Here is a 57,592-nt window from a genome sequence, read left to right on the forward strand (position 1 = left end):
AACCTGCAATAAAAATGTTCATAAAAAAATGTAATTAAAAAAAAATAAATAATTGTGTTTAGCAAAGAACCAAATTCAGAGAGACTATACTAACCAAGATACTTGAGAAAGAAATTAAACCCATCTGTCTAAAAATTACTTATGCACTCGCAAATGTAATAATAAATTTGAGAACTTATGTATTTACGGGATAAATAAGCAACCCACTTCCAAGTTTTAACTAAACCCTACAATTTTAGAATTTAATTAACATTATTTTAATAGCCGACTATATTCTACAACAATTACTTTTGCCATATATTCATTCTATAATAAATATTCGAAGATGAAGATAAACAAAACAAATGCAGCCAGATTACTGGACAAAATAAAGGTCAACTACGCACTCATATCCTATGAGGTAGATGAATCGGATCTGAGTGCGATTCATGTTGCCGAACAATTAAACGAACCCATAGAACAGCTGTTTAAAACATTGGTTCTTAAAGGTGACAAATCAGGATATTTTGTTTGCATAATTCCCGGAGCAGAGGAGCTTGATTTGAAACTTGCCGCCAAAGCCTCAGGAAACAAAAGCTGCCATATGATCCTCATGAAAGACCTCTTGGAAATAACGGGGTATATTAGGGGCGCATGTTCTCCTATCGGAATGAAAAAGAAATATCCCATGTACATCCATTCTACTTGCGAAGATTTCGATTTCATTTACATCAGTGCGGGACAGAGAGGTTTACAAATAAAAATAGCTCCGGCAGACCTTTTGAAGGCTATCGAAGCTACAGTTTGCACACTATGTATTCAAGAAGAATAACTAATCTATGAAATTTTTATTTTCTTTGCCAGCTTACCTATAGTCAAACCCTGAACTATAATAGAAAATACTACTACAAAGTAAGTTGCGGCTATAAGCACTTGTTTAAAGGGGCCTTCGGCTATAGAAAGAGCCAAAGCAATAGAAACTCCACCGCGAAGACCTCCCCAAACGAGTATCTTTATAGTTCCACTGGAGAACTTCTCTTTAAACGGAATTATCAGTGTAGGTATTTTTATTGATATATATCGGGCAAATAAGACAACTACAATACAAATACAGCCTATCAACCAATAATTATGAAGATTAGGGATAAGAAGCAACTCGAATCCTATAAAAAGGAATAAGATAGCATTAAACACTTCGTCCAACAACTCCCAAAAATGACCGACATGATTGGTTGTCACGATTTCTTCATTTTCTTTTCGCTTCCTTTTAGACTCCCCTATAATAAGACCGGCAGCAACCATCGCCAAAGGTCCTGAGATATGCATCGCATGAACAATCAACGAACCACCCATAACAACCGACAATGTTATTAAGACCGAAACTTTATAATCATTCGCTGTTCTCATTGCCCTAGCGGCGACATAACCAAGCAAAAGACCTACAAGAAACCCTCCAAGTGCCTCCTTTATAAATAACCATGCTATATTGGTTATAGACAAATCTATTGATTCGCCTTGTGCCAATTTTAATATGACTGCAAAAACCACAACTGCAACACCATCATTAAAGAGTGATTCACCTGCAACTTTAGTTTCCACAGACTTCGATACATTTGCCTGTTTCAAAATACTTAATACGGCAATAGGATCGGTAGGTGAAATTAATGAACCAAAAAGTAAACAGTATATAAAGGGAATCTCCAAATGCAAATCGACCATTGGCAGCAATCTGTTTAACAGAAAGTACAGAGCAAAGCCAATTACAAATGTGGAGATAATAACACTCAATGTCGAAAAGATAATAACGGGTAACCGCTGTTCTTTCAAATCAGTTATATTGATATGTATAGCTCCTGCAAAAAGCAAGAAATTAAGCATACCATTCATCAATATCTCTGAAAAATTAAGGCTTCCTATCAATGTCGAAAAATCCTGCAAAGGTCCTGTGGTTACCAAATTTCCAATAAAAACCAATAATATAGAAACAATCATAGCAATAACCATGATGCCGATAGTTGCGGGCAACTTTAAGAATCTTACATTCACGTAAGAGAAAATCGTTGCAATAACTATAAGAATAGAAAATGAATAGTATAATTCCATTTATGACATTTTTAAGGGGTAAAAAAGGAAGTTTGTCACACAAATATAATAAAAAACAGTTTTTTAACAAGTAGTATTTTTGTTTTGTGATAAAAAAAAGGGATTGCTGTTCTAGCAATCCCTTTATATATTTTGAGTATCAGGTTTTCTCAACCTAAATAACCCTTCAGTAATTTACTTCTCGAATTTTGGCGTAATCGTTTGATTGCCTTTTCTTTTATTTGTCTAACACGCTCACGCGTAAGCTGGAATTTGTCTCCAATTTCTTCTAATGTCATCTCCTGACACCCTATACCAAAAAACATTTTGATAATATCGCTTTCCCTTTCGGTCAAAGTAGATAGGGCTCTTTCGATTTCCTGTTGAAGAGATTCGTTCATCAATGCACGGTCTGCAATAGGAGCATCATCATTCACTAATACATCAAGTAAGCTATTATCTTCGCCTTCTACAAACGGAGCATCCATTGAAATATGACGGCCTGACACCTTTAAAGAATCGGAAATTTTATCAACCGGAATATCCAATTGTTCTGCCAATTCCTCTGGTGAGGGCTTACGTTCATTTTCTTGCTCAAATTTGGAGAAAGCTTTGCTGATTTTATTTAGCGAACCTACCTGATTCAAAGGAAGGCGTACTATACGCGACTGCTCAGCTAATGCTTGCAAAATAGATTGACGAATCCACCAAACAGCATAACTGATAAATTTAAAACCTCTGGTTTCATCAAATTTTTCAGCTGCTTTTATCAAACCTAAATTCCCTTCATTAATAAGGTCAGGTAAGCTCAATCCTTGGTTTTGGTATTGTTTTGCTACTGATACTACAAAACGAAGATTAGCCCGTGTAAGTTTCTCCAACGCTGCTCTATCTCCTCGCTTTATGGCCTGAGCCAACTCCACCTCTTCTTCTACAGTGATAAGATCCTCACGACCAATCTCTTGAAGATACTTATCCAAAGATGCACTCTCTCGATTTGTTATCGATTTTGTAATCTTTAACTGTCTCATTTATTCGCTTTAAATATTAATTTTCTCAAACAAGTGTGCAAAGGTATAAATTAAATATCAATTTTAGGTCACCTAATTATAATAAAAATCACTTCTATGTAATATATCTTTGTTCCTTTATATAATAACGTTTAACTCTTCATTTTGATCGAAGAGCTAAACGTTATACTTTGTTAATTCGACTTAGAGTTACTATTATTCATTCAGATCAATCGCATAATACTTGGTTCTTCCATTTGCATAGAATCCTGAAATAAATAACCCTTTATCTTGACTTTGAGCTACTGCTTCTATTATTTGTTCGGCTTCTTCGGCTGAAGCTACAGGTCTATTGTTGATTTTCATAATGATAAATCCTTTTGCAATTCCTCCTTTTTTAAATTTACCATTATCATCAACTCCGGCAACCTCTACACCATAGCTTACGCCATACTGTTTCTTTTGTTCTTCTGTCAGATTCTTAAATGCAGCTCCTACAGAAGCCAGACCATCGGTTTTCTTCACCACAGAAGTACTTCCCAAACTATTCTTCAAAGTTACTCCGATAGTAGATTGTTTACCATTACGATCAACAGTCAATTCTACCTTATCACCAGGACGATATCTGTTCACATAATCCTGTAATTCTCCAACATTACGAACTTTAGTTTTATTTATAGCAACAATCACATCGCCTTCGAGAACACCTGCTTCTTTTGCCGGACTACGATCTGCAAAACCTCCAACATAAACACCTTCTTTTACTTTAAGATTTTTAGCTTTCTCAGGGCTCATATCCTCAACGGCAGCTACATCGCTAATCATAACACCAAGAACTGCACGCTGAACAGTTCCAAACTCTTTAATATCAGCTACTACTTTTCCGGCAATTGAAATAGGAACAGCAAAACCATATCCTGCAAAATTTCCTGTTTGAGAATATATGGCTGTATTAATACCTACTAACTGTCCATTTGTGTTCACCAATGCACCTCCACTATTACCGGGATTGATAGCTGCGTCAGTTTGGATAAAGGATTGGATAGTCATATCTCCTCCACCGGGTTTTCCGGCTCCAATACCTCCACGACCTTTAGCACTCACAATTCCGGCAGTCACAGTAGAAGTCAGATTAAATGGATTCCCTACAGCCAATACCCACTCTCCGACTTTTAAGTCATCCGAATTGCCAAATGGTACGTAAGGAAACTCTGCTCCTTCTATCTTCAACAAAGCTATATCTGTCGTAGGGTCGGCACCAACTAGTTTGGCCGGAAATCTTCTATTGTCGTTCATTGTAACCTCTATCTCTGTAGCCTTGTCAATTACATGATTATTTGTAATTACATACCCGTCTTTAGAGATAATAACTCCCGATCCGTAACCTACACTTGGTTGAGGATTTGCATATTCAGAGCCTCCCCGATCACCAAATCCAAAGAAATATTCAAAAGGATCTACCATTTGCCTTTGACGACGACCGGCAGTTTCGGTTGCTTTGACAGTAGACTTGATATGCACCACTGCATGAATCGAACTTTCGGCAGCTTTGGTAAAATCAGGATATCCATCCGCAGTCAAAGAAGCCAGATGTACATTCTTTTGATCGAAATCCTGCCCATAATTAAATATGTCGGCACTGCTGTAATTAGATCGGCTATTTAAATAACTATATGTGCCGTATGAAGCACCAATACTAATCAATGCAGCCACAACATAAGTAGAAGCACTTTTCCAAAATTTCTTCATATTCTAATTCGTTTTTATTTTTTAATTAATCAATTAATATCTTTCTCCAAATGTATAAACAAAAAACATTCACTTTTGTATGACAAACCCTATTTTTTAACACTTTTAACCTGTAAAAAACAGCCTTAACAGGGTTTAACAAGCTATGAATCAAAGCTAACATTTATTTGATCTATTCACTGTCAACTTGTCAGCCACAAATGACACAAAAAGAATATCATCAATGAAAGGTAGTACTTTTAACAGGGTAATAGACGGTATATCAAAAGTAGATATTTGTGATTTTAGCTATATTCTATATATATTCCCACACAATACACTAATTATTAAATTTATGCAAAAAAAGACATACTGTCTACTTTTCTATAATGTCATAAAATAATCTTTTTTTGAATGATAACCCACCGTAAATTTCGTCACTCAATTTGCGGTGAACAGAAGAAACTGCATCATTTTATAAAGTAGCTTGAATGGAACTCAATCGAATCAATTAAAAAACAAATAAACTTATAAATTGTAGAAAATAAATTGCCCATATGTAAATACAACATATGGGCAATCTTTGTTATAATTAGAAATTACAGGAGTTATTTATCATTTGGTAGCAAGTTTATATTAGAAGTATATTTTTTGATTACCAGCACTATCCACATAGAAAGTACGAATGGAAATGTCAATGTAGTCCAGCCATGTTCTATCATCCATATGTCGATAAGGGTAGACAAAACAACCGCAATAAACACATAAACACCGTCACGCGGCTTAAGACCACTACAGGCAATACCACACAATACTGCATTGAAACTGAAAATACCGGCAGTAATCTGATCGATAGGTTGGCTAAAGTGATGTGATATAGCCATACTGATAATAGAGGCTACAAATCCGTATAATGCACCTATAGGCGAATTAATAAATACAGCAATTATAAAGATGAGGCCAGCAATGACACTTCCCTGAAATATAACTTGTCCAAAGGCATGACCTTCGATCCAGAAGTCTTCCAGTGCAGTAATATCCACAAAATGTTCCGACACTGTAGGCAAAGCCAAGTGAGGAATACTAAGAATGAATAGAAGAATCCACGTAACCAAAATGAATGGAAATGTAAAAGCCGGAAACTTTTTGCGAAGAGCAATCTCCATCAAAACTGTACTCACAGCAGATCCTATAACAATTGCCAATGCAACCCAGATATTAAACTGAAAATAGAAAACCAGTGCAACACCAACTAAAGTTGCATTGAAGCCATAAAGACCGTCTTCGATATTGGCTTTGTCGAATTTAAGAATCTTCGCTGTCAATACTCCTATTATATTGCTGAGCAGGGCAGCTACTCCCATCCATACCGAATCATAACAAATGGCAATAAGAAAAAGTATTCCTGTCCAATAGTTACCTTGTAACATGATTTGTCCAAAACCTCGAAAGACAGATTTAGAGAAAGTTAGAACATTGTTCATCTTATTAATAATAAAGTAATAGTTACTCTGTAATTTTATATCTATCTCCGGTCTGTTTTACTACTTCTTGATAGAATTTTTGAGGATATCCAACACGCTGTGGAGCCGATGGATTTCCATACTCATTACGAATAAACTCCCCGTCCTTTTCTTTACGAACAATTCCATCCATGTATTTAATTGTCAGGAATTCCCCTAGCTTTTTCCACTTATCAAAAGCATATTGTGCCTGCTCATTACTATATTCTGTCAGATAAGACACTGCTTTTGCCGGCGATTGAGCATACAATTGAGAAGCCTTATTTTCAATCTCCGATTGCTCAGACAAAAATTTAGATTCCAACTCTTGTTGTACTTTAAGTAAATCAGGGTGCATATAATTGTATTTACCATACACCATATTAGACACCCAATTATTAATCCAAAAAGCAGAAGTCCAAGAGAAGTTGTAAAGATCTCCATTCCCCACCTTGAATGATTCGGGTATTTCAGTTATAGAAGCATACATAGGCGTAAATACAGTATGTGCAGGATCATCCACACCAAACCAAAGCACTCCACCTATCGGATCAGGTAGCCACGAACGCATTTGAGATACAAACACAAAGCCTGCTTGTTGGGTTGCAATAGGACGTTCGTTACAGTATTTCACCGAATCGACCTCCCACTCTAGCGGAGCCCAACGATAAGGAGCCTCAAAAGGTCCTGCACCGATATCAAAACGCCAGTCTAATGGAGTACCTTCGTAATGATCTCTCATCATATCTTTCAAATCTGTCAGACTAACCTTTCTGTCAGGCTTAATATACAAAGGCATTGGTTCATGAGTTTGTCCTAAAGCATAGGTAACAAACCCTGCCATATCTTTATTAAAACGATTAAAGAAACTCCAAACACGAGCTTCACAATAACGTTGTCCACCAAAATCAAGAGGGTTATATGCTTTTGCAAAACTAAAGTCCGCATCTTTGCCTGAGAAATATCCTTTTTCACGAGCAAAAGAAATTACATCTTTAGAATAAAGACAGTCTTTAGAACCCTTCAAAGGAAATTGCTGTATACGTGCCTGATTGGCATGTGCCGATATACAATCGTCAGGAATACGCACTGCAACCCAAACCGCACCTTTATTACCTTTCCCTTTTCCAATCATTTCCATTACCCACACTTCATTAGGATCGGCAATAGAAAAAGACTCACCGCCACTTGCGTAACCATACTCCGCAACCAGATCAGTCATTACTGTTATAGCTTCACGCGCAGTTTTAGCACGTTGTAATGCAATATATATAAGACTGCCATAGTCTATAATACCTTCGGGATCAACTAACCCCTCACGTCCACCAAATGTAGTCTCGGCAATACTCAACTGATGCTCGTTCATATTTCCTACCACATTATATGTTTCAGCGGCTTGCTTTATTTCACCTAGGAATTTACCCGAATCCCAGTCATATACTTTCAGCATTTCTCCTGCGGCATATTTTTTTGCCGGCCAGTGATACAATTCTCCATATAGAGAATACGAATCGGCAGAGTAAGTTATCATTGTAGAGCCATCAGCCGATACTGCTTTTCCAACTAACAGGTTCGTACATGCAAAGCCTGTAGAAAAAGTAGTAAGAACTGAAAAAAGTAACAATAAAGCCTTTTTCATCATTTTTTTCTTTATAATATTTTATTAAATTTGTTTCGATGTTGTAAATATACTTATAAAAAAATAAAAGCAAAGTGGAGTTTATGAGTCTTTTCAACACAATTTAATATAATCAAAATATTTTAATGATAACAGAACGTAAAACATGTTTTACAATATAAATTTTTACTTGGAACTTATCTAATAAACATGTTTCTTTGTATCGATAACCTAAAACAATCTTTTTACCTTAAACACTAATACCTAAATTAACTCATAAAAGGAGATTTTGTGAAAAATCTCCTTTTATTATTTTAAACCTCTTCTATTTCTTATCTCTCTTTTCTCAAATAGATCAAATTATTATTATACATTTGCGAACTAATTTTTTTTTACATTAAATAAAGAAAAACCGCTATTTATGAGAAGCTTATATTTCTTAAGTGCTCTTATTCTCCTAGGTATTTTATACCCTGCTCAGCATGTTGGAGGAACTGATATAAATGACAAAACCTTAAAAAGTAATTCGATATACTCGGTATATGAATTATCTCCTAAAACAACCGCAATTGTAATTAATCACGCAGAAACTGACTCAGCTACTGTTTTCGATAAAATATTCGACAGAATAGAGGAGCAAGACTCGATCAAAGCAAACTGGTTTTATACTCAATTCGATGAAGCAGTACCTGTTAAAGGGGTACAGATAGTAGATTCGACAGGGGTATACAGCCTTCTATATAATGAACGAGTAGAAAAAGAGATGAAACCTCTTCTAGATAAAGACTTTTACATATATGGAACGAAAGGCTTCGAAATTCAGAAACCTCAAAAGGTAGTATTAGGATTGGATGAATGCAAAACCAATATATTTGCATTTACAATAGACCGTTTTGATTCTAATAAAAACGGAAAACCAATTTTTGCAAGTGATAAGAAGATTAATTTAGTTTTTGGAACAAACTACAAACAAATAGAAGCGAAAATAAACGATCATTATAGCAATATACAATCGGATTATGCAGACAATATACCCACTAAAGTATATGCGAATATAGACAATCTGTATTTTGTTTACACAGATGATTTTAAATGGAGAGATACATTTAGCTTCGAAACTACAGAATGCTTTTTTCCTTCACGAGCAATATTCAGGTTGGAAAAAGATGGAACTGTTACCCCTATATGGGAAGATGGACTCGATTTATTTGGAATACCTTGCGATTAAGATATAAACTCTTTAATCGAGTTTATATCTTAATTCATCCAGCAAGAATGGAAAGAAGGAAGTATCTACTCCTGCAGCACTAAGCTCTTTAGCATCTTCTTCAAATAGAGCTACAAATTGATTGAAATCGGATGATTTCCTTGCAGCATTCAGGTACAAATCCAGTGCTATTTTCTTTCGGTTTAAGCACAGCTCAACATGACCTGCATTCAAGAAATCGTGAACATTCGGTTTGTCAGCCAATATCTGTTTATAATATTGTTGTGCCAACTCGAATTTTCTTAAAAGAAATGCCGTCCAGGCAATAGGTCGCCAAGCTCTTGAACTTTTACTGTCCAATACCTCTATCTTAAAATAGCAATTCAATGCTTTATCATATTCTCCTAAATCTAAATAGCAATGACCTATATTTAGCTCAAGATTCAAATTATTAGGATTCAGCTGAGCTGCACGCTGATAGTACTCCAACGCTCGCTGCGGATCTTTCAATGATTTATAAACCTGTGCAATTCTTTTTATAATCCAAGAATTATCGGGTGATAATAATTCGGCTTGCAAGTATGCATCTAATGCTCCCTTAAGGTCATCAAGCATTTGTTTACAATATCCCATCTTTTGCCAGAGGTCAGACTCTAAAGCACCATTATCTATCAATTTTTGATAAATACCTAAAGCTTCCGAAAAGAAATTCTTATCAAAACAATAGTTAGCAATTTGCAACATGCTGCTATGATCCGAAATCAATGGACTAATAGACTTTTTATCGTAAAAATTCAATCTCAATTTGAATATATCGAAAAAGTTATTCTTATATGGATATAACTTAAAAAAACGATACAAATCCTGAATATATTGATTAGATATTACCTCCTCGCCCGCTTTAGAGTTGAGCGACTCAGCTTCTTTTTGCATCTCTTTCAACTGATCCGATTCTTCACCAAAACGCGCTGCCATCATTTGTCTTTGACTCGATGGAATCTGCATCAAACTAAAAGCAAATGAATACTTATCCGAATTACACATATGTGATGAATTCAAAACCGCTGTTTGTAACAACACATTTAAACCTTCTTTGTCTGAGAAGAGAGGCTGAAGTTCCGAATATTGAACATCGAAAGGCAAAAACCAATTGCCTAATTCTCCAAAAAACGGAAAATTCTTTAAACTCGAAAATGTCGAATGAAAAACATCTGCGCCTTCCATTTGCAGACTGGAATATTCTTGTAGTTTATTAGCTAATCCCGAATTTTCAAGTTCTTTCTGCCAATCGGGATTCTTATCTGCGAAATCGGTTTCACCCATCAAATCCTGCATATTCAATTTCTTGCCTGCAAGCGAATTGAATTTCATCATTTCGGGTATAATCTCTTCTGTCAGTTTACGGCTTATCTCTTCTGTTTCACGTGAGCGGATCAATTGTTTCACCACAGCCAACACCGATCTGCGAAATGCCTCATCTTCTGCCAAAGCATCCAATTTAAATTGACATTCGGGATACAACTGCCAGCGTACGTCATACATCTGCAAAACAATAATAAGACCTACTATAGCACGCTGTCTAATCGAACTTTCTTCCGACTGGCATGCGTTCATTAATACACAAAGCTTACGTCCATCAAAGCGATGAAACAGATTTAGAGTTAAAGCTGATATGAATAGTAGCTTTTCACGAACAGGAACATCTTGATGATTGATAAAAGAAGTATACTCGATCTCATCTTGTTCTGTAGCTCGTGCTGACACAAACATATAGTTGAATAACTCAGACCCTGTACGTTCTCTTTTAACTGACAGTTCTCTCTCCTTGGCTTGCTTAACATCCCCTGCTTCGAGAAGATCAGCTAAAGCCCATGACTCGGTTACATCTTTCAGTTGCTTTTGAATTTCGCCTAATGTCAAAGGCGTACGGACTGTATTGATTCTCAATCGCTCATAAAAAATATTAGATGAGTCGATAGTCAACAATTCATCCGCAGCATCGTCAGTCATTTCGTACAAAGTCCTCAGAATCGTATTATATATAGCATCCTTTTGAGGATCAACTGTATCCTCAAACTGATAATGCAACATGTACTTATAATTGGTTTCTAACTCGCTCAGTTTCTCCGAAGCATGCCAGTCTTGAGTATTCACAACCAATTTTGTCAATAACTCAAAAGCATCCTTCAACTGCCTTTTTGACAGCTTTTCAAGTATCTCTTTCTTATATGTAAGTGCATTTTTATAATCCATAATTTCGATTCAGTATTATTAGTGATAAACTAGACACTTATATCAATCGTTTAATATTAAAGTAGATGGAACATCTTTTTCCCATGAGGGATATCTCTCTCTCAGGTTTTTCCAACTCTTTAAGCTCACCATTAATAAATCGTGCTTCTTAAAAATATCAACATCTATCGGAATGTTATTGTTCCATAATTGGAATAAATAAGGATTGACTGCTTTTATACCTCTTACACTTTTTACAAATTCAATTGATTTATCCATTAAACCGATTGCATCCCAAAGGGTTATACGAACATATGAATTTTGGGTAAGACGCTCCATAAAATCACCAACGAAAATATCGTCTTCATCCAAAATGGGTACTATAACATTTTTGATCTCTGTTAAACCTCTATCAATAAATATGCCAACCGACAAATTACTATTTTTCAAGACAGAATGTGTTCCATCACCCAACGATAAAACATCACGATTGGTGACTCTCTTGTTTTTCTTTAAGAACGAGAATAAATGAGCAGGAAAACGTAATAATTTAGTAGAGAGACCTAAAAACTGTCCTAATAAATTTCCTTGATATATAGAATAATGTGCACCAATCAGCAAAAGATCATAATCGCCATCATTAGACAACTTTACTATTTTAGCAAAAGGTTCGGATGCCACTTCAAACATTGTATTAACCGGCTGACCTAATTCACGGGCTTTCTCCAAAATAGGCTCGAAAGTATCACGTTCCTCATCTTCTATATTATATTGGTACAGGTTATTACCCGGGGTAAAATGTACCATATTAATCTCCGAATAATTCTGGCTCTTTTTCACAAAAGAATTAGCTATCAACAGCAGTTTTTCCCCCAATTCTATATTTTTAAAAGGAGCTAATATCTTGTATATTTTACGTTCTGTAATACTATTTTCAGGAACTCTATTTTTAAAAATTCTATCGATAAGATCAAGAAGAGGACTTGTCATAAAAGTGGTTACAAGAGCCATTACAACCATCATTGCAAATACTTCGGGTGTAAGAATCCCCAGATCATAGCCAATATTAAGTACCACCAGTTCCATTAAACCTCTGGTATTCATCAATGCCCCTATAGTCATGCTTGATTTCCAGTCAAAGCCAATGAATCTTGAGACTAAAGTTCCTCCTACCAGCTTACCGATTGTAGCCAGTAAAATAATTATTCCGCAGATCATCCATAAAGAACCGTCATTTAATAACCCTATCCTTGTATTCAAACCTGTATAAACAAAAAACAAAGGAAGAAGTATTACCAGTGATATATCTTCAATTTTATCAATAAACAATTTCCTGAAATTAATATTAGGAGGCATTATAACCCCTGCCAAAAAAGCTCCAAACAAAGGGTGAATACCTATTATACTGGTTAAGTAAGAGGAAAGAAATAAGACAAGAAAAAAGATCCCTATGATGGATTTACTTATAATATTTTTTGAAGTCTGAAGATCCGCAATACGTTGTAAAAAAGGACGTACCAATTTAAACATCAGAACAACGTATACCACAGCAAAAAAGATTACATACAAAGAGCTGACAAAAGTTCCTGCTTTTGCTATAGCAATAACTGCCGCCAAAAGGCACCATGCTGTTATATCATCTACGGCAGCACAGGTAATCACCATAGCTCCCAAAGGTGTTTTATTAAGTCCTCTTTCATGTACAATCCTCGCCAACACGGGAAAAGCTGTTATACTCATGGCTATCCCCATAAACAAAGCGAAGGACACAAAATGACCATCGGGGTGAGAGAAATAAGGGTAAATAAAATATGAAAAAACAGTGCCGAATGTAAATAAAATTGCAATACATGAATGGCTTATCAGTATAGCATCATTAGCTCTGTTCTTTAATACTTTGAGATCCAGCTCCATCCCGACGATAAACATAAACAGAATTAATCCTATCTCACTCAGAAGTTTTATACTACCAATGGACGATGCGGGAAAAATAAGATTTGACATTTCAGGAAAAAATGCACCTAAAAGAGACGGCCCCAGTACAATACCTGCTATAATTTCACCAATTACGGTCGGTTGTCCTATTTTTTGGCAAATCCACCCAAAAAGACGAACAAAACATAAAATAACAATGATTTGAAGAATCAATAATGCAGTAGAACCGGTTGCTTCTTCCAATACAGAAGTCGAAAAATTAGACCAAGCAGAATATCCATTAACAACCTCGTTTCCATCCAAACTAACAGCCAATTGATTTTGACCTAAGGACAATACAAAATAGATTACAATAGATAATACACCTACAATCGATATATAAAAAATAAGGTTTTTATGTTTACTCATACGATTAATACATAATTCATTTCCGATACAAATATATAAATTTTGCGTTAGACGGCTGTTCTATTAGACTATATAATAGTCTCAACTTTTTTACAGGTGTAGAAAACTTTTCATTAACTTTGGGAGCATTAAGGTTATAAAGCTTTTGCTTGTTTTTACAGGTTATAGCTTTTTTCAATTTAAAAGAGTAGCATTTATTATTTTTTAGATTACTTATAATCACCATTTAAATATCTATATTCTGATGAATGAAGAATTAATACAAATTGGTCTGCGGCTTAAAGGTCTCCGTGATGCATTGGAGCTTACACAATCTGAATTTGCAACGTCATGCGATATTACACTCGAAGATTATATCGAGTACGAAGCAGGAAAAAAAGATTTTTCGATCAGCTTGCTTAAAAAAATTGCCACCAAGTACAATGTAGATCTCACAACCCTCATGTTTGACGAGGAACCCCGAATGAGTAGCTATGCTATTACACGAAAAGAAAAAGGGTTAGCAATCAAGCGTGTGGAAGAGTATCAATATCAGGCTTTGGCAACAGGCTTTGCTAATAGAAAAGCTGAGATATTTATAGTCACGGTAGAACCCAAAACCGACGATGCGCCTATCCACCTGAGTAAACACCCGGGGCAGGAATTCAATCTAGTCTTTAAAGGCAGGCTTTTAATCCGGATAAATGGAAAAGACCTTATTCTGGAAAAAGGCGACAGCCTCTACTTTGACCCGAGCTTACCTCATGGCATGAAAGCTTTAGATGGAAAACCCGTTAAATTTTTAGCAGTAATAGTTTAAACTAAAATCAGTCAATAGTTATCAGTCAAATATTACTTGTAACTATTTAACGATACTTTCCAAACCAACAAATAGGTCTCAAACCTTAATTTCAAGAAACTATGTTAGAGAAATTTTTAAAACAAATAGAATTTACATCTACCGAGGATTTCAAAAATAATTTTCACGTAAATATTCCTGACAACTTCAACTTTGCCTACGACATTGTAGATGAATGGGCTAGAACAAACCCTTCTAAAATAGCACTTTGCTGGTCTAATGAAGAAGGGGAACATATAGACTTCACATTTCAAGATATAAAAGAACAAAGCGACAAGGCAGCTTCATTCTTTCAGTCATTAGCTATCGGTAAAGGTGATAAAGTAATGCTGATACTGAAGCGCCGCTACGAATTTTGGTTCGCTATTGTCGGACTACATAAAATAGGAGCTGTAGCTATTCCTGCAACACATCTTCTTACTCCTAAAGATATCATTTACAGAAATAATGCTGCTGATATAAAAGCTATTGTCACAACAGATGATGATCTTATCCGTAAACATGTAGATGAAGCATTATCACAATCACCGACCATAAAGCATCTTATCACATGGGGGGATAATATACCCGATGGTTGGAAAAATTTCTATAAGGGATTAGATAATGCCAAACCATTCGTTCGACCCGGACACGTAAATAACAATGAGGATATTTCGATACTCTACTTTACTTCGGGAACTACCGGTGAGCCTAAAATGGTAATTCATAATTATACTTATCCGTTAGGACATATAGTTACTGCCAAATATTGGCATAACCTGACCGAGGACAGCGTTCATCTAACTGTATCCGATACAGGTTGGGCTAAAGCTGTATGGGGTAAACTATACGGCCAATGGATTGTTGGAGCAACGGTAGTAGCCTACGATCATGAGAAATTTACATCGGCAAAAATGTTGGAATTGATCGAAAAATATAAAATCACATCTTTTTGTGCACCTCCCACAGTATACAGGTTTATGATTCGTGACGATATGAGCAAATACGATTTATCGTCTCTTAAATACTGCACTACAGCAGGAGAAGCTCTTAATGCATCGGTATTCGAAGCATTTTACAAGGCTACAGGAATCAAAATGATGGAAGCATTCGGGCAAACAGAGACTACTCCCACTATTATAACTTTCCCTTGGTTGGAACCGAAACCCGGAGCAATGGGTGTTTCGAATCCTGCTTATGATATTGACCTTATTACTGCCGAAGGACGTTCTGCCGAAGAAGGAGAATCGGGTGAAGTAGTCATAAGAACAAATAATGGAATAAAACCTCTTGGTTTATTTATGGGATATTATCGGGACGAGGCGCTTACCAATCAAGTATATTATGATAATGTATATCATACAGGCGATGTAGCTTGGAGAGACGAAGACGGCTACTTCTGGTTTATAGGTCGCCTCGATGATGTAATCAAGAGCTCCGGTTACAGAATCGGACCATTCGAAGTAGAAAGTGCGCTTATGACCCATCCTGCTGTTGTTGAATGTGCCATAACAGGTGTACCTGATGAAATTCGAGGTCAAATAATAAAAGCGACTATAATTCTGGCTGCCGATTATAAAAATAAAGCCGGGGAAGCTCTTATTAAAGAAATACAGGATCATGTAAAGAAAGTAACTGCACCCTATAAATACCCGCGAATTATAGAATTTGTGGAAGAACTCCCCAAAACAATCAGCGGTAAAATAAAACGGGCGGAAATACGAAAAAGATAAAGATTCAAGGTCTCAGACCTTTTTATTGCTTTGGCAAATAATAGTCTTTGACTGTTATAATCACGAAATAGAGCAATAAATATAAGAAGCCAGAGTTTATATCGGCCTAAATATGCAATACGCCCCTATGGGAATAAACTCTACTCTTTACAAATACCTGCTTATATAACAATGGGCAGGTATTTTTTTGATTCGAGATTTTATTAACTTTGACAAATAAATAAGTAACTTGTCAACTGTTTTTTATACTTGATAAAGAAATAAGAAGGTCTGTGACCTTTATATAAAATGAAAAAAGAAAATTCGAAAAAGAACCGAATAGTTATAAAGATAGGTAGTAATGTCTTAACCCGAAAGGATGGTACGCTGGATATTACCCGAATGTCTGCATTGGTCGATCAGATTGCTGAACTACGTAAATCAGGGATTGAAATTATTCTTGTCTCATCAGGAGCCGTAGCATCAGGTAAATCAACTATTCGTCCCAAATCGAAATTGGATGTAGTATCTGCCCGTCAGTTATACTCGGCAATAGGTCAGGTAAGACTTATCAATCAATACTTTACGCTTTTCGATAATTATAATATAGTTTGCGGTCAAATATTGGCGACTAAAGAAGACTTTGCAACCCGCCGACATTATCTTAATCAACGCAATTGCATGACAGTCATGCTTCAAAATGGTGTAACACCCATTGTGAATGAAAACGACACTATTTCGGTAAATGAATTGATGTTCACTGATAACGATGAATTATCGGGTTTAGTTGCAACAATGATGAATTGTCAGACGTTAATTATACTGAGTAATATTGACGGTATATATAATGGTAACCCTGCCGACCCAAAAGCAAGTGTAATCTCCGAGATAAACCCTAAGAAAGATCAGATAGAGGAATTTATACAGACTTCTAAATCGACATCGGGACGTGGAGGAATGCAAACCAAATACAACATTGCCCGTAAGATAGCGGAAGAAGGCATCGAAGTAATAATAGCGAACGGAAAGACTGATGATATTTTACTAAATCTCATATCCGATCCTAAAACTATATGCACACGTTTCAAACCCTCTAAAAAGGCAGTTTCTAATGTCAAGAAGTGGATTGCCCATTCCGAAAGCTTTGCCAAAGGCGAAGTACATATCAACGATGGAGCAAAAGAAGCCCTAATCAGTGAAAAAGCTGTAAGTTTACTACCCATAGGAATAGTGAAAATAGAAGGAGACTTTGAAGTGGATGATATAGTAAAAATTATTGACACCAAGCAAAAGCAAATCGGAGTTGGTCGCATTGCTTTTGACAGTAAAACAGTAGAAAAATTGATAGGCAAGAGTAATGAAAAACCAATTATACATTACGATTACCTATATATAGACAAATAAAAAAATGGACGACACGAAACAGCTGTTTGAAGCAGCCAAAACAGCAGGAAGAAGCTTACTTCTTTTAAAGGATGAACAGATTAATTCTTTACTGGAAGCTATTGCAAAAGAAACAGAAGCAAAAATACATTACATTCTTTCGGAAAATCTAAAAGACCTCCAAAGAATGGACAAAGACAATCCTAAATACGACAGATTAAAACTCACAGAAGAGCGTATTATGGGGATTGTATCCGATATCCGAAATATAATCAACCTACCCTCTCCTATTGGCAGAGTCCTTGAAAACAAAACACTTGATAATGGTTTACATTTAACCAAGAAAGCGGTTCCATTCGGTGTTATCGGAGTTATATTTGAAGCTCGTCCGAATGTTTGTTTTGATGTATTCTCGCTATGTTTCAAGTCCGGCAATGTATGTCTGCTAAAAGGAGGATCCGATGCCACTTTTTCCAATCGAGCCATAGTTGAAATAATCAGAGGCGTACTGGATGATTATGATGCAAATCCCAATATATGCACTTTATTACCTAATGACAGAGAAGTAATTGATGAATTGCTGAATGCAAGAGAATATGTAGATCTTATTATTCCCAGAGGCGGCAGCTCTCTTATTAATTATGTGAGAGATAATGCACGTATTCCATTCATTGAAACAGGTGCAGGTGTATGTCATACCTATTTCCACTCCAAAGGGAATAAAGAAATTGCTCAACAAATAGTTCATAATGCAAAAACAAGGCGGGTAAGCGTATGCAATACTCTCGATTGTCTCGTTATTGATAAAGATCGCTTAAATGACCTGCCTTATATCTGTGAAAATCTGAAAAACGATCATGTGGTAATTTATGCCGACAAATTGGCATATGAAGCATTACACGGTCATTACCCTTCTAAATTACTGAAAGAAGCATCTGGTGAAAGCTTCGGTACTGAGTTTTTAGATTATAAAATGGCTGTAAAAATAGTAAATAATATCCATGATGCAATTGATCATATTTCAAAATACGGTTCTAAACACAGTGAGGCTATTATAACTGAAGACGAATCGGCAAACCTTCTGTTTCAATTCCTCATAGATGCTGCATGCGTATATATAAATGCTTCAACAGCCTTTACCGATGGCGCCCAATTCGGACTTGGAGCAGAGATAGGAATCAGTACTCAAAAGATACACGCCCGCGGCCCGATGGCTTTGCAGGAACTTTGCAGCTACAAATGGATTGTTGAAGGAAGCGGACAAACAAGAAAATCGTAAGGTCTCAGACTTTTTTATTGCTTTGGCTAGGTATAAAAACCAGAGACAGTTATGGCGATAAAACATTGCATTAAATATTTAACGTGATTTAGATGAAAAAGAAGAGGAATCAGGAAAGAGGAAAAATAACTATTCAGGATTATATAAAAGCTGTAAAAAAAGCAGATAGAGAAACCCAATTAGAAACCAATGTAGGTTTTACTGCTATAACTAAAGTACATAAAAGCAAAAAACTATACAATCGTAAAAGAGATAAAAAAGATTATTTTGGAGAATAATACTATAAACAAAAGAAATATTACTCTTGATTATTTCAAAGTAGGATTAAGCATTTTAGTGATTATGCTGCATTGTCCCTTTGTGACTATTTATCCGCCCCAAAATGGAAATTTACTTGAAAATATTGGATACATAGTCGGTTGGGAACTATCATATGGTTTAGCGAAAATAAGTGTCCCGCTTTTTTTTATAATAAACGGATACTTTCTTGATATAACAAGTAGGGAAAAAACCATCAAGTATCTAACCAAACTAATAATATTATATATCGTTTGGACACTGTTATACCTCCCTTGGTTTTATCCACAGTTTAAAGACGACATTAAATCTCTAATAATAACAACTGCAAATGGTCTTTTTCACTTGTGGTATCTGGTGTCAGTAATTGGAGCTATAATAATACTTTATCTCTTAAATAAGATAAAAGTAAATAAGCTCGGACTTATTATATTATCTATTGCTTTTTTCTTTATCGGCTATTTTATACAAAAAAGAGACCCTTATTCTTCATTCGAAGTTATGAAATATCGTAATTTTCTATTCTGGGCATTTCCATTTGTTACTATCGGGCATTTAATAAAATATGTATCCTATTCAAAAATCAAAAAATTCATGCCTTATATTCTCGCAATCGGAAGCATTGCCTTAATGATAGAAGCATATATATATATGGAACAGCAGGTAACAAATAACTTGTATATAGTACCGCTCTTTTTATGCCCTGCTCTTTTTTTATACGTGCTTAAGAACGGTAAGATGGGTCCCTATACAAAGTATAACACTGTGGCTGATATGTCTATTGCAATCTTCCTTGTACATCCTATGGCACTCTTGTCCGGTTTATATTTCGATATAAATGGATACCTTGGCTCATCAGTTCTTTTCTTTTTATTTATTACAATTACAACATTGCCTGTCGCCTATCTCATAGTAAGGCTCAACAGATTTCTAAAAATCCTCTTATAAACAAAAAAATGACTGATTTAAATAAAATATCAGAATTACTTAATTCTAAATCCAATACTCTTCCAATTAACAAGATTGATTTGGAAGCTGCTCTACATACTATCTTTCATCAATTGTTATTTCCTATTTGTGATGAAAATTGCACATCAACCTCTGACAACCTCAATTTTGTATATTCTGTATTATTAGAGAATATATCAAATTTAATCAACAAAAAAGAAGCTGAAAAAGTAGTAGATTCATTTATTGCTGAACTACCCGACCTGAGAATTAAATTATATAATGAAGCAAAATGCTATCTGCAAAATGATCCGGCAGCTCGTAGTATAGAAGAAATTATCATAGCATATCCCGGTTTCTTTGCTCTTACAGTGCATCGTATCTCGCACATTCTATATAAGATGAATGTTCCTATTATTCCTAGACTATTCTCTGAATACGCCCATGCATCAGTAGGAATAGATATACATCCGGGAGCACAGATAGGTGATATGTTCTTTATAGATCACGGAACAGGAATTGTTATCGGGGAAACAACTATTATAGGCAACAATGTAAAAATATATCAGGGAGTAACCTTGGGAGCTTTATTTGTCACCAAAGAACTAAAAGACAAAAAAAGGCATCCGACCATCGAAGATAATGTAGTTATATATGCTGGAGCTACTATTTTAGGAGGTACAACAGTTGTAGGTCACGATTCTACAATTGGAGGAAACGTATGGCTTACTAGAAGTGTTGTTCCCTACTCCCTTGTTTTTCATAACTCTGAGGTAAGAATAAGAACTACTCAGGATTTTGAAGATTCATTCAATTATACAATATGAAGTATAATAAGGTTAAAACTATAATCTGAATCACTAAGGGTCTCTAATATAATGAAGAAAAACACTTTTTATCTTAATTCTTGGGAAGAGATAAAAACTACAATTACCAATATTGGAAATAAGTCAGTAAAAGGAGCCACAATAGGCGTAATTATGGCTATGCTGATCTATTTGCTAAGTATAGCAAAATATATTGAAACAGGTATCTCTCCTGCTTTTGATATTATTGTTGGCTCACTCATTCTCATTATTGCCTTTGGGGTATCTTTCTATATCCTAAAAACAGCTTTTACAATTGTAAAAGAGTTCAACCCTGTTTTTGTCGTAGTATTTCTCTCATTTTTTATCATTGCAAACTACTTACCTGATAGTTTTTTTATACATCCATTTATTATTTCAGGGTTAATATCGGGTGCTGTAATTGGATTAGCTATTTCTAAAGGTCTCAAAAAATATGTTTCTGCGATCCTTATTATAGTTGCAGTTCTGGCAAACGGATACCTCTTTTATTATTTATGGAATGACGGTTTTAATAACACTGCTCCTGTAACAGATCGATACTGGAATCAAAAAGCATCAATTAATGAAATTGAAGACCCATCTATAGAGGGTAATTACAAGGTAAAAACATTATTCTATGGTAGTGGCAATGACCTGCGTCGTGCTGATTATAATAATGAAGTCAGCATAAAAACTTCAACTGTTGATGCTACACCTTTTTTTGATCAGACTTCCGGTTTTGGCAACTATCTAAGGAAGATATACTGGGGATTTGACTCCAAAGCATATCCTGTCAATGCTCGTGTGTGGTATCCCGAGGAAGAAGGACAATTTCCTTTAGTAATCATTGTACATGGCAATCATCAGATGCAGAATTTCTCAGATCCCGGATATGAATATTTAGGTAAATTACTAGCAAGCAGGGGATATATTGTAGCTTCGATTGATGAAAATTTTCTCAATGCTAGCTGGATTGGTGACTACAATCATACTGAGGTTTTTACCAGAGCATGGTTAATTTTAAAACATCTGGAAGAATGGAGAACATGGAACAATACAGAAGGCAATTATTTTTATAACAAAGTCGATATGGATAACATCGGGCTTATCGGTCATTCCCGGGGAGGCCCGGCTATCGCCCTTGCATCTGTTATTAATAAGCACACACGTTATCATAATGATGCCAATATAAAATTCGATTTTAATTTTTCAATTAGAGGAATTATTCAGATTGCGCCTACCGATTCATACAACCCTCAAACAGAAGTTCCTCTAAAATTAGAAAATATAGATTATTTACTTCTTCATGGAGGATACGATCAGGATATATATTGGTTTGCAGGTAACCGATTTTATAATAGAGTGTGCTATACTGACAACAATTATCATTTTAAATCCGCACTTTATATTTACAGAGCAAATCATGGGCAATTTAATACCGTATGGGGTAAAATTGATACCACAACACCCAAGTCTTGGTTTTTGAACTTGAAGCCAATTATGGAGGAAAAAGATCAACAAAAAGTTGCTCAAATTTATATCTCAGCATTTATGGAGGCTTCTTTAAAAAAGAGAAAAGAATTTATCCCCATATTTAAAGACTATAGAAATGTGAATAAAATATTACCCAAAGAATTCTATATAAATCAATTTGAAGATTCTGATTTCAGATATATTGCAAACTACGAAGAGGATTTTAATGTAACGACTGCCACTTTATCGGGCGCAAAAATACAGGGAGAGAATTTAAAAGTCTGGAAAGAAAATACATTACCATTCAGAGATGATTGGAATAGTTCACAACAAAATGCAGGGGTCTTTCTAGGATGGGATAAGGCAGAACAGACCTTAAAAGGTATATCGCAATACACAATTAATATAAACGATAGCATCGGAAAGATATCACAGAATCAATTGCTTAAAAATCTATTTTTCTTTATTTGCAATAATCAAGGAGATGTTGATAGTGTAGATTTTACAATCGAGTTGGTCACTAATACCAGCACTGTCAAGAGAACTTTCAGTTCTTTGATGATATTGCCTCCCCCATTGAAAGTACAATTAACAAAATCAAATTCAATTTTCACTTTAGGTAAAAATGATTCTTTCGAAAGAATATTGCAATATATTGAAATACCTTTCTCTGAATTAAGAACAGAAAATGATTACTTTAACCCTAATGAAATAAAACAAATACGTTTCATTTTCGACAAAACTGATCGCGGAGAAATTATACTTGATAAAATAGGAGTAAATTGAACATATATCCTACATATCAATAGCAAATTACAAGAATGGAATATCTGTCTCTGATTATTTTTCACCTTTGCAATATTTATCTATCTTTGCAGTCTTATAGAGAGAGTTAAGGTCGCAGACCTTTTTTATAACTTTAGAAAGTATAATAACCAAAGATAGCTATGAGTCTAAGGTATAGCAATAATATTTATCGTACGTTATTCTCTATTCCATTAAAACATAATCTAGTAATTTATACAATAAAACAAAATATATTTTATGGCAACTACTGCAGATATTAGAAACGGTATGTGTATTGATATTGATGGTCAATATTATGTAATTATAGAATTTCTTCATGTAAAACCAGGTAAAGGAGCAGCCTTTGTAAGAACAAAGATGAGAAGTGTTACTACCGGACGTATTCTTGAAAGAACATTCAATGCAGGTATTAAACTTGACGAAGTTCGTATCGAAAGACGTGACTACCAATATTTATACAAAGACGATATGGGTTACAATTTCATGAATAATGAAACTTTTGAACAAGTATCTCTTCCTGCAAACCAAATAGAAGGTGTTGCTTTCCTTAAAGAAGGTGATGTTATTGAAGTACAAGTACATGCCGAAACCGAAACTATTCTAACAGCAGAATTGCCTCAAAACGTAATTCTTCAAATAACATATACTGAACCCGGATTAAAAGGCGATACTGCAACTAATACTTTAAAACCTGCAACAGTAGAAACAGGTGCAGAAGTGCGTGTTCCGCTTTTCATTAATGAAGGTGAAAAAATTAAGATAAATACTCGTGACGGTTCATACGTAGAAAGAGTAAAATAATAAAGGAATTTATTTTTCCTAAAAATCGTGTTTAGAATTAACTTGCTAGACACGATTTTTCATCTTTACAAAACTATGGATCACTCAAAAGAAAAACTAACAATTACTGAGTGGGCAGAGGAAGACCGCCCTCGCGAAAAAATGCTAATAAAAGGCATCTCTGCATTGTCTGATGCCGAGTTACTCGCTATTTTAATTGGATCAGGCAATAAAAATGAAAGTGCAGTAGAGCTTTCGCAACGAATATTGTATTCGGTGAATAATAATCTGAATTCTTTGGGAAAGCTCAGTATTAACGATTTGATCCAAAATTTCAAAGGGATAGGAGAAGCCAAAGCAATTACCATAATTGCTGCTATGGAGCTTGGCAAAAGACGGAGTCTTTCTGAAACCGAAAAATATCAACAGATATCATCAAGTCGGGATATTTTTCATATTTTTCAACCTATTCTGGGAGACCTCAGACACGAAGAAGCCTGGGCTCTGTTGATGAACACCTCTAATAAAGTTCTCAAGAAAATACCGGTAAGTAAAGGAGGTATTACCGGAACAGTTATAGACATCCGACTCATTATAAAAGAGGCTATAGAAAATCTAGCCACCAATATTGTGTTAGTGCACAACCATCCTTCGGGCGATACTAAACCCAGTGAAGAAGATAATGCTATTACAAAAAAATTAAAAGAAGCTTGTAAATTAATTGATATACATTTAATGGATCATGTTATTATTTGTGATGACGGCTATTATAGCTATCTCGATAATGATAAGTTTCTATGATATTATAACTGACTTAAAAACACTCATTGAATTTCTTTATCAGTAATAACACAAACCAACGTATTTATTACTTAATTTTGTCAGCTAAAATTACTCATTATAAAAATTTCAAACATGGAAAATAATATATTAAAATTAGAAGAAGATATTGTACGCATGCTTAAAACTGTGTATGATCCCGAAATACCTGTAAACATTTACGATCTTGGACTTATCTACAAAGTAGATGTGGATGAAGAGCAAAATGTAACTATTACAATGACATTGACGGCTCCAAACTGTCCTGCTGCCGATTTTATACTGGAAGATGTACGCCTTAAGTTAGAATCCATCCCTGCTGCTAAGAATGTAATTGTAAATCTTACCTTCGAGCCTGAATGGAATAAAGATATGCTAAGCGAGGAAGCCAAATTAGAATTGGGTTTTCTATAAAATATGGCTGAAAAGAATAAAATATACTTCCTTTCGGATGTACATCTAGGGTCAGCCTCTCATCATAAGGTCATAAACAACAGTAGCACCCTGAGCCTTCCTAATAGAATAAAGAAGCAATCAAATGATAATTACCCGAATCATGACATCGAAAGAAAGCTCTGCCGATGGTTTGATATGGTAAAGAAAGATGCTAAAACAATTTATCTCTTAGGCGATATATTCGACTTTTGGTTTGAATATAAATATGTTGTACCAAAAGGATTCACCAGAGTATTGGGAAAAATAGCCGAGTTGACAGATTCGGGTATTGAAGTCCACTTCTTCATTGGTAATCATGATGTATGGGTTAACGACTATTTGCAGAAAGAATGTGGTATGATAGTTCATCTCGAACCATTAGTACAAGATATATACAACAAAAAATTCTTTTTAGCTCATGGAGACGGATTAGGTGACGATTCTAAATCGTTTAAACTTATTCGTTGGGTATTCCACAATAACTTATGCCAAAAAGCTTTTGCCTGCTTACATCCACGATGGGCAATGGCAATAGCCCATACGTGGTCTAACCACAGCAGGGCAACAGGCGGGGAGATTCCTTATTTGGGAGAAGACAAAGAGCATCTCGTTTTATTTGCAAAAAAACAATTAAAAGAATCTCCGAATATCAATTTTTTCATATTTGGACATCGACACATAATGCTTGATTTAATGTTATCACCGACAGCACGAATCTCTATTCTGGGAGATTGGATCAGTTTCTTTTCCTATGCTGTTTTCGATGGCGAAAACTTTTCATTAGAAGTGTTTGAAGATATATAACTAATAACAAAATATTCTCTTTAGAGCCTGCAATCATTAAATGATCACAGGCTCTTTTTGTAAAATCATTTCTGATGTAGATAAGGACACTTTATATTGAAATTTATACTAATAAAAAGGCTTGTCTGACTAATTTCTTCTACCTTTGCAGAGTTAATATTTAGGTATAAGTAATATGAAAATGGTTAAAGGAATTTTCATCATTCTTCTGTTTTATTTTATAGGAGAATGTGTGAGTTACCTTATTAAAGGATTCATTCCCGGAAGTATAATAGGAATGATGTTATTATTTTTGGCTCTCTATCTCAAGATTATAAATCCTGACAGTGTCGATTCTACAGCAAATGCCATCACAAAGAATATGGCTATTTTCTTCATCCCTTCCGGAGCCGGATTAATGACCTCTTTTGGGGTATTAAGTAAGTTTTGGGCATCTATTATCATAACTTGCTCCATCAGTACTATTCTGGTTATAGCCGTAGTTGGTATTGTACAACAACAAATGGAGAAAGGAAGATCAAAATGAAATTATTAATAGAAAGCCCCGAGTTTATTCTTGTTCTTATCTTTGGTAGCTATTTATTTGGACAATGGGTCTTCAAAAAAACGAGAGTTGCAATTCTTCATCCACTAATTATCTCAATAGCAATCATTATTCTGTTTTTGAACATTACGAAAATGGATTATGAAACATTTCAGAGAGGGGGGCAATTTGTTAGTTTCTTGCTTGGACCATCGGTTGTTGCTTTAGGCTATATACTTTATCAGCAAATGTCATATCTGAAAGGAAATGTAGTATCTATACTCACTTCCATATTTGTAGGTAGTGTAACAGGAATAGTGAGTGTTATACTTTTAGCAAAAATAACAGGAGCAGATGATGCCTTAGTTATGACTCTCGAACCAAAATCGGTAACAACAGCTATAGCCATGAATATTTCAGCACAATCAGGAGGTATACCTTCTCTCACTGCCGTAATTGTTCTATTTTGCGGTATATTCGGAGGTATAATAGGCCCGTTTGTACTTCGAATTCTAGGAATAAAAAGTAGCATTGCCAAAGGATTGGCAATGGGAGCCTCTGCACATAGTGTCGGTACTGTAAAAGCCATGGAAATGGGAGTTATAGAGGGTGCTATCAGCGGATTAGCTATCGGATTGATGGGAGTAATGACAGCTTTACTGATACCTTTTATTCATCAGATTATCTCATAAGCTATTCCTGCGAATCAATATGTTGTTTTATCTATCAGTAGAGTAGACAGGGTGAGATAGAGATTCTACATGTCTGCCCAGATTTGGAAACAGCAAACAGGGAAAAATAAAAGACTTAAAAAAGTGTTACTTTTGTTACCTTTGTAACCTTTTAGTTTTTTTTTCTGCTGATCTACAGTGATTTAAAAAACGTTCAAAAGTGACACTTTCTAGTTGTTTATTGGTTACTTTAGTTACCTTAATTGTTTACTTTTTGTAACTTATCAGTATTTGTGGTAGAACTTCTCAAATTAGAGATAACATTAAATAGTTGAATTACTTAATACAGAGACTTAGATATTTTTCAGTTTTAATAAATCATGAAGAAGTATATATTCATAACATTAGGTACTATAAGCTTGATTTTAGGCTTATTGGGATTGTTTACACCGGGTTTGCCCACAACTCCATTTATACTATTAACAGGAGCTTTGTATGCTAAAAGTTCCCCTCAATTGTATAAACGACTAGAGCAAAACAAGCTTACGGGAAGATATCTTAAGCGTATGGAAATCGGACTGAGTTGGAAAGCCAGACTTTTTTCTATTGCCTTAATGTGGTGTATGGTCTGTATTACAGCCTTTTTAGTATTCGATGCGGGTAGTAAAATGCGATATATAATGCTTGGATTGGGTGCTATAGGTACAGTTGCTCAGTTAATTGCACTCCGAAAGAGAAAACCTAAGATGAAATTGTAAGAAGTACAGCAAGTTACGTCGGATTTATTGGATATAGATTCTATTGATGGATCATCTAAATAACTTATAACTATATATGCTAAAATGCCTCTAAAAATTTTGCCGTTATGTTAGTTTTATTTTTCTTTGTATAAGGTCTGTTAAAAAGACTATGAACATAAGACTGAAATTTACTACAAATAAAAAAATGAAAGAAATGAATCACGAAAATCAAATACAAATTGAATTGACCGAAGATGTGGCACAAGGTACATATGCCAATCTAGCTATAATAACACATTCCTCTTCTGAGTTTGTACTTGATTTTATAAGGATAGTTCCCGGTGTTCCAAAAGCAAAAGTTAAGTCTAGAGTAATCTTAGCACCTGAACATGCTAAAAGACTAATGTTGGCATTGAATGATAATATTAATCAATACGAAAGGCTTCATGGAGCAATTGATATTGAAAATCCGGTAGGAGATTTTACTCCCGTCGGAGGTGATGCGTAAATCTTAAAGGTTCTTAAATCAGCTTTATAATACATCACTCATATGATAATTGATGTATCAAAGAGATAAAAATTCTGTAGCTCCGGTTAATAGATTTGCTTATAGCGTATATTGCCGGAGCCTTAGTTTTTCATGTAAAGTTAGTATGTTTTACAATAGATATTTAACAGCTGATTATATGAATGATTGATTCAAAGGAAGTGAAAAAAAATATGAATAACTAAATATGTCTATCTTATGGAATTATTGAACGCATCATTAGTTGATTGGTCTAGAGGTCAGTTTGCTCTGACTGCTATGTATCATTGGTTGTTTGTTCCATTGACATTAGGACTTGGCGTAATAATGGCTATTATGGAAACAGCCTATGTACGTACAGGTAATGAGCAATGGAAGAAAACAGCAAAATTTTGGATGAATATTTTTGGAGTCAACTTTGCAATTGGTGTTGCAACGGGTCTGATTATGGAATTCCAATTTGGAACAAACTGGTCTAATTACAGCTGGTTTGTTGGTGATATTTTTGGCGCACCCCTAGCAATAGAGGGTATGTTGGCTTTCTTTATGGAGGCTACATTTATTTCTATTATGTTTTTTGGTTGGACAAGAGTTAGCAAGAAAATGCACTTGGCTTCTACTTGGTTGGTTGTGCTAGGTGCAACTTTATCTGCTCTTTGGATTCTGGTGGCTAATGCATGGATGCAATACCCCATAGGAATGGAGTTTAATCCTGATACTGTAAGGAATGAAATGAACGATTTTTGGGCTGTGGCATTGTCGCCTGTGGCTATTAATAAGTTCTTTCATACTGTAGTTTCATCTTGGATTCTAGGTGCTGCCTTTGTTGCTGGTGTTGCAGCATGGTACATGATTAAAAATAGAGAACCTGAGTTTTCAAGACAAAGTATGAAGGTTGCTTCAATCTTTGGTTTAGTAGCTGTTTTATTGACTGCTATGACTGGTGATGGATCTGCTCATCAAGTAGCTCAAAAACAGCCTATGAAATTGGCAGCCATGGAAGGTCTTTATGAAGGACAAAACGGAGCAGGACTTATTGCTGTTGGATTACTTAATCCGGAAAAGAAATCATATAAGGACGATGTAGATCCTTATATCTTTAAGGTAGAAATTCCTAATGCTTTGGCTCTATTAGGATATAGAGATATGGATGCTTTTGTACCAGGTATAAAAGATATTATCGAAGGAGGTTATACAACTACTACTGGTGAAGTGGCGTTGTCTTTTGTTGAAAAACAAGAGCGAGGAAAACAAGCTATTCAAGCCTTAGCTGATTACAGAACGGCTAAGAAAGGAAATAACGAAACTGCTGCTGCAGAGTATAAAGCTAAATTGAAAGAAAATTATCCATATTTTGGTTATGGTTATTTAGATACACCAGAGCAATTAGTACCTAATATTCCGATGGTGTTTTGGGCATTTCATATCATGGTATATATTGGAGGATTCTTTGTTGTATTTTTTGCTGTACTTTGGTTCTTTAGCTATAAAAAGAAACTTGAAACTACGAAATGGTTATTATGGCTTTCAATATTATCAGTGCCATTAGCGTATATATGTACTCAGGCAGGATGGATAGTTGCCGAAGTTGGTCGTCAACCTTGGACTATACAGGATGTATTACCTGTGCAAGCTGCCATATCGGCATTGAGTGTTAACTCGGTAATCACTACCTTTATAATATTCGCAGTGTTGTTTACAGCACTATTAATTGCTGAAATTCGTATCATGTTGAATCAAATTAAAAAAGGACCAAAGGCTGATTAAGCTGAGATTCTATTTAATTTATAAAATATAACACTATGATTGATTATTCATTTTTACAACATTACTGGTGGTTTATCATAAGCTTACTGGCGGGACTTTTAGCATTCTTATTATTTGTTCAAGGTGGACAATCGATGCTTTTTTCCTTATCTAAGACAGATCAACACCGTTTCCTGTTAGTTAATGCGTTAGGACGTAAATGGGAATATACTTTTACGACATTAGTAACATTTGGAGGTGCATTTTTTGCGTCATTCCCTCTGTTCTATTCAACAAGCTTTGGAGGAGCATATTGGGTTTGGATGTTGATATTGCTTTGTTTTGTAATTCAGGCAGTATCTTACGAGTATCAATCGAAACCGGGGAATACTTGGGGACGAACTACTTATCAGTCATTCCTTTTTATTAATGGTTTGTTTGGAACTTTCTTGTTAGGTGTGGCAATTGCTACATTCTTTACAGGTTCGGACTTTCTAGTGAATAAAGGAAATATAACAATTATGGGAGGCGAAACTGCTACCGGATTGGTTATCAGTCAATGGCAAAATCCTTTTCATGGTCTTGAGGCTCTTCTTAATTTTAGAAACTGGACTTTAGGACTTGCTGTATTCTTCTTGGCAAGAACTTTAGCTTGTTTATTCTTTATTAATAGATTGGCTGATCAGGATTTGGTTGCTCGTTCTCGCAAATTCTTATTATACAATGCTCTTCCTTTTGTAGTGTTCTTTTTGACTTTTGTTATATGGACATTCTTATCGAAAGGTTTTGCTGTAGATCCTGCGACTCAAATTGTAAGTTTAGTAGATTACAAGTATTTCTTTAATCTAATAGAAATGCCAGTTGTAGCTATATTCTTTTTGTTGGGTGTTGTATTAGTATTATTTGGCATTATCCGTTCATTAATTTCTAGCACATATGCAAGTGGTATATGGTTTAGCGGTTTGGGTACGGTTGTTACTGTATGTACTTTATTACTACTTGCTGGATATAATAATACTGCTTATTATCCTTCAACAGCAGATTTACAGAGTTCGCTAACTATTCAGAATTCATCATCAAGTGAATTTACTTTGGTAGCTATGTCGTATGCTTCTATATTAGTTCCTTTTGTATTAGCTTATATTATATATGCATGGGGTTCTCTTGAAAGAAAGAAATTTAAAGGTGAAGATTTGAAAGAAGACGGTCACGTTTATTAAGAACTGGCTTATTCCTAAATAAAAAAGAGAACTATTATAGTTCTCTTTTTTATTTAGAATATTCAATCCGGCAAAATAAGAAAATAGAGCGATTATCAGGTACTGTGAAATCCTATAAATCGTTATTAGAGAAAGTGGAAAATCTTGAGAATAAGATAAACAGGAAATAAATAGATGAGAATAAATTTTGTTTCAGGTATTAAATCTAAATAGATTTGTAAATAATTGTTCCATAGAGAGCCTTATACTTTGTAAAGATATAGAGTATAAGGTATTTTTTATTACTGATAACTGTAATTGAGGGTTGTTTTCCAACTCCTGTTGTTGCCAATGCTTTTATCCTGTGGTCAATTTGCGCTGAGGGAAATATCCATATTATTATTTTACATCTGAATCATTCTTCTTTTAGATATAAATACCCATATACACAACCAACCAACCCAGCTCCACCAACAAGGTTTCCAAGTGTAGACGGGATGAGATTTTGTATTAAAAAGCTTCCCCAGGTAATATCAGCCCCTGAGTAAATAGCTGCCGGAATGAAAAACATATTAGCAATAGAATGTTCGTATCCGAGTGTTACGAATAGCATTACAGGAATCCAGATGCTTATGCACCTTCCACTAATATCTTTTGCTGAATATCCCATAAAAACACCTAAACATACCAACCAGTTTGCACCTATTCCTTTTAAAAATATGGTAGAAAAGCTTTGATTTACTTTTATTTCGGAGTAATGATGCAAGTATGCCTGCCAAGGTTGGGTGTCTAATAATCCAACTTCATAAGATAAGACGAAAGCTATAAATTGTGTTCCTATAAAATTGAATAGATAAGACAATAATAGATATTTAAAGAAGACGCTTACATTGATCTTTCTCTGTAGCAGAGGGAAACAAAATCCGGCACAATTGCTTGTGAAAAGATCGGCTCCTGTGATAGAAACCATAATCAATCCTACAGGGAATAAAGCTCCGGCTACGAATTTCACTAAGCCCGGATTAGCTGCTCCAATACCTGTCATTCCACCCGAAACCATAATGGATAATAATCCTCCGAAGGCTATAAAGATGCCTCCGAGTATTGATAATATACAAAATTTTATTAGAGGTATATTCCTCTTAGAGGTAGCTGATTCTGCAAAAAGAAGAGTAATTTCTCTTGGATTGTAGTAACTAGACATGTATTAAAAAATAATAGGTTAGACTGGAAGTCCGTAAGACTTAAAAATCGTTTCTGCTTTTTCTTTTTCGGCAGAGGTTGGAGGCTCTATGTCTTTTAACTGGTAATCAATGCCCAAATCTTGCCATTTTTGTACTGCCATTTGATGGAATGGAAGAATATCCACTCGTTCTACATTTTTGAACTGTGATGCATATTTAGCCCATTCAATCAGATCTTTCTCATCATCGGTATAGTGGGGGAGAAGTACATAACGCAGCCAAGTTGGTTTATTTGTAGCAGCGAGATATTCCATAAACTTCAAGGTCGGTTCCAAAGGAACTGTAGTCAGCTCTTTATATTTCTCAGGATTAATATGTTTGATATCCAATAAAACAAGATCGGTATATTGGAGTACTTCTTTTACCTTTTCATTGAGAAATATACCTGATGTATCAATGGTGGTATGAATCTTGTTTTCTTTGCATAGTTTAAATAACTCTAAAACGAATTCAGGTTGAACCATTGGTTCTCCTCCTGAAATGGTAATTCCTCCTCGGACAAAATTTTTCACTTTATCTAATTCCTGAAAAACCTCTAGAGGTGTAAGCATATATTTTGCGCCATTTTTTTTCCATGTATCAGGATTGTGGCAGTATAAACAACGCAGTGGACAGCCTTGCATAAAGACAACGAAACGGATTCCCGGGCCGTCTTTTGTTCCGAATGTTTCGAATGAATGAATGTATCCTAACATCTATCGCTAAATTAATGTGTAAAACGAAGTGAAGTTTTTATAACTTCACTTCGTTCAGTAATATTTATCTGCCTTATTTAGATAGCAGTGGTAATAGTACGATTAATAACATCTAACTGTTGCTCACGAGTCAGCTTCACAAAGTTCACAGCATAACCCGATACGCGGATGGTTAACTGGGGATATTCTTCAGGACGTTCCATCGCATCGATCAGTAATTGACGGTCAAATACATTTACATTCAGGTGATGACCTGTTTGTAAGAAATACCCATCCATCAATGATGCAAGGTTTTGAGACTCCTCTTCTTTGCCTTTACCTAATGTATTAGGTGTAATAGCAAATGTGTAGGAAATACCGTCATTAGCATGCTCAAACGGAAGTTTCGCAACAGAAGACAGTGACGCAACAGCCCCCTTAGTATCACGTCCGTGCATTGGATTTGCACCCGGTGCAAACGGAGTTCCGTCACGACGACCGTCCGGTGTATTGCCGGTTTTCTTACCATAGACCACATTTGAGGTGATAGTCAATACCGATTGAGTAGGAATTGCATCTTTATACATCTTACGTTTACGAATTTTATTCATAAACTTTTCTACGATTTCTACAGCAAATTTATCTGTATTATCATCATTATTTCCAAAAGGGATATAGTCTTTTTCTAGAATGTAATCTACAGCATCACCATCTGCATCTCTCACGATACGAACTTTACCGTATTTGATAGCAGCAAACGAATCGGCTATAATAGATAATCCCGATACGCCGAAAGCTTGGGTGCGAACGATATCTACATCGTGCAAAGCCATTTCTAAAGCTTCGTACGAATACTTATCGTGCATATAATGGATTATATTCAATGCCTTTACATATGTTTCGGCTACCCAGTCGAGAGTACGGTCAAATTTATCCCATACTTCGTCAAACTCTAAATAGTCGCCTGATACTTTTTCGATCCAATGCTTAGGTAATACCTGTGCTTTTGTCTTCTCGTCTTTACCCCCATTTATAGTATAAAGTAAAGCCTTAGGTAGATTCGCACGAGCTCCGAAGAATTGCATTTGATGTCCTATACGCATAGGAGATACACAACAAGCAATACCATAATCGTCACCTAGTTGGGGACGCATAATATCGTCATTTTCGTATTGAAGAGAAGATGTATCAATAGATACTCTTGCACAATATTTTTTCCAACTTTCGGGTAATCTGTTACTCCAAAGGATTGTGAGGTTCGGTTCGGGCGATGGTCCTAAGTTGTATAGTGTATGCAACATACGATAACTATTTTTAGTTACCATAGAAGCTCCATTATTAGTCATTCCTCCAATAGACTCCGTTACCCAAACAGGATCGCCTGAGAATAGCTCATTGTATTCATTAGTACGTAGATAACGAACAATACGCAGTTTCATAACGAAATGGTCGACCATTTCCTGAGCTTCTTTTTCTGTAATCAAACCAGTTTTAAGATCACGCTCAATATAAATATCAAGAAAAGTTGTTACACGTCCCAAGCTCATTGCAGCACCATTCTGATCTTTTATTGCTCCTAAGTAACCGAAGTATGTCCATTGGATAGCCTCTTGTGCATTAGTTGCTGGATTTGAAATGTCGAAACCATAAAAAGCAGCCATTCGTTTAAGAGCTTTCATAGCTTGAATCTGAGAATTTAACTCTTCACGTAGGCGAATCAAATCATCGGTCATTACAACAGGATCGCATTCTTTGTATCGTTTTTCTCTTTCTTCAATCAGGCGATCAACGCCATAAAGTGCTACTCGACGATAGTCTCCGATAATACGCCCTCGACCATAGGCGTCGGGTAGACCCGTTAATAAGCCGTTACTTCTTGCACGACGAATACTGTCTGTATAGGCAGAAAATACACCTTCGTTATGTGTTTTACGGTATTTTGTAAATATTTCAGATGTGGTTGGGTCCAGCTTGTAGCCATATTCTTCAAGGCTTTGCTGCACCATACGGATTCCACCATTCGGAAAGATAGCTCTTTTGAGAGGTTTGTCTGTTTGTACACCGACTATTTTCTCTAGAGTTTTGTCTATATATCCGGCTTCATAAGCATCAATTTGCGAAGGTATTTTAGTTTCAGCATCATAAACGCCTTTTTCTTTTTCGACCTTAAACATTTCGCTCAGTTTTTCCCACAATTTGGTGGTAGCATCTGTTGGTCCTTCAAGGAAAGATTCATCACCTGTATATTCAGTATAATTTTTTAGGATAAAATCGTTTATATCAATTTTTTCTTTCCATTTTGTACCTTTAAAATCTTTATATATTTCCATTTTTTTTATTAATGATTAGATATTTAAACTTTATTTTGACAGAAATTATTTTTGAAATTGACGTACTTCCTTAATAGTTGCGTAGAGATATTGAAGATCTACTGCTCTCCGATAAAAAAGTATTAGATTCGTAAGATGCTCTGTTGCTTTATTTCCCGAAAGCGTCGAACTATATCATCATTGGCAGGTTTTCTGACTTACTCTATCTTTGAAATTCCTTCCCATTCTTTAACAGAACAGTGGTTTTGAGTTTTTTCAAAGACTTTGGTAGAGCTTACAGCAGCGGGTCTGTTTGAGATTTTCACCCAATTCCCTTTTAATTACTAGTCCGGCTAATGCGAACTCGTAACACCAAAATTCTGATACAAATATAAAAGAATTAATTGATATGATTTTGGTAATAAACAGAAAAATAAATTGTAATTGTTATAGTCTTAATACGTTTATTTTATGAATAGTATTAGGAGTACATGATAATACTACACAGAATGATAAACACTATATAGAAAAGTTTCTTTCAACTTTATATAAAACAGGCATTTATAAATAATACACTATATATCTTTGAAATTTTGAATTAAGTAATATAAACCAACTCCATGTTGGGAATTATGCAGGATTTAGTGTTTCCTTCAAAAAGTAGTATTTAAGAATCAATATGTTATAAAAAAAGGAAAGGTTGTCTCACGACAACCAATCTTCATTATTAACCTTAAATCTAATACTATGAAAAACACATACTTTAAACATTTGGATCAGGAAAAAGTTCAATGAATTATTTCTATATTTAGATAGTTATATCAGATAACTTTTTTCCCTAAAGTTCGAGAATACAGAAAAAAATTATCCTCTTTCCTGAGTATTACCATCCGGATTTATTCTATTAACGGCAGCTTTGACTTCTTTGTTGCTAATTGGCTGCGGAGTTTGATTGCTTTTTATCTTGCGAGCTTCTTCGTAGCCTTTAAAATCTTCGGGAGATTTACTTATTTCATTTTGTTTCATGATTTGATAGATTTAATTGTTCGTATATAATTACTTAACATACGATGTAGCATTTATGTTCTATCAAAATGAATTTTAAATGGTTAGGATTCTAAGATATGGCTTGTAGAACCAAAATGTAATATTCTAAATTAGATAATATTTTCTAAGGAATAAATTTGATCTATAATAATATAGGATTCAGGCTTAAGCCTGAATCCTATATTTAGTTTTAATTATATGCAAGGTTGTGCTGCAAATATTAATATCTGGTAGTAAGTGCTAATCCCTTAAATTTTTCTAATCCACCATCAGAAATAAATACAGTATCGCCTCCAAAAGCGGCATTTATTTCTACCATTTCGTCAATGATATCATCAATTACGCCCGGTTTCGATGCATTTTCTATTTTTACTAAGCTAATCTTATCATCTATGACTTCTGCAGGTTGGTAATAGCCATTTTGAACGAATAAAGTTTTGCCTTTACCTTGTTCTATAGCATTCCATATATCGTTTATATCTACTAAGAACTTACCTGTATTTAGAGCCTCTTTGAGTTCTAATAATCGCTTCTCATTATTTCTATGTGCATATTCTTCTACAATATAGGAATTTGCATCTACAATATGTTGAGCCGATTTACCAAAGCTATCGTTGTGAGTTCCTATAATAATGTCATTATGTTCTGAAACTGTTTTGAAATAAGCTGCTGACTTTTCATCTGCAGAAATAACTATTGGCAATGGATTTTCTCTCCATATTGCCCATACAGCTTTGTCGACTCTACTGAAAAATTCTTTCTGGTAATTGCCTACTCTGGTTGCATTAGACCCTGCTATGGCATTTGTTGTAAATAAACTGTAATTAAAAATTGGGAACGGTCTTCCCAGTTCTTCTATAACTCTTCCGTTTCCAGCTTCAATTAATCTGGCACGGTCTTGTCCTAATACTAAGGTGTAATAGGCTTGTTGTGTATGTTGTGATCTAATTAAATCTCTTGTAGCAAAAGATTCATCAATAATAACCCGATCATTAACAGCAATAGACAAGCGGGTATATTTTGCAATATCTTCATTTACAAATAATACTAAACTTTCAGTATTGTACCGATGGTCTATTTTTTTTACTAATTCATCTAATTGCTCGATAATTTTATTTGCTAATTTTTTGTCTGCCTCCTGCAAAAGTCGCTCGTTAGCCTCTTTTTGTAGGTTACTTAATAAAATAGCATCTTTTTCGTTATCGGGATGTGTGTTGTGCGTATTTAAAATTATACTTACGCAAATCTTGCCTCGTAGGTCTTTGATCTCTTTTAAAATATTATTCATAAAATTTTGATTAAATTATTTTGTAAACTGTTTTTATTTTGGTTAAGGATGATCTGTAATTTTCAGATTATTTTAATTAAACATATTCCTCTTTAAATAAGTTTTGGTATTAACCTATATTTGTTTTGTTTATTTCATTATTCTGATTAACTACTCTCACAAAAAGTCGATAAAATAGCTATAAGTTATTAATGAAATCCAAAAATCTCATTACTTCTAGGTATTGTGTAACTTTTTTAGAGAACCTACTTTTGTCAATGAAGAATTAGCACTTGTTGACATAGTATAATCTTTTTAGAAACGTAGATTAATTGTAGGATTGTCTTTTGTTTCTTTTATGTGCCTTATATCTAATGGATTATTGGGTGTGTTTAGAGTATTTACAATTATAAATAATTAAAATATATGTTAAAGCATGTATGCCTTGTGATTGCCTTATTGGCATTCACAGTAGATTCTTTTGCCCAAAAAACAGCAAAAGAGAGCATAACAGGAATAGTAAAAACAACAGATGGTTACCCTTCGGAATTTATCTCCGTAGTTCTTAAAAATACAAGCTATGGAGATATAACGAATGCTGAAGGGAAGTTTAAGATTGAAGCTCCCGAAGGAGATTATACAATGGTAGTATATTCGATATTTGCTCACCGAAAAGAATTCCCGATAACAGTTAAAGCGGGTACATCAAATTACTTTCCCGATATATCTATTATTGAAAATAAAAATCAGTTGAACGAAGTTGTTGTAACGGGACAGTTTACACCGCAATCTCTTCGAAATTCAATTTATAAAGTTCGTGTAATCAATAGTCAGCAAATAGAGCAGCGAGCGGCTATTAACATACAAGGTGTATTAAATACCGAAATAGGTATTCGTTTATCTAATGATATGGCTTTGGGTGAAACCGATTTCGAATTAATGGGTATGAGTGGAAATAATGTAAAAGTGCTTATAGACGGTGTTCCGGTCATAGACAGACTTGCTGCAAAACAAAGCCTTAGCCAGATAGATATAAATACAGTTGATCGTATCGAAATTATTGAAGGACCAATGTCCGTAATCTACGGAACAGATGCTTTGGCTGGTGTGATAAATGTGATAACGAAAAATGGAAAGCTTGAAGATGGTAAACGTTTGGCTGTCGGAGCTAGGGTGCAAGAAGAAAGTGTAGGGCGTGAGTATAGTTTTTTGACTGGCGAAGGTAACCACAATCAGAGTGTGAATGCTCAATATACTTTAGATAATGGTTTATATGCAGGTGGAAGTTTTACCCGAAATGATTTTGGAGGATGGCAAGGCGATTCTACAGGACGTAAAAAACAATGGCAACCAAAAGAACAATATCTGCTAGGTGGACAGTTAGGGTATGCAAAACAAAACTATAATATTGCTTACAGGCTTGATTATCTGAATGAAAATTTATTGACAGAAGCGGATGTAAATCCTATAACTAATAAGACTTCAGACAAAGAATTTATTGTAAACAGATATACGCATCAGTTGCAAGGGGAATGGAAAGCCAGCAATAATTTTAGTCTTTCAGCAGCAGCTTCTTATCAGGATTATACCAGACGCACTCGTACTACAATGATTGATCTCAATACTGGAAAAAAAGAATTATCCTTAGAAGCAGGTGCACAGGATGAAACTAATTTTAATGCATGGTTTGGGCGTGTAATGGGTGTCTGGAAAGTTTCTAATCAATTGGTTTTACAACCCGGTGTTGAATTTCAATCGGATGAGGGTACGGGAGATAGAATTGCCGGATCTCATCGTATTAATAATACAGCTCTTTTTCTTTCAGCTGAATATACTCCGGTTAACTGGTTAAGTATTAGACCGGGAGTTCGTTCTTCTTTCAACTCTGCCTATGATGCACCTTGGGCTGTTCCTGCTCTAAATCTAAAAGCCAGAGTGACAGGTGATATTGACTTGCGCTTGTCTTATGCTAGAGGATTCAGATCTCCAACTTTGCAAGAGTTGTACTATACATTCCACGATTCGAATCATCATATTGATGGTAACCCAGATCTTAAAGCTGAATATTCTAACAGTTATATGGCTTCTGTGGCGTGGCGCTCTTTACACGATGGAAATATAAGGCTGACAACTACTTTAACCGGTTTTTATAATGATTTCAGAGACCGTATTTCTTTAGTGGAATCTTTGACTGAAGTAGGTGCTAATACATATTACAATATCGATAAGTTCAGAACGCTAGGTTTGACATTAGAAAATAACTTTTATTGGAAATCGCTCAGGGCTTCATTAAATGTCTCGTATTTAGGTCGCTATAATAGCTTCTATGAAAGTGAAGTGTACCAAGACGAAGAGATGGATAAATTTAGATATTCTCCCGAAGTGGCACTTAATCTTACTTACGATTGGGCTAAAGTCGCAACCTTTAACGTATTCTATAAATTCACTGGACAGCGTAAAGAATTCATGTTCGATGATAATAAAAAAATGGGGTTACTTGGTCTTGACAGTTATAACTGGGCAGACATTACAGTGACTCGTAAAATAGTAAAAGGCTTGATGGGATCTGGTGGAGTGAGAAACCTTTTTGATATAACTACAATACGTAATACCTCTAGTGGAGGTGCGCATAGCGGAGGAACAGGTTCAAGCCAATTAGCTTGTGGACGTTCATATTTTGTAGGCTTAACTTATAATTTTCAACAATAAAAGGTCTTAGATCTTAATTTTAATAACAATAATCAATAAATAAGCAAAATGAAAAGAATACTTTATTTTAGTTTTCTATTGGTGGGATTATTGGCTACTTCGTGTAGTGATGATGATGCACCTCTACCTGACAATTCAGTTAATTTTTCTGCATCCGAATTAGGTATCGGAGAAACAGAAGCATCTAAATCTTTTACCATAAATATAGATAGAAAAGCAGATGCTGCTTTAACTATAGCTCTTACTGCAACACCTAAAGGTATCAGTTATGGTACCGATTATACCACAACCCCTGTAGCCACAGATAATAAATTAACTGTAACTATTCCTGCGGGCGAAACTTCGGCAACAGTAGAAGTGAAAAAAGTAGCGGCTCTATTTGATGGTGATGAAACCATTGATTTTGAAATCACTACTGCTAACGGAGGAATCGTTTTAGGTGATAAAAAAACACTAAAGTTGACTTTTAGCACAATTGTTTCAACAGGATCGAGCCTGACCCTGAATGGAGGCGAAGGTGGATCAAAGGCGGTGAATTCTGTTTTTGTTGATTTTAGCGGGAATGAGCAAACTTCGGTTGCCCGTAAATCGTGGAATTTTGGATTCTCCACAGGTAGCGATTTTGGTGTTATCCTGAATAATACAACTGCAAGTACAGCTATTGAAGCTACCAATCAATCTTTGGATGTTAAAATTTCGGCTGCCGATTCTGCTGCTTATGTTTCGAAATTGGTAATAGGTGGCGATAGTGGTGGCGGTTTTACTATTGTTGATGATGTATTGGGAGATCTTTCCAAATCGGTTATCAAAGAAGGAAAAGTATATATTGTTAGTCTTGGCGATGCGCAACCCCCATTGTATAAAATAAAAGTATCTCAGAAAGATGCTAACACTTATACTATCCAATATGCAAAGAGCAACGAGGCTACTGTAAAATCATTGGATGTTGCTAAAAACACAGCGTATAATTTTGTATATGCTTCGATTACAGAGAATAAAGTAGTGCCCGTAGCACCCGAAAAAGCAAAATGGGATATAGAATGGACAAGTACCATGTATAAAACGGGAACAACTCCTTATATTTTTGCGGATTTTGTATACATCAATGGAAAAGAAGGTGTAACAGCAGTAGAAGTCTTAGGGGATAAGGAGGCATACAATGCATTCAACTCTACGGGTCTTTCTTCTTTACAGTTTTCAGCCGATATAGATGTAATAGGCAGTAAATGGAGAGCTGGTGGAGGTCCTAGCTCTTCTCCAGTAGTAAAAGCCGATCGTTTTTATGTGGTAAAAGATGCCGCCGGCAATGTTTATAAACTACAGTTTGTATCTCTAGGCGATCAAAGAGGTTATCCGCAGATAAAGTATGTTTTAGTAAAATAAAGTACATAACCATAAATAATAATAAAAAAGAACTACACGATTGGCAAACTGATATGATTTCAGTTTGTCAATCTGTATCTGTTAAAAGCTCATATGAATAAAACTAAAATCATTATTATACTTGCCGCAATATTAGTTATTGCAGCAGGATGCGTGGCTTGGGCTAAATTGGCTTCGACGACAAAGATCGCCTTAGTCAATTTTCAGCAATTCCAGTCTACAAGCTTTATAAAGTCGAATACTGATAACTTTATCAAGTACGAAGATGTATCTCTCGAAGAATTAGATAAGTTGGGAGATTACGATTTTGTGTTAGGTTTTGGTATGGGAATGAAGGCTACTGCCGAACAACGTGCCCAAATACAGGCTGCTGCCGATAAAGGGGTTCCTGTTTATATTTATGCAGCAACCAATCCCGAGAATGCTATTTGTAATCTGGATAGTATTCAAAAAGAACAAGTATCAGCCTATATTGGTAATGGAAACAAAAAGAATTATCAGAGTCTGGCTAGATATATTCGTCAGGATATAGATAAGAAGACATTTTTTGTTACACCTCCCGATTCTTTAGTAGAAATAGCCGATGATGTTCTTTATCATTTGGATGAAAATATGTCTTTTAAGACTGTTGCCGAATACGAAGCTTATCTGAAAAAACTGAATATCTTTAAAGAAGGTGCTCCTAAAGTAGCTGTTGTAGGGGGATTGAATGATCCATTCAGTGGTAACAGAGATAATATAGATAGTATGATTGTTTCGTTTCAGAATGCAGGAACAAACATCTATCCTGTATCATCAGGAATGAAACGATTGGATTTCTTGAAAGAAATTAACCCCGATGCAGTTATCTACTTTGCACATGGTCGTTTGGCTATGGGGCAAGCTGATGCGGCAGTGGAATGGCTGAAAGAAAAAAATATTCCGATTTTCTCTCCATTAAGTATTCTGCAAACTAAAGATGAGTGGATGAACGATCCGATGGGAATGTTCGGCGGTTTCATGTCGCAAAGTGTAGTTATGCCCGAATTGGATGGAGCTATTTATCCATATGTGATTAATGCACAGGAAATAGATAAAGATGGAGTATATGTATTTAAAGCTATTCCAGATAGATTAAAGAGTTTTACTCAAATTGTAAGCAATTTTATTTCGTTGAAACATAAGAGTAATGCTGATAAGAAAATATCAATCTACTTTTTCAAAGGGGCAGGGCAGGAGACTCTTACCGCTCAGGGATTGGAAACTATGCCATCGCTTTACAACGTACTGTTACGATTAAAAGCCGAAGGTTATAAAGTAGATAATTTACCTGCAACCGAAAAAGAATTTGAGAAATTATTGATGACACAGGGCGAAGTATTGAGTCCTTATGCAGAAGGAGCTTTCGACAGTTTCCTTAACAATGGTAAACCCGCTTTGATCGAAAAATCTCAATATGAATCGTGGATCAATCAATCTTTGTCCAAAGAATTGTATGCCGAAGTTGTAAATACATACGGAGAAGCTCCCGGAGCATATATGAGTGTACAAAAAGATAACAAATCATATCTGGCTGTTGCTCGTATTCAATTAGGAAATATTGCTTTACTTCCACAGCCAATGGCTGGTTTAGGCGGTGATGTATTTGCTATTGTTCACGGAGCAAAATCGCCTCCTCCTCATACTTATATCGGAGCATATTTGTGGTCTCAGTATGAGTTTAAGGCAGATGCGATGTTACATTTTGGGACACATGGTAGTTTAGAGTTCACACCTCAAAAACAAGTGGCACTGGGTAGTAATGATTGGCCTGATCGTTTAGTAGGAACTATTCCTCATTTTTACTACTATACCATTGGTAATGTGGGTGAAAGTATGATGGCAAAACGCCGTTCGTATGCAACAACTATCTCTTACCTGACTCCTGCGTTTATGGAAAGCAACACCCGTTCGCAATTCAAAACCTTACAGGAAAAGATACGTGACTATTATAAAACAGATGAGGCAAGACAACCTCAGGCTTCGTTGATGGTGAAAAAAATAGCTGTAGAAATGGGCTTGCACCGAGATCTTCGTCTCGATAGTGTCTTGACTAAACCATATTCAACCGAAGATATTGAAAGAATAGAGAATTTTGCCGAAGAAATCTCGAATGAGAAAATGAACGGTCACTTATATACTATGGGTGTACCTTATACTCCCGAAAAGATTCTTTCTTCGGTAATGGCAATGAGTGCCGATCCTATTGCTTATAGTTTGGCTGCTCTTGACAGACAAAGAGGCAAGGTAACCGAAGTGCAATTGAAAAACAAAGCATTCTTTACTCAACATTATCTGGAACCTGCTAAAACTTTGGTAAGACAAATATTAGGAGGAAAAGCTGTAAACAATGCACTTATTTGCAGTGTGGCAGGGCTTACCGAAGACGATTTGACGGAAGCTAAAACCATACTGAATCCTCCTAGACGAGGAATGATGGGAGGAGGCTCTTCTTCAACACAAAAGCCTGCTGCTATGGGAGGCAAACCAACTGCTGCTAAACCTAGCGGAGGACATCCTTCTTCGATACCAAAAGACGGAAATAAGCCTGCTAATATGGGGGCTGATAAACCATCGCATCCTCAAAATGCAGATACTGCCAAACAAAGCAAACCTGCTACGGCATCTATGGGAGGAAAAGACAAACCTAAAACTCCAGAATATACTAAAGAGCAAAAAGATCGTGCGCGTGCGATTTCTGAAATAGAGCGTACAATAAATAATATTACAGCTTATAAAACAGGCTTGGAGCAAAGTCCGGAGTTGGAGATGAAAGCGATTATTAATGCTTTTGCAGGCGGATATATTGCTCCTTCTTCGGGTGGTGATGCTGTTGCCAACCCTAATGCTGTGCCAACGGGACGAAACTTATATGCTATTAATGCTGAGGCTACCCCTTCGGAAGTGGCTTGGGATAAAGGTATGGCACTTGTAAATGCAACGCTCGATCAGTATAAGAAAGAACATGGAGAGTATCCCCGTAAGGTGAGTTATACTTTCTGGAGTAGTGAGTTTATCGAAAGCGAAGGAGCTACCATTGCACAAGCACTTTATATGTTGGGTGTTGAGCCTGTGCGTGATGCTTTCGGACGTGTTTCCGACTTGCAATTGATTCCTACCGAAACTTTGGGACGCCCACGTATCGATGTGGTTGTACAAACTTCGGGTCAGTTCCGTGATTTGGCAGCATCTCGTTTGTCATTAATCACACGTGCCGTAGAAATGGCTGCATCTGCTAAAAATGATAAGTACGATAACTTGGTAAGCAAAAGTACGGTTGAAATAGAACGTCAATTGGTAGAGCAGGGTATTTCGCCCAAAGATGCACGAGCAATGTCTACTCAGCGTGTATTTGGAGGTATCAACGGCATGTATGGAACAGGTATTCAAGGCATGGTAACCAGTGGCGATAAGTGGGAATCGGAGAAAGAAATTGCTGATACCTATATCAATAATATGGGTGCTGTGTATGGTGGTGAAAAAGAGTGGGGCGAATTCAAAGCCGGCTTGCTTCGTGCCGTACTTCACAATACGGATGTAATTGTACAACCTCGTCAGAATAATACGTGGGGAGCATTGAGCTTGGATCATGTTTACGAATTTATGGGAGGTATGAACCTTGCTGTTCGTGATGTGACAGGAAAAGACCCCGATGCTTATTTTGCCGATTACCGTAATCGCAACAATGTGAAGATGCAGGACTTGAAAGAAGCTATCGGTGTTGAGGCTCGTTCTACCATCTTCAATCCTGAATATGTGAAAGAGGTAATGAAAGGCGGTTCGTCAAGTGCATCGCAAATAACTGAAGTGGTAACCAATACTTATGGATGGAATGTGATGAAACCCAACGTAATTGACAACGAAATGTGGGATCAGATTTATGATGTATATGTGAAAGACAAAATGAATCTGGGTACACAGGAATTTTTCAAGAAAGAAAATCCTGCCGCTTTGCAAGAAATTACTGCCGTAATGATGGAAACAGCCCGTAAAGGAATGTGGAAAGCTACTGATCAGCAATTGAATGATGTAGCTAAACTGCATACCGATCTGGTGAAAGAATTTGGTTCTACAGGTTCAGGTTTCTCGGGAAGTAATGGAAAACTACAGGACTTTATATCGAAAAAAGTTTCGGCAGACGATGCTAAGGTCTACAATCAGCAATTGCAGAATATGAAAACTGCCAATGCTTCGTCGGACGCTGCTAAAAACGGTATGGTTCTTAAAAAAGATCAGGTAGCAGGACAAGGTGAACAAGGCGAGAAGAATTCACTTAACGGTATTATAATCGTAGGTGTTGTACTTGTTGTATTTGTAATACTACTGATTGTTTTGAAAAAGAAAAGAAAAAGTAGTAAATAATAACAGAAGGGTGGGGAGCCTTAATTAATATAGTAAGGCTCCCTACTATCTATCAAAAACTAGTTCAATACCACTTGAGTAGAACTAGTTATTGTACTTATAAAATTAATAAATAGGTCTGTGACCTTAATTTTAAGAGAATGGAACTAATCATTCAGATATTAATGCTCTTTATTGTTATAAACTGCATACTTAAACTGAGCTTCTGGAAGCCTTGGCAGGCTGCTTTGTTTGGATTGGTGTGTGCTGTATTTATTATCGGGACATATCAATATGCTATACAACAATCGAAAACACAGATCAACGACTATCTTCAAAATACAAAGGCTTTGCAGGATGCGGCGGTATTGGTAACCATAGAGTCAGCCATCTGCTTTGCTTTTTGCTTTGCAGCACTTCGCGAAATATTCGGTAAAACAGTAAAACGATGGGTTCGTCCTTTATATTGGTATCCCAGTTTGCTTATTTTCCCGGTATTGTTCTATCTGCTTACTCAAACCATATTTAGTATGACGGGAACAGATTTTGCTACTATAGCTTATATTTTAGCAGCTATTGCTGTGATCGTTTTTCCGTTGTTCAGTTATGGAATCCGATACCTTGTGCCCGAAAAAGAATTGAGGCTCGAGGTACATTTTCTGGTAAGCCTATTTGTTTGTATACTTGGTCTGCTGACTACCGTTAATGGTAATGTAACTTATGCAGCTTCAGAGGAGCCGATCAACTTTATAGCTTTATTCTCATCAATAGGATTGTTTGCTATAGCTTTTGTTCTGGGATTTTTTTGGAATAAGATTAAGTGGATTATCAGGCAGAAAAAAGCTAATAAATAAATATAATAAATGGGTAAGTGACCCTAATCATATAAATCAAAAAATAAAATATTTTAAATGGAAGCAATTTCTAAAGTCCTCTTTTGGGTAGCCAATAGTCTTTTAATTCCCGATATTATTCTTTTGTTATGTCTTTTTGCCCGTTCGCTATTGCTGATTGGCAGTTTCTACAATCAGTTTATGACTAAACGAAAGATTGATAAAGAGATGGACGATAAGATCAAGAATTTATCTTCTTCAAATATAGAAGAATTAAAAGCCGCACTACCAGAGAAAGATAATTCACTATACATAAAATTTTTGCGTGATTTGTTGACAACACCTCCAAGTGAAGCTTATTCAGATTATTTGATCTCAAGCTTCGAGAATGAAGCCGAAAAAGATACTTCTCTTTCGAAGCTATTGGCTAAGATGGGACCTGTACTGGGTCTTATCGGTACGCTTATCGCTATGAGTCCTGCATTGGTAGGATTGTCAACAGGTGATATTGCTGGTATGGCTTATAATATGCAGGTGGTGTTTGCTACTACTGTGGTAGGTCTTGTAGTAAGTGCTGTGGGTTTGGTGACTTTGCAGTTTAAACAACGTTGGTATGCCAAAGATGTAAATAATCTGGATTATGTATCGAGAATGCTAACCGAAAAGGCTCTGTAAGGTCTCAGACCTATCTATTGCTTTGGTAAGTATAAAACCAAGCACTTGCTTTTTTATGAATATACTATTAAATAGTTTACATTACTTAATATGAGAAAACGACAAAGAAGAACAAGTAAGTTTTCGAAAGAAGAGGATACCGATCCATTAAGTGTGATAGTTAATCTTTTCGATGTAGCGATGGTATTTGCCGTAGCCCTTATGGTGGCAATGGTGATGCACATGAATATGACCGAAGTTTTTACACAGCAAGATTATACGATTGTAAAAAATCCGGGAAAAGATAATATGGAAATTATTACCAAAGAGGGTAATAAGATCAATAAATATACACCTTCGGAGGAACAAAGCTCAGGATCTAAAGGTAAAAAAGTGGGCATTGCCTACGAATTAGAGAATGGAGAGATTATTTATGTGCCTGAATAATCAGCATTAAAATAAGATTCATATAGAATCAAAAAGGAGAACAATATTGATTGTTCTCCTTTTTGATATATTGGAATAAAAGTATAAATGCTTTTATTATATAATAGCTTGTAGATATTTAGCCATTTCTGTTTGCACTTTTTTAGCTTCTATAGATGCTGCACTAGCAAAGCTCTCGCTACTGTCAGCATAAATAATGGCACGAGATGAATTTACTAATAAACCACACTCTTTATTCATACCATATTTTACCACCTCTTCCAAAGAACCGCCTTGTGCACCTACTCCCGGAACAAGTAAAAAGTGATTAGGAGCATGTTTACGTATATCAGCAAACATCGAACCTTGAGTTGCACCCACTACGTACATTAATTGCTCGTCGGTACCCCATTCCTGAGATTTCTTTAAAACCTTCTCAAAAAGCTTTTCTCCATTAGCATCTTCTACTAATTGAAAATCTTGTGATCCTTTATTAGAAGTTAGAGCAAGAAGGATTACCCATTTTTTAGGATAGTTTAAAAAAGGGCTAACGCTGTCTTCTCCCATATATGGAGCAACAGTTATAGCAGTCGCTTTTAGATGTTCGAAAGCCGATTTAGCATACATTTCAGATGTATTGCCAATGTCTCCACGTTTAGCATCCAAAATGATAAATTGATCGGGATATTTAGTACGGATATATTCAATTGTTTTTTCTAATGCCCAAAGTCCTTTTGTTCCAAGGCTTTCATAAAAAGCAGTGTTGGGTTTGTATGCAACACAGTAGCGAGCAGTTGCATCTACAATTGCTTTATTAAAAGCATATATAGGATCTTCTTCTTCATATAAGTGCTCGGGAATTTTTTTAAAGTCAGTGTCAAGTCCTACACAAAGAAAAGATTGCTTTCTCTTTATATTTTCAAAAAGTTCTTGTTTTGTCATGAGTATTTGTCTGTTTTTATAATTCGCTTTCTTTTAATCGCTCCGCATTTTCAGCAATTATAAGTTGATCTATAATCTGTTGAATGTCGCCATCCATAATTGCAGAAAGATTATATAGTGTCAAGTTTATTCTATGATCTGTAACACGACCTTGTGGATAGTTATAAGTTCTGATTTTGGCAGAACGGTCACCGGTAGAAACCATTGTTTTTCTTTTGGAAGCTACCTCATCCATATATTTTTGGTATTCCATATTGTAGATACGAGAACGTAACTCGACTAATGCTTTAGCTCTGTTTTTTAGCTGAGATTTTTCATCCTGACATTGTACTGTTACTCCTGTTGGAATGTGTACCATTCGTACAGCCGAATAGGTTGTATTTACTGATTGACCTCCATTTCCAGAAGCACAAAAAGTATCTACACGTATGTCTGATTCTTTTATTTCTACGTCAAATTCTTCAGCTTCGGGTAATACTGCAACTGTTGAGGCTGAGGTATGTACACGACCTTGTGTTTCTGTTGCGGGAACGCGTTGTACACGATGTACACCTGATTCATACTTGAGAATACCATATACACCTTCGCCTGAAACTGTAAATATAATTTCTTTAAAACCACCGGAAGTGCCCTCAGTACAGCTGGTCACTTCGGTTTTCCATCCTTTATTTTCGCAGTATTTCTGATACATTCTATAAAGGTCTCCTGCAAAAATAGCAGCTTCGTCTCCACCTGTTCCTCCGCGAATTTCAACAATTGCGTCTTTATTATCTTGTGGGTCGGCAGGAACCAATAATATTTTGATTTCTTCTTCTAATATAGGTAATCTGGTATTGCTTAGTTCCAGCTCTTCTTTTGCCATTTCTCTAAGCTCACTGTCTGATTCTTTATCAAGTATATTTCTAGCTTCTGAAATGCTGGTTAGTACTTGTATATATTCTTTTCTTGCATTAGCAATTTTTTCAAGGTCACGATATTCTTTATTCAACTTTACATACCGTTTCATATCGGATATGACATTCGGGTCGGTAATTAATTTACCGATTTCCTCGAAACGTATAACTAAAGCATCTAATTTATCTAGTAATGAATGTTGACTCATGTTCTGTTTTTAAGTAGATGAAAGTATTTAATGATATACTTTCTAATCATAACTATCTATTGTTTTTTTGCTAACTAAAGCAATAAAAAGGTCTGAGACCTTAATTTGAAGATGCAAAGATAAGAAAAAGCACTTTATTTCAGGAGTCTTTTTATACTTCTCTGAAATTCTATTGATTATATATTATATTCATGAATAATGCCAAGCAAGATTTGAAAAGTTCTACCATAAATACTCATAAGTTACAAAAAGTAAACAATGAAGGTTACAAAAGTAACCGGAAAAGGCTTATAAGTGTCACTTTTATGATTTTATTAAGTGTTTGTATATCAGCGATAAATAATTAAAAATATAACAAAAGTAACACTTTTGATACAAGTTTCATTTTCTCTGATTTCTGTATCCTGATCACTGTTTATTGATAGATAAACTTAACCACTGATTCGCATTACTTACAAAAATATCAAATCTTCTTAGGAATAGAGATTAGAACGTGTTAAATCTTTCGCAAACAAAAAAACCTCTTTCAGAATAATCCTAAAGAGGTTTTTTACATATTTTTTATTAAGGAAAAGTTTTCTGTTTCTATACAACCCCTTCCATTAACTTAACTAATTTTTTACTCAAAAAGAATAATATAACTGATGCAATACCCGCCATAAAGACAAATAACATAAAGAAATCGTACAGATTAGAAATCTGATAACCTAAAAAACTCTTTGGATTCTCTATTTGCTGTTTTTCCAGTTCTATTCTCACCTGCCCTTTTAATTCAGGATTTTCTATTTTTGAGAATACTATCTTATCAAAAGGAATTGTTTGTTTAGCTTCGGGCTCAACTTTAGCAGTTTCGGCACTTGCAAAATTTTCAGGTAATAACTGCAATGTATATTTAGCTTCAGCATTTTTCACGGCGGCAATTTCAATTAATGCTTCGGGATAATATCCACTCAACATTCCTGCAAATTTATTGGCTGTAGCATTACTCAAAAACCACACACCCATCAACAACGACGCAAATTTAAGTGGTGCCAATTTATTTACCATCGACAAACCGATTGGGGACAAACATAACTCTCCGAATGTATGTATAGTATATAAACTTAGCAACCATATCATACTAACCTTTACACCAGGCTCCAAACCTTTTACTCCAAATGCTATAATAAGATATCCGATAGCCAAAAGGAAAAGACCGATCGATTGTTTATAAGGCGATGCAGGTTCGGCTCCTCTCTTATTAAGAAATCCCCACAACACAACAAATAAAGGAGCAAAAACAACTATTGCAATAGCATTTACCGATTGAAAAGCAGATGTAGGAATAGTCCAACCAAAAATCGATCTATTGGTTTGTTCCTCCGCAAAATAAGTCAATGAAGCACCGGCTTGTTCAAAAGCCGACCAGAAAAATATAACGAAGAAGGCTACAATATAAATAACCCATATTCTGTTCTTTTCAATTTTCGTGAGACTAGGATCAGATATAATAAATCCGGGCATGGCAATTGTCAACGAAAATATAAAGGCTCCAATCAAGTCTTTATCCAACAAAAAGTAGAAAGCAACTAAAAGTACAAACCATATAGCTCCCCACATTCCAATAACTTTCTTGGATACGGAAGCCTTCTTTTCACCAAGAATATCTGTTGAAGCTTTCTTTAAATCTGGTTTCCCGCCAATTTGTCCACCATCGGGACTCAATAAATATTTATCTTTAAACACCAGAAATACAACTACACTAATCAACATACCTATACAGGCAAGTAAAAATCCCCATTTAAAATCAGCAGGATGTCCTGTATCTCCAAATATACCGCAAAGCCAAGGAGCGATAAAAGCACCCAGATTTATCCCCATATAAAAGATAGTAAATGCAGAGTCTACCCTTTTATCACCTTCGGGATATAACTGCCCTACCATTGTTGAAATATTCGGTTTGAAAAAACCATTCCCGAAAATTAAAGCCGTAAGTCCCACAAGCATAAGCGTAGTAGCCAAACTTACATTCTCGAAAAAACATCCTGACAGAAACATAAAAAATTGACCGACAGCCATAATTAAGCCCCCCACAACAATCGACTTCCTGTTACCCCAATATCGGTCTGCTATATAACCTCCAATAAGTGGAGTTAGATATACAAGTCCGGTATAACTGCCATATATCTGTGCCCCGTAAGCTTTATCAAAGAGCAAAGCTTTTGTCATATAAAGGACAAACAAAGCCCTCATGCCATAATAACTGAAACGTTCCCACATTTCGGTAACAAAAAGAAGATATAACCCCTTCGGATGTCCTGTGTTGGTTGCCATAATTAATTTTTGATCTATTATTTTACTTCTTGCATTAATTTCCTAACGATTGGAGAAATAATCAAAACAATAACTCCTACAATCAAAGCATAGATAGCCAGTTGTTGATATCCTCCTGTATACGATAACAGTTTTTCCATTAGCGAAGCATGTTCATTAGGATTAGATATTCCTGCACCTATAATACCTGCTAAATACTGCCCGTAAGCACTAGCTAAGAACCATAATCCCATCATCATCCCTGATAAATGTTTAGGTGATAAGCTGGTTATCATAGATAAACCGATTGGAGACAAACACAATTCGGCTAATGTCATAACAAAATATGCACTTGCAAATATATTCAGCGACGTTTGTCCACTTTCATCTGCAAATAGACGAGTACCGTATAGAATAAAGAATGAACCTCCTAAAAGTAAAAAGCTAATACCAAATTTAACTACAGTATTTGGCTCAATCTTTTTCTTATTCAACCAAACCCATAACAAACCCAATAAAGGACTAAACAGGATAACAAAAAGTGCATTTGCTCCATTATTTACAATATTGGGATCAATATGGAAAAAAGTAAGAGAACTTCGCAAATTTTCATTAGCAAAAAGAGCCAGAGAACCTCCTGCCTGCTCGAAAAACGCGAAAAACACAATTGATAGAAGAATTAATATCAATGCTGCCATAAGCTTCTTACGAGCTTCTTTTGTTGTTGTTTTAAACAATTGATAAAAGAAATAAAATAAAGCGGCAGGACCGATTGTATACATAAAAAGATCCGTATACTGAGTATTTTGGATCATTATATATATTAACGGAATTGTTAGCAATGCTATAATATATACATAAAGCTCTTTCAGTTTTCTTTTGCTTGGAGCCAAATCTTTTAGCGGACTATCGCCAATAGGACCAAGATGCTTTTTAGTAAGCGTAAATGTGATTAAGCCCAAAACCATAACAGCACCTGCAGCCAGAAAGGCATAACTCCACGAGTATCCTTTTCCTAACCAAACACAGATTGCTCCTCCAAAGAACGCACCTACATTTATGCCAGAATAAAACATACTGAATCCGGCTTCTTTCCTTACATCACCATCTTTATACAGGTAACCCACCATAGAAGATATATTCGGCTTAAAAAATCCTGTACCTACTACAGACAATGTAATACCTATATAAAAAAGATCGTGAGGTGCGATTGCTATCAACACATTACCCACGATCATCATTATTGCTCCAAATGTCAGAGATTTCTTAAATCCTAATATCTTATCGGCGAAAATACCTCCCAGAAAAGTAAAAGCATATACAAATGCCTGTATTGCCCCATATTTAAGATTGGCTTCCTTAGCATGTAGGGACAATTGATCAACCATAAAAATAGTAAGAATACCACGCATCCCATAAAAACAGAAGCGCTCCCACATTTCTACGGTAAATAAATACCACAGTTGTTTAGGATACTTACCCTCAAAATTTTGAATTTGATCTAAGGTTAACTCTGCGGATTTTCCTTCAGAATTGGAGTTCTCTGGTTCAGATGATTTCATTATATAATGATAAGTAATCGAAAGTATTTAATGATATATTTTATAAGCATAATTAGCTTTAGTCATTGTACTTACCAAAGTAATAAATAACTCTGCGTGCTTAAATGCTTATTTATATGACAAAAGTAAAAAAAATAATTGTATTCAATCTCATTTTGACGTGTATTATACTATTTCACGATTTATAGTCAAGATGCTAATACTTTGTATTTATGAATCATTCTTTTAATTTATTATAAACATATAGTATTCAAAAGAATTATATCTTTACCCTAGATTTAGAGCCATATATGAAGAATTACTTAAAAAAATCAAAATAAAAGCACTTATCGGACAAATAAACTTTATGGCACCATTTTTGTTTGATAATAAAGGAAGTCAATACTACAAGCACTGGTTGAATACTGGTATAAAATGTAGATAGTAGAAAACATCGAATAAAGGTAAAAAGATTATGGAAAATAATTTCTCACAAAGAGTTCGCAAGATCATGAACTATAGCCGTGAAGAAGCCGGACGTCTCCAAAACTCACATCTGGGACCTGAACATTTGATGCTTGGTATTCTTAGAAACGGGGAAGGATTGGCCATACAGGCATTAAGTGACTCAGGAATAGATTTGGATGATCTCAAATTAGATATCGACAGACATATCATAGAACATCAAGATATGTCTGCAAGTAGTAACAATGAAATTGTATTAACAAAAGGAACTGAAAAGATACTTAAACTAAGTATTCTGGAAGCTCGGTTGACTAAGAGTAAAGAAACCGATTCGGAACATTTACTTCTAGCCATATTGAAAGACAGTGATAATATTGCTGCCAGAGTTTTAGAAAATCAGAACTTTAATTACGCAGGAGCATTTATGTATATTAAGAATTTAGACGAAAACACAGATAATGATTTGTCTCCTAAAATGGGAGCAGATTTTACCGATGATGACGATGATGATCCGACAGAAGGTGCGTCATATCAAAATGTGAATACACAACAACCGCGTCAGTCATCCGATACACCTGTATTAGATAACTTCGGCTCAGACATGACTAAAGCCGCTCTCGAAAACAAACTTGACCCTATTGTGGGTAGAGATAAAGAAATCGAAAGACTGGCTCAAATATTGAGTCGCCGTAAAAAGAATAACCCTATATTAATAGGAGAACCCGGTGTTGGAAAATCGGCAATAGTAGAAGGATTGGCTTTGCGCATTACTCAGAAGAAAGTCTCGCGTGTATTATTCGACAAACGGGTAATATCATTAGATATGGCTTCTGTGGTTGCAGGTACCAAATACAGAGGACAATTTGAAGAACGTATCAAAGCCATTTTGAACGAACTTTCTAAAAATCCTCATATAATTCTATTTATTGATGAAATTCATACTATTGTAGGGGCTGGAGGAGCTACAGGCTCACTTGATGCAGCTAATATGTTGAAACCGGCTCTGGCTAGAGGTGAAATACAATGTATTGGTGCTACAACTTTGGATGAATACAGAAAGAATATCGAAAAAGACGGAGCTTTGGAAAGACGTTTCCAGAAAGTAATGGTAGAACCCACTACTGCAGAGGAAACTCTTCAAATCTTGAGAAACATCAAAGAAAAATACGAAGAGCATCACAATGTAAAATATACAGATGAAGCTTTGGAAGCGTGCGTCAAATTGACAGACCGATACATTACAGACCGTAATTTTCCGGACAAGGCTATTGATGCTTTAGACGAAGCCGGTTCGAGAATGCATTTAGCTAATATAAATGTACCTCCTGTAATAGAGGAAATCGAAAATGAGTTGAAAGATGTAGTTGACCAGAAAACAAATGCAGTAAAAGCTCAAAAATATGAACTTGCTGCAAGTTTCAGGGATAAACAACGTCAATTATTACTTCAACTGGAACAAGAGGAAACCAATTGGGAAAAGCAACTGAAAGAACAACCACAAATTGTGGATGACGAAAAAGTGGCAGAGGTTGTTTCCATGATATCGGGTATACCCGTACAACGAATAGCTGAAGCCGAAGGTTTGAAACTATTAGGAATGAAGGGAACACTTAAGTCTGTAGTTGTGGGACAAGACAATGCTATCGATAAAATAGTAAAAGCTATACAACGCAATCGTGTAGGATTGAAGGACCCTAATAAACCAATCGGTACATTTATGTTCCTTGGACCAACAGGTGTAGGTAAAACTCACTTAGCTAAAAAAATAGCAGAACAACTATTCGATTCTGCCGATGCTTTGATTCGTATAGATATGAGCGAATACATGGAGAAATTCAACGTATCTCGTTTAGTTGGAGCGCCTCCCGGATACGTAGGCTATGAAGAAGGTGGATTGATGACCGAAAAAGTTCGTCGCAAACCTTATTCTGTAATTCTTTTAGATGAGATCGAAAAAGCTCACCCTGATGTATTCAATCTATTGCTGCAGGTACTTGACGAAGGTCACTTAACCGACAGCTTAGGTCATAAGGTTGACTTTAAGAATACAATTCTGATAATGACATCTAATGTTGGAACACGTCAGTTGAAAGATTTTGGCAAAGGAGTTGGTTTCAGTGCAGGAGCAGTTCAGGGAGACATAAACAACGAGTACTCACGAGGTATTCTTCAAAAAGCTTTGAATAAATCATTCTCGCCTGAGTTTATCAATCGTATTGATGATATTGTAATATTCGACCAACTTAACAAAGAATCGATCAACAAGATTATTGATATTGATATGTCGGATTTCTACAAACGAATATTTGCATTGGGATATACTCTTGAGGTAACGAATGAAGCTAAAGACTTTATTGCTGAGAAAGGATACGACGCACAATTTGGAGCAAGACCTCTAAAACGTGCCATCCAAACTTATCTCGAAGATGAAATCGCTGAACTTATCTTGTCCGGTGCACTTCAACAAGGAGATGTAATTGAGGCAATATTGGATAAAGAAGGAGAAAAGCTCAAAGTTGAGCCCAAAAGAAAAGAAGTTACAGTGTAATAAAAGTTACACAAAGTATAACAAAAAGAGTTTCTGATATCCCAGAAGCTCTTTTTTTTTATTAAAAAATATAATTTTCAATAAAAAAATCAATGTCTCAATTTTTAGCAAAACTTATTTATAATAAATAGATTGAATTGATTACTTTTGAAAAATATTTGTTATAATAGATAACAATAACAGAAACATTTATTTAGTATGGATGCTCTTATTAGAGAAGTCATCTAGACTTTTTATTTTTGTGAATTTTCTTTAAAAATATAATTATAAAAGCCATGTAATTGAAAGCTATCCAGCTTGATATTGTTGT

At 35.4% G+C, this 57,592-nt stretch carries 44 protein-coding genes and 1 riboswitch (1 of these 45 running past the window's edge); of the genes, 27 read left to right on the forward strand and 17 right to left on the reverse strand.

All coding sequences use genetic code 11. The features are described from left to right. A protein-coding gene (locus CLV62_RS12240) for an RNA recognition motif domain-containing protein (protein ID WP_110311078.1) crosses the window boundary here: on the reverse strand, positions 1 to 22 show its start. 338 nt of this gene lie to the left of the window's left edge; only the first 22 of its 360 coding nucleotides appear in the window; its start codon is at positions 20 to 22; the stop codon falls past the left edge of the window. Between the two features lie 303 nt (positions 23 to 325). Between CLV62_RS12240 and ybaK the strand changes: the two genes are divergently transcribed. Next, positions 326 to 811 (forward strand): Cys-tRNA(Pro) deacylase, encoded by a 486-nt coding sequence (gene ybaK, locus CLV62_RS12245; RefSeq protein ID WP_110311079.1) that lies wholly within the window; start codon positions 326 to 328, stop codon positions 809 to 811. A gap of 5 nt (positions 812 to 816) precedes the next feature. On the opposite strand, the gene CLV62_RS12250 is transcribed toward ybaK, so the two are convergent. The 5 genes from CLV62_RS12250 to CLV62_RS12270 all read right to left on the reverse strand — a co-directional run bounded on the left by CLV62_RS12250 (position 817) and on the right by CLV62_RS12270 (position 7,943). Beyond that, positions 817 to 2,082: a cation:proton antiporter gene (locus CLV62_RS12250; RefSeq protein ID WP_110311080.1), complete on the reverse strand. Its 1,266-nt coding sequence runs from the start codon at positions 2,080 to 2,082 to the stop codon at positions 817 to 819. A gap of 149 nt (positions 2,083 to 2,231) precedes the next feature. After that, positions 2,232 to 3,092, reverse strand: coding sequence for a sigma-70 family RNA polymerase sigma factor (locus tag CLV62_RS12255; protein WP_050708991.1), 861 nt, complete (start codon positions 3,090 to 3,092; stop codon positions 2,232 to 2,234). A gap of 195 nt (positions 3,093 to 3,287) precedes the next feature. Further along, positions 3,288 to 4,820 carry a Do family serine endopeptidase gene (locus tag CLV62_RS12260; protein WP_110311081.1) on the reverse strand — a complete coding sequence of 511 codons (1,533 nt, stop codon included), beginning with the start codon at positions 4,818 to 4,820 and terminating at the stop codon, positions 3,288 to 3,290. A 587-nt stretch (positions 4,821 to 5,407) separates the two neighbouring features. Then, positions 5,408 to 6,283: an urea transporter gene (locus CLV62_RS12265; RefSeq protein ID WP_110311082.1), complete on the reverse strand. Its 876-nt coding sequence runs from the start codon at positions 6,281 to 6,283 to the stop codon at positions 5,408 to 5,410. A gap of 22 nt (positions 6,284 to 6,305) precedes the next feature. Beyond that, positions 6,306 to 7,943, reverse strand: coding sequence for a dipeptidase (locus CLV62_RS12270; RefSeq protein WP_110311083.1), 1,638 nt, complete (start codon positions 7,941 to 7,943; stop codon positions 6,306 to 6,308). Between the two features lie 397 nt (positions 7,944 to 8,340). Here CLV62_RS12270 and CLV62_RS12275 point away from each other — a divergent pair, with 397 nt between their 5' ends. After that, positions 8,341 to 9,147, forward strand: a complete 807-nt coding sequence (locus tag CLV62_RS12275) for a hypothetical protein (protein ID WP_110311084.1) — start codon at positions 8,341 to 8,343, stop codon at positions 9,145 to 9,147. Positions 9,148 to 9,159: 12 nt separating this feature from the next. Here CLV62_RS12275 and CLV62_RS12280 read toward each other — a convergent pair whose 3' ends face one another. Together CLV62_RS12280 and CLV62_RS12285 are read right to left on the reverse strand one after the other, a co-directional pair. Beyond that, the gene (locus CLV62_RS12280) at positions 9,160 to 11,379 is read right to left on the reverse strand and encodes a tetratricopeptide repeat protein (RefSeq protein WP_110311085.1); all 2,220 of its coding nucleotides are present in this window, start codon (positions 11,377 to 11,379) and stop codon (positions 9,160 to 9,162) included. A 42-nt stretch (positions 11,380 to 11,421) separates the two neighbouring features. Further along, a complete protein-coding gene (locus CLV62_RS12285) occupies positions 11,422 to 13,701 on the reverse strand; it encodes a cation:proton antiporter domain-containing protein (protein ID WP_110311086.1) in 2,280 nt (759 codons plus the stop codon). Between the two features lie 244 nt (positions 13,702 to 13,945). Here CLV62_RS12285 and CLV62_RS12290 point away from each other — a divergent pair, with 244 nt between their 5' ends. From CLV62_RS12290 to CLV62_RS12375, 18 genes are all read left to right on the forward strand, one after another. After that, on the forward strand, positions 13,946 to 14,500 hold the full coding sequence (locus CLV62_RS12290) for a helix-turn-helix domain-containing protein (protein ID WP_110311087.1): 555 nt from the start codon (positions 13,946 to 13,948) through the stop codon (positions 14,498 to 14,500). A 101-nt stretch (positions 14,501 to 14,601) separates the two neighbouring features. Further along, entirely contained in the window at positions 14,602 to 16,251 is a 1,650-nt protein-coding gene (locus CLV62_RS12295; RefSeq protein ID WP_110311088.1) for an AMP-binding protein, read from the forward strand. A 288-nt stretch (positions 16,252 to 16,539) separates the two neighbouring features. After that, a complete protein-coding gene (gene proB / locus CLV62_RS12300) occupies positions 16,540 to 17,634 on the forward strand; it encodes a glutamate 5-kinase (protein ID WP_110311089.1) in 1,095 nt (364 codons plus the stop codon). Positions 17,635 to 17,638: 4 nt separating this feature from the next. Beyond that, complete coding sequence (locus tag CLV62_RS12305; RefSeq protein WP_110311090.1) at positions 17,639 to 18,892, forward strand: glutamate-5-semialdehyde dehydrogenase; 1,254 nt, start codon at positions 17,639 to 17,641, stop codon at positions 18,890 to 18,892. A 92-nt stretch (positions 18,893 to 18,984) separates the two neighbouring features. After that, a complete protein-coding gene (locus CLV62_RS12310) occupies positions 18,985 to 19,170 on the forward strand; it encodes a hypothetical protein (protein WP_110311091.1) in 186 nt (61 codons plus the stop codon). Beyond that, positions 19,160 to 20,137, forward strand: a complete 978-nt coding sequence (locus CLV62_RS12315) for an acyltransferase family protein (RefSeq protein ID WP_110311092.1) — start codon at positions 19,160 to 19,162, stop codon at positions 20,135 to 20,137. Before CLV62_RS12310 ends, CLV62_RS12315 begins: the two co-directional genes overlap by 11 nt. An 8-nt stretch (positions 20,138 to 20,145) precedes the next feature. After that, positions 20,146 to 20,964 (forward strand): serine O-acetyltransferase EpsC, encoded by an 819-nt coding sequence (gene epsC, locus CLV62_RS12320; protein WP_110311093.1) that lies wholly within the window; start codon positions 20,146 to 20,148, stop codon positions 20,962 to 20,964. A 51-nt stretch (positions 20,965 to 21,015) separates the two neighbouring features. After that, positions 21,016 to 23,223, forward strand: coding sequence for an alpha/beta hydrolase (locus CLV62_RS12325; RefSeq protein WP_110311094.1), 2,208 nt, complete (start codon positions 21,016 to 21,018; stop codon positions 23,221 to 23,223). A gap of 258 nt (positions 23,224 to 23,481) precedes the next feature. Further along, positions 23,482 to 24,045, forward strand: coding sequence for an elongation factor P (gene efp, locus CLV62_RS12330; RefSeq protein ID WP_050708977.1), 564 nt, complete (start codon positions 23,482 to 23,484; stop codon positions 24,043 to 24,045). Between the two features lie 75 nt (positions 24,046 to 24,120). Next, positions 24,121 to 24,825 carry a RadC family protein gene (radC, locus tag CLV62_RS12335; RefSeq protein ID WP_110311095.1) on the forward strand — a complete coding sequence of 235 codons (705 nt, stop codon included), beginning with the start codon at positions 24,121 to 24,123 and terminating at the stop codon, positions 24,823 to 24,825. Positions 24,826 to 24,939: 114 nt separating this feature from the next. After that, positions 24,940 to 25,257: a metal-sulfur cluster assembly factor gene (locus CLV62_RS12340; RefSeq protein WP_050708975.1), complete on the forward strand. Its 318-nt coding sequence runs from the start codon at positions 24,940 to 24,942 to the stop codon at positions 25,255 to 25,257. 3 nt (positions 25,258 to 25,260) lie between these two features. Continuing rightward, positions 25,261 to 26,082: a UDP-2,3-diacylglucosamine diphosphatase gene (locus tag CLV62_RS12345; protein ID WP_110311096.1), complete on the forward strand. Its 822-nt coding sequence runs from the start codon at positions 25,261 to 25,263 to the stop codon at positions 26,080 to 26,082. Positions 26,083 to 26,263: 181 nt separating this feature from the next. Next, complete coding sequence (locus tag CLV62_RS12350) at positions 26,264 to 26,608, forward strand: CidA/LrgA family protein (protein ID WP_185144265.1); 345 nt, start codon at positions 26,264 to 26,266, stop codon at positions 26,606 to 26,608. Next, entirely contained in the window at positions 26,605 to 27,297 is a 693-nt protein-coding gene (locus CLV62_RS12355) for an LrgB family protein (protein ID WP_110311098.1), read from the forward strand. The genes CLV62_RS12350 and CLV62_RS12355 overlap by 4 nt, the downstream gene beginning before the upstream one ends. Before the next feature lie 359 nt (positions 27,298 to 27,656). Continuing rightward, positions 27,657 to 28,034 (forward strand): YbaN family protein, encoded by a 378-nt coding sequence (locus tag CLV62_RS12360; RefSeq protein ID WP_110311099.1) that lies wholly within the window; start codon positions 27,657 to 27,659, stop codon positions 28,032 to 28,034. 187 nt (positions 28,035 to 28,221) lie between these two features. Next, positions 28,222 to 28,524, forward strand: a complete 303-nt coding sequence (locus tag CLV62_RS12365; RefSeq protein WP_110311116.1) for a DUF3467 domain-containing protein — start codon at positions 28,222 to 28,224, stop codon at positions 28,522 to 28,524. Between the two features lie 237 nt (positions 28,525 to 28,761). Next, on the forward strand, positions 28,762 to 30,309 hold the full coding sequence (locus CLV62_RS12370; RefSeq protein WP_110311100.1) for a cytochrome ubiquinol oxidase subunit I: 1,548 nt from the start codon (positions 28,762 to 28,764) through the stop codon (positions 30,307 to 30,309). A 35-nt stretch (positions 30,310 to 30,344) separates the two neighbouring features. Then, positions 30,345 to 31,508 (forward strand): cytochrome d ubiquinol oxidase subunit II, encoded by a 1,164-nt coding sequence (locus CLV62_RS12375; protein WP_110311101.1) that lies wholly within the window; start codon positions 30,345 to 30,347, stop codon positions 31,506 to 31,508. A 394-nt stretch (positions 31,509 to 31,902) separates the two neighbouring features. Here CLV62_RS12375 and CLV62_RS12380 read toward each other — a convergent pair whose 3' ends face one another. From CLV62_RS12380 to CLV62_RS12395, 5 genes are all read right to left on the reverse strand, one after another. After that, positions 31,903 to 32,691, reverse strand: coding sequence for a formate/nitrite transporter family protein (locus CLV62_RS12380; RefSeq protein WP_110311102.1), 789 nt, complete (start codon positions 32,689 to 32,691; stop codon positions 31,903 to 31,905). 18 nt (positions 32,692 to 32,709) lie between these two features. After that, positions 32,710 to 33,426: a pyruvate formate-lyase-activating protein gene (pflA, locus tag CLV62_RS12385; protein ID WP_110311103.1), complete on the reverse strand. Its 717-nt coding sequence runs from the start codon at positions 33,424 to 33,426 to the stop codon at positions 32,710 to 32,712. Between the two features lie 77 nt (positions 33,427 to 33,503). Then, on the reverse strand, positions 33,504 to 35,735 hold the full coding sequence (pflB, locus tag CLV62_RS12390) for a formate C-acetyltransferase (protein WP_110311104.1): 2,232 nt from the start codon (positions 35,733 to 35,735) through the stop codon (positions 33,504 to 33,506). Positions 35,736 to 35,900: 165 nt separating this feature from the next. After that, positions 35,901 to 36,106: riboswitch (cobalamin riboswitch) on the reverse strand. Positions 36,107 to 36,578: 472 nt separating this feature from the next. Continuing rightward, on the reverse strand, positions 36,579 to 36,740 hold the full coding sequence (locus CLV62_RS21705; protein ID WP_170120053.1) for a hypothetical protein: 162 nt from the start codon (positions 36,738 to 36,740) through the stop codon (positions 36,579 to 36,581). Between the two features lie 241 nt (positions 36,741 to 36,981). Further along, the gene (locus CLV62_RS12395) at positions 36,982 to 38,049 is read right to left on the reverse strand and encodes an AOC03_06830 family ribosome hibernation factor (RefSeq protein WP_110311105.1); all 1,068 of its coding nucleotides are present in this window, start codon (positions 38,047 to 38,049) and stop codon (positions 36,982 to 36,984) included. A gap of 405 nt (positions 38,050 to 38,454) precedes the next feature. Here CLV62_RS12395 and CLV62_RS12400 point away from each other — a divergent pair, with 405 nt between their 5' ends. From CLV62_RS12400 to CLV62_RS12425, 6 genes are all read left to right on the forward strand, one after another. Continuing rightward, positions 38,455 to 40,737, forward strand: coding sequence for a TonB-dependent receptor (locus CLV62_RS12400; RefSeq protein ID WP_110311106.1), 2,283 nt, complete (start codon positions 38,455 to 38,457; stop codon positions 40,735 to 40,737). Positions 40,738 to 40,785: 48 nt separating this feature from the next. After that, positions 40,786 to 42,120, forward strand: coding sequence for an HmuY family protein (locus CLV62_RS12405; protein ID WP_110311107.1), 1,335 nt, complete (start codon positions 40,786 to 40,788; stop codon positions 42,118 to 42,120). A 93-nt stretch (positions 42,121 to 42,213) separates the two neighbouring features. Next, a complete protein-coding gene (locus CLV62_RS12410) occupies positions 42,214 to 46,500 on the forward strand; it encodes a cobaltochelatase subunit CobN (protein WP_110311108.1) in 4,287 nt (1,428 codons plus the stop codon). Positions 46,501 to 46,640: 140 nt separating this feature from the next. Beyond that, positions 46,641 to 47,333: a hypothetical protein gene (locus CLV62_RS12415; RefSeq protein ID WP_110311109.1), complete on the forward strand. Its 693-nt coding sequence runs from the start codon at positions 46,641 to 46,643 to the stop codon at positions 47,331 to 47,333. A gap of 57 nt (positions 47,334 to 47,390) precedes the next feature. Further along, complete coding sequence (locus CLV62_RS12420; protein ID WP_110311110.1) at positions 47,391 to 47,987, forward strand: MotA/TolQ/ExbB proton channel family protein; 597 nt, start codon at positions 47,391 to 47,393, stop codon at positions 47,985 to 47,987. A gap of 90 nt (positions 47,988 to 48,077) precedes the next feature. Continuing rightward, entirely contained in the window at positions 48,078 to 48,413 is a 336-nt protein-coding gene (locus CLV62_RS12425; RefSeq protein ID WP_110311111.1) for a DUF2149 domain-containing protein, read from the forward strand. 96 nt (positions 48,414 to 48,509) lie between these two features. Here CLV62_RS12425 and pyrF read toward each other — a convergent pair whose 3' ends face one another. From pyrF to CLV62_RS12445, 4 genes are all read right to left on the reverse strand, one after another. Further along, positions 48,510 to 49,334: an orotidine-5'-phosphate decarboxylase gene (gene pyrF / locus CLV62_RS12430; protein ID WP_110311112.1), complete on the reverse strand. Its 825-nt coding sequence runs from the start codon at positions 49,332 to 49,334 to the stop codon at positions 48,510 to 48,512. Positions 49,335 to 49,350: 16 nt separating this feature from the next. Next, positions 49,351 to 50,436 carry a peptide chain release factor 1 gene (prfA, locus tag CLV62_RS12435; protein ID WP_050708972.1) on the reverse strand — a complete coding sequence of 362 codons (1,086 nt, stop codon included), beginning with the start codon at positions 50,434 to 50,436 and terminating at the stop codon, positions 49,351 to 49,353. A 585-nt stretch (positions 50,437 to 51,021) separates the two neighbouring features. After that, positions 51,022 to 52,749: a peptide MFS transporter gene (locus tag CLV62_RS12440; RefSeq protein WP_110311113.1), complete on the reverse strand. Its 1,728-nt coding sequence runs from the start codon at positions 52,747 to 52,749 to the stop codon at positions 51,022 to 51,024. Positions 52,750 to 52,766: 17 nt separating this feature from the next. Then, entirely contained in the window at positions 52,767 to 54,290 is a 1,524-nt protein-coding gene (locus tag CLV62_RS12445; protein ID WP_110311114.1) for a peptide MFS transporter, read from the reverse strand. 454 nt (positions 54,291 to 54,744) lie between these two features. On the opposite strand from CLV62_RS12445, the gene CLV62_RS12450 reads away from it, so the two are divergent. Then, entirely contained in the window at positions 54,745 to 57,282 is a 2,538-nt protein-coding gene (locus CLV62_RS12450) for an ATP-dependent Clp protease ATP-binding subunit (RefSeq protein ID WP_110311115.1), read from the forward strand. Positions 57,283 to 57,592 lie beyond the last annotated feature (310 nt).

The organism is Indolivaga alginatilytica (genome assembly GCF_003201355.1).
GTDB lineage: Bacteria > Bacteroidota > Bacteroidia > Bacteroidales > Dysgonomonadaceae > Dysgonomonas_A > Dysgonomonas_A alginatilytica.

Bases quoted from the DNA above. Each gene is read 5' to 3' on its own strand.
- CLV62_RS12275 (WP_110311084.1), top strand. From the start codon at position 8,341: ATGAGAAGCTTATATTTCTTAAGTGCTCTTATTCTCCTAGGTATTTTA.
- CLV62_RS12420 (WP_110311110.1), top strand. From the start codon at position 47,391: ATGGAAGCAATTTCTAAAGTCCTCTTTTGGGTAGCCAATAGTCTTTTA.
- CLV62_RS12410 (WP_110311108.1), top strand. From the start codon at position 42,214: ATGAATAAAACTAAAATCATTATTATACTTGCCGCAATATTAGTTATT.
- proB (WP_110311089.1), top strand. From the start codon at position 16,540: ATGAAAAAAGAAAATTCGAAAAAGAACCGAATAGTTATAAAGATAGGT.
- prfA (WP_050708972.1), bottom strand. From the start codon at position 50,436: ATGAGTCAACATTCATTACTAGATAAATTAGATGCTTTAGTTATACGT.
- CLV62_RS12405 (WP_110311107.1), top strand. From the start codon at position 40,786: ATGAAAAGAATACTTTATTTTAGTTTTCTATTGGTGGGATTATTGGCT.
- CLV62_RS12255 (WP_050708991.1), bottom strand. From the start codon at position 3,092: ATGAGACAGTTAAAGATTACAAAATCGATAACAAATCGAGAGAGTGCA.
- CLV62_RS12445 (WP_110311114.1), bottom strand. From the start codon at position 54,290: ATGAAATCATCTGAACCAGAGAACTCCAATTCTGAAGGAAAATCCGCA.
- CLV62_RS12280 (WP_110311085.1), bottom strand. From the start codon at position 11,379: ATGGATTATAAAAATGCACTTACATATAAGAAAGAGATACTTGAAAAG.
- pflB (WP_110311104.1), bottom strand. From the start codon at position 35,735: ATGGAAATATATAAAGATTTTAAAGGTACAAAATGGAAAGAAAAAATT.
- CLV62_RS12395 (WP_110311105.1), bottom strand. From the start codon at position 38,049: ATGAATAATATTTTAAAAGAGATCAAAGACCTACGAGGCAAGATTTGC.
- CLV62_RS12340 (WP_050708975.1), top strand. From the start codon at position 24,940: ATGGAAAATAATATATTAAAATTAGAAGAAGATATTGTACGCATGCTT.
- CLV62_RS12355 (WP_110311098.1), top strand. From the start codon at position 26,605: ATGAAATTATTAATAGAAAGCCCCGAGTTTATTCTTGTTCTTATCTTT.
- CLV62_RS12415 (WP_110311109.1), top strand. From the start codon at position 46,641: ATGGAACTAATCATTCAGATATTAATGCTCTTTATTGTTATAAACTGC.
- CLV62_RS12285 (WP_110311086.1), bottom strand. From the start codon at position 13,701: ATGAGTAAACATAAAAACCTTATTTTTTATATATCGATTGTAGGTGTA.
- CLV62_RS12325 (WP_110311094.1), top strand. From the start codon at position 21,016: ATGAAGAAAAACACTTTTTATCTTAATTCTTGGGAAGAGATAAAAACT.
- CLV62_RS12250 (WP_110311080.1), bottom strand. From the start codon at position 2,082: ATGGAATTATACTATTCATTTTCTATTCTTATAGTTATTGCAACGATT.
- CLV62_RS12370 (WP_110311100.1), top strand. From the start codon at position 28,762: ATGGAATTATTGAACGCATCATTAGTTGATTGGTCTAGAGGTCAGTTT.
- CLV62_RS12400 (WP_110311106.1), top strand. From the start codon at position 38,455: ATGTTAAAGCATGTATGCCTTGTGATTGCCTTATTGGCATTCACAGTA.
- CLV62_RS12305 (WP_110311090.1), top strand. From the start codon at position 17,639: ATGGACGACACGAAACAGCTGTTTGAAGCAGCCAAAACAGCAGGAAGA.
- CLV62_RS12310 (WP_110311091.1), top strand. From the start codon at position 18,985: ATGAAAAAGAAGAGGAATCAGGAAAGAGGAAAAATAACTATTCAGGAT.
- radC (WP_110311095.1), top strand. From the start codon at position 24,121: ATGGATCACTCAAAAGAAAAACTAACAATTACTGAGTGGGCAGAGGAA.
- CLV62_RS12375 (WP_110311101.1), top strand. From the start codon at position 30,345: ATGATTGATTATTCATTTTTACAACATTACTGGTGGTTTATCATAAGC.
- CLV62_RS12360 (WP_110311099.1), top strand. From the start codon at position 27,657: ATGAAGAAGTATATATTCATAACATTAGGTACTATAAGCTTGATTTTA.
- CLV62_RS12260 (WP_110311081.1), bottom strand. From the start codon at position 4,820: ATGAAGAAATTTTGGAAAAGTGCTTCTACTTATGTTGTGGCTGCATTG.
- CLV62_RS12450 (WP_110311115.1), top strand. From the start codon at position 54,745: ATGGAAAATAATTTCTCACAAAGAGTTCGCAAGATCATGAACTATAGC.
- CLV62_RS12440 (WP_110311113.1), bottom strand. From the start codon at position 52,749: ATGGCAACCAACACAGGACATCCGAAGGGGTTATATCTTCTTTTTGTT.
- CLV62_RS12265 (WP_110311082.1), bottom strand. From the start codon at position 6,283: ATGAACAATGTTCTAACTTTCTCTAAATCTGTCTTTCGAGGTTTTGGA.
- CLV62_RS12350 (WP_185144265.1), top strand. From the start codon at position 26,264: ATGGTTAAAGGAATTTTCATCATTCTTCTGTTTTATTTTATAGGAGAA.
- CLV62_RS12295 (WP_110311088.1), top strand. From the start codon at position 14,602: ATGTTAGAGAAATTTTTAAAACAAATAGAATTTACATCTACCGAGGAT.
- pflA (WP_110311103.1), bottom strand. From the start codon at position 33,426: ATGTTAGGATACATTCATTCATTCGAAACATTCGGAACAAAAGACGGC.
- CLV62_RS12290 (WP_110311087.1), top strand. From the start codon at position 13,946: ATGAATGAAGAATTAATACAAATTGGTCTGCGGCTTAAAGGTCTCCGT.
- epsC (WP_110311093.1), top strand. From the start codon at position 20,146: ATGACTGATTTAAATAAAATATCAGAATTACTTAATTCTAAATCCAAT.
- CLV62_RS12365 (WP_110311116.1), top strand. From the start codon at position 28,222: ATGAAAGAAATGAATCACGAAAATCAAATACAAATTGAATTGACCGAA.
- pyrF (WP_110311112.1), bottom strand. From the start codon at position 49,334: ATGACAAAACAAGAACTTTTTGAAAATATAAAGAGAAAGCAATCTTTT.
- CLV62_RS12270 (WP_110311083.1), bottom strand. From the start codon at position 7,943: ATGATGAAAAAGGCTTTATTGTTACTTTTTTCAGTTCTTACTACTTTT.
- ybaK (WP_110311079.1), top strand. From the start codon at position 326: ATGAAGATAAACAAAACAAATGCAGCCAGATTACTGGACAAAATAAAG.
- CLV62_RS12345 (WP_110311096.1), top strand. From the start codon at position 25,261: ATGGCTGAAAAGAATAAAATATACTTCCTTTCGGATGTACATCTAGGG.
- CLV62_RS12380 (WP_110311102.1), bottom strand. From the start codon at position 32,691: ATGTCTAGTTACTACAATCCAAGAGAAATTACTCTTCTTTTTGCAGAA.
- efp (WP_050708977.1), top strand. From the start codon at position 23,482: ATGGCAACTACTGCAGATATTAGAAACGGTATGTGTATTGATATTGAT.
- CLV62_RS12425 (WP_110311111.1), top strand. From the start codon at position 48,078: ATGAGAAAACGACAAAGAAGAACAAGTAAGTTTTCGAAAGAAGAGGAT.
- CLV62_RS21705 (WP_170120053.1), bottom strand. From the start codon at position 36,740: ATGAAACAAAATGAAATAAGTAAATCTCCCGAAGATTTTAAAGGCTAC.